Below are 54,828 nucleotides of genomic sequence, written 5' to 3'. Positions count from 1 at the left end.
CAGTGGGCTGGATGCGGCGGCCAAGGCCCAGGGCACCTTCGCGCTGTCGGGGCTGAGCAGCCTGCCTGCGCTTTCCTTTGCGGCACTGGAGGCGATGGCGCCGCATTTCTCCCGGGTCGACACTGTCGCGGCGGGCATTGCCCCGTCGGCGCATGTCAAGATCGGGCTCAATGTCGTGAGAGCGATCGCGAGCTATGCCGGCAAGAAGGTTCCGGTGCTGCGCCATGGGCAGCCGGCCTCCGGGCGCGGGCTGATCGATGCGATGCGGGTGACGGTGGCGCCGCCGGGGGTTAAGCCGCTGCGCAGCCGGAAATTCCTGCTGGTGGATGCGCCGGATCTCAAGCTGCTGCCGGCACGCTTTGCCGGCCTGCAATCGACTTTCACCGGGGTCGGCACGGAGCCGCAGCCGCTGCAGCGCTTGCTCAGCCTTGCGGCAAGGCTCGTCCGCCTCCGGCTCCTGCCGTCGCTGTTGCCGTTTTCGCGGCTGCTGCAGCGCGCCAGCCACGCTTTCGCGGTGGGCGAACATCGCGGCGGCATGTTCGTGCGCGTCGGCGGTGTCGATCACGCCGGACGGCGGCTGTCCTGCGGCTGGCATCTGATTGCCGAAGGTGATGACGGGCCGTTCATTCCTGTTATCGGCGTGGACGCGCTGGTGCGCCGGCTGCTGAGCGGCGTGCGGCCGGAGAATGGTGCGCGGCCGGCGGCGGGGGAATTGCAGCTTGCGGATTTCGAAGCGGCCTTCCAGCGTTTTGCGATCACATCCGGCATCACGATGGAACACGAGGAGGCACGCCAGCCGCTCTACCAGAGAATCCTCGGCAGCGCCTGGGAGCGGCTGCCGCCGGCCCTCGCCGCGCTGCATGCCGGCGGCGCGCGCGTCGCCTCCGGCCGGGCGCGGATCGAGCGCGGCGGCGGGCTGCTGGCGAGGATCGTCGCGCGCCTCATCGGCTTTCCCCCAGCGGGTGAGGATGTGCCGGTCACGGTGCGTTTCGTTGCCGATGGCGACAAGGAGATCTGGACACGCGATTTCGGCGGCACGGTGTTCCGCAGCTGGCAGGTCGAGGCAAAGGGCCGTGACCGGGATCTGCTCGCCGAGGTGTTCGGGCCATTCCGGGTGCTGATGGCGCTGGTGCCGGATGGGGAAAAGCTGCGGCTCGTGGTGCGCGGCTGGCGGTTTTGCGGGATTCCGCTGCCGATGTTTCTGGCGCCTGGCGGGGAGACGTATGAGGAGGAGCGGGATGGGCGGTTCCACTTCCACGTGGAGATCGGCGGGCGGCTGACGGGGTTGGTGGTGCGGTATACCGGGTGGTTGGTGGTGGAGGAGTGAGTGGGTCTCTGCCTTCGCGCGGATGGCTGCCCCTCACCCTAACCTTACCGGGCTCGAGCCACTCGTCTCGACCCGTCCTCCGGACCCCGGCTCGCGGGGCGAGGAGACGTGCCCTGCGAGAGGTCGGCGAGGAACGGAGAGGTTGCCGCAAATCTCTTCTCCCCTCGGGGAGAAGGTGCCGGCAGGCGGATGAGGGGGCCACACGGCACGCCCTCTCATCGTAATTATCCCGCCATGCCGACGCGAGCGCGGTCGAATCCCGCATAGGCGTTGTAAGGAAAGACCGGCTTCGGCGGCCCCCTTCCTTACGGTCTTGCGGGACCGACCAGCCCACCAGCCACATGGCACACCGATCAGCCCTCATCCTGAGGCGCGCAGGCCAGAGGCCGGAGCCTCGAAGGACGGGGGCGGGTGATGCGCGCTGCGGCCGCATCCATTGCCGGAGGAGATACCAGTGGCCGGCCTCGTCCTTCGAGGCCCCTGCGGGGCGCCTCAGGATGAGGTCGGAGAGAGGTCGCGGCCCGAAGGGCGTCGAATCTGCCGCACCCTATCCCGGCCCTTCGCTTGGGTTCAGGGCGTTCGCAACTGCAATCGATTCGCCGGATCGATTGCTGGCGCCTTGCGCCACCGTTGCTCACCCACCCGCAATCCCCAGCAGCTCGGCATCCAGCGCCTTCAAATAATCGCCGGCGATTTCGGCGCTGAAGCCGAGGTCGTGTTGGCCGTAGCGGGAGGCGACGCGGATGTCGACGAAGGTGGTTTCGGCCTCTTCGCGGAGCCGAATGATGATATCGAAGCGCAGGCCGAGGATCAGCGTGCGGGTGGTGCCCTGCAGCGTCACGCCGTTGACGCCGCGGATCAGCTTGGCGACATCGTCGTCATAGGGGCGCGGCGTCGGCACGGGGATGGTATTGGGCGCATCGGCCACCGCATCGTCGCCCGGCTGCGGCGGCTTCACCGGCTTGTCCTCGGCATCACGGTCGGGCTCGGTGTCGCCACTGCTTTTCGTGATGGTCATGCCGCTCATCTTGGCGACCTTGCGCACCGCTTCGAGCACGCGGTCGAGCGCGCCCTCATAGCGCCGGCCGGTGAGTTCGGGATATGCGGCGAGCTGCTTTTCGCGGTCCTCCGGCGTCACCTGCACATTGCGCTTCAGCCAGATCTGGTCGGAGTGCGGCGGCGAAAGCCAGTCAGGCACCGAGACCGGATCGGTGGAGACGTCGTAGATATCGGGCCGCGTCATGTAGCGCTCGGTGGCATAGGCGCCGAGGCCGAGCGGAAAGGCGGCATAAATCAGCGCCGCCAGCGCCGCCAGCCCGCCCTCGGCCCCCGTCATCCAGAGGCTACGCAGCCCGACTGCGGCAAGCATGGCGGAAAGCAGCGCGCCGCCGGCGGCGGCAATCAGCAGCAGTACCAGATAGGGTGTGGCGAGGCCGCCGAAGCGATGGGCAATCATCACAGCCAGCGCCAGCACCAGGGAAAACGCCGCGAGCAGCCGCGAAAAGCGGGCGGCGTTGGAAACGGGGCGGTCGAAGCGGATGGCCATCAAACTTACCGGTTGCTCGTCAGCGCCCGCGCGTTCGACCACGCAAATCGCCTCCACCCTGTTTAGAGCATGATGCCGAAAAGTGTGAAGCGGTTTTCGGACGACATCATGCTCTATTCATTGAATTAGATCCGGATTCAGATTTTAGGCCGGCCCGGCCTAACATCATCCGGATCTGGGGCAAGATTCGGCTAAATTGAAACTATTGTCTGAGGCATTGCGTTGGAATCCTCGGCGAAGGCCATGACGAACCGGCGGCGGCTTCATAAGCCCTTGCTGATATGTCAAAAAAAGGTCATTCTGCCGGGGTTTTATCTCCAGATGTAGAGGAGAGACGGGATGATTTCACCCGAGATTGCAGCAAGGCCGCAGGCGTCAGTGCTTGGCGGGATCGACCATCAGTCCGAGCCGATGCTGCCGATGGAGCTGCTTGAGCTCGAACTTTCGCTCGAAGGTTATGCCGGCGGCGATGCCGGCTTCTGCGAGGCGGTGCGCCAGGCAGCGGCACGCTCCGGCGGCGAATTGCTGTTCGACCTGCCGGCCGGCGGCCTCATCGATGATTGCCGGCGCATTGCCGTGCTGCGTATCCCAGGTGACGGCCAGGAGATGCGCGTCGTGCTGGCGCTGCTCGACGGCAACGGCACCGAGATCCGCATGCAGGCGCCCGATGAAGAGACCGCGCCGCTGGTGCGTTTCGCCGATGCCTTCATCGAACTGCTGGAGCGGATCTGAATTCTAGATCAAGATGTTAGCGGCGCTCGGCCGCGGCTTCCGCAACGCTGCGGAAGGGGAACTTGCGACCGCATTCGCACTTGATGACGAAATTTTCCTGATGATTGGAAGGCCGCTGCACGCCAAAACCGCGCGGCAGCTGATCGACCTTGAAATCCGGGTGCTTGCGCTTGGGATCATCAACTTCCGAGGCCTCGGCAAAGCCCTCATTGCCGCATTGCGGACAGCTCAGTTTTTTCGAAAATCGATCGCGAAGGGCCATGCTCGTTCCAAGTTTGCAAGCTTTCCTCATACATAGGAATGGCCCTCATGCATAGAAAGGTTGGCAAGCGAAAGTGGAACCAAGTGCCAAGCCTGCCGTTCCTTTTTCGAAAAGGAGGCACTCATGCCCAACAAAGACCCGATCCCGACACCCAATGCCGACACACCGCGCGGCCCGACGCCGACCCCCGGCATTCCCGACCCCATCCAGCAAAAGCCGCCGCTGACGCCGGCACAGGATCCTGCTGATACGAAGAACCCGCAGGATCCGCCGCTCAATCCGGCGCTGCTGCCGATCGGGGATCCGGCTGGGGCGGCTTGAAGTCAGGTGAGAGCGTCACCCCAATCTCCCTCATTCCTGTGCTCGTCACAGGAATCCAGTGCGCCCAAGTCCTTGGGCGCAGGAGACCGGCTTCGCCTATGAGCGTCATTCACCGCGCCGACGCGCGGTGGCTGGATTCCTGTGACGAGCACAGGAATGAGGGAGGAGAGGTGGAGTGAGACGCAACGGCAGACCGGCTTCGCCGGCCCCCTCATTCGCCTTACCGGGCACCTTCTCCCCGAGGGGAGAAGAGGGAAGCGAGAGGTTGCGGCAAATCCCCTTCGCCCCAGCGGGGAGAAGGTGGCCCGAAGGGTCGGATGAGGGGGCTGCACGGCAGACGGTTCGCGTCATCATCTAAGCCTCAGCGATCTCCGGGATCGAGGCAATAGCTTGACGCCGGCATTCGAATGGCCTTTCCTCGGAGAAAAGCATTCCAAGGACCAAACCAATGCGCATTCGTCTTCTCATCACCGTCATGGCCACCATCGTCGCCGGGCTCTCGGCCTGCCAGACGATGACGCCGGAGGAGCGGCGGGCAGCGGATGAGCAGCGGTGCCAGAGCTATGGCTTCCGCCGCGGCACGGATGGTTTTGCCACCTGCTTGCAGCGCATCGATCTCGACCGGCGCGCCGAATCGCGGGCGCAAAGCGCTGAGATGATGAACAACATGGCCTGGGAGCTGAACGGGCCGTATATCTACCGCGATCGTTGGCGGCATCGTCACTGACTGCCACGGGCGCCCTGCCCCACGCTGCAGCGACTATCCTACACGGTTGCCCGCAGGTCTTTCGGACCGCGCCTGATCTCCAGATTGCCTGCAATCACCGCCTGCGCCGCCGCTAACCTCGCGATCGGCACGCGGAAGGGCGAGCAGGACACGTAATCGAGGCCGATCGTCTCGCAGAAGCGGATCGAGGCCGGGTCGCCGCCATGTTCGCCGCAGATGCCGAGCTTCATGTCGTTGCGGGTGCGCCTGCCGCGTTCGGCGGCGATGCTGATCAATTCGCCGACACCGTCGAAATCGAGCGAGATGAAGGGATCGTGCTCGATGATGCCCTTGCGCTGATAGGTGGGGATGAAGGCCGAGGCGTCGTCGCGCGAGATGCCGAAGGTGGTCTGCGTCAGGTCGTTGGTGCCGAAGGAGAAGAATTCGGCGGCTTCGGCAATCACATGGGCGCGAAGCGCCGCGCGCGGCAGCTCGATCATCGTGCCGACGAGATAATCGATCTTCATTCCGGCTTCGTTCATGACGTCGCCGGCGACGGCATCGATGTGCGCCTTGACGTAATCGAGCTCGGTGCGGAGGCCAACGAGCGGCACCATGATCTCCGGTACGACGGCAGCCCCGGTCTCCTTAGCTGCGGCGACCGCCGCCTCGAAGATGGCGCGGGCCTGCATCTCGACGATTTCGGGATAGGAGATCGCCAGCCGGCAGCCACGATGGCCGAGCATCGGATTGAACTCGTGCAGCGCATCGACGCGCTGGCGAAGCACGGATGCCTCCATGCCCATGGCGAAGGCGACCTCGGCGACTTCGTCATCGGTCTTCGGCAGGAATTCGTGCAGCGGCGGATCAAGCAGGCGGATCGTTACCGGCAGGCCGTGCATGACGGTGAAGAGGCCGGTGAAATCCAGCCGCTGCATCGGCAGCAGCTTGTCGAGCGCCAGCCGCCTGCCCTTCTCATCGACGGCCAGGATCATCTCGCGCATCACGTGGATGCGCTCGCCCTCGAAGAACATGTGTTCGGTGCGGCAAAGGCCAATGCCTTCGGCGCCGAAGGAGCGGGCGGCGAGCGCATCGGCCGGCGTATCGGCATTGGTGCGCACCGTCATGCGCCGGGCGCGGTCGGCCCAGCCCATGATGCGTCCGAAATCGCCCGACAGCGCCGGCTGGATCATCGGCACCTCGCCTTTCAGCACCTGGCCAGCCGAGCCGTCGATGGTGATGATATCGCCCTTCTTCAGCGTCACGCCGACGCCGAGCAGCCGCTCGTTGCGCACGTCGATGCGCATGGTGCCGGCGCCGACGACGCAGGGGATGCCCATGCCGCGGGCAACGACCGCCGCATGGCTGGTCATGCCGCCGCGGGTCGTCAGAATGCCTTCGGCGGCATGCATGCCGTGAATATCCTCGGGGCTGGTCTCGACCCTCAGCAGGATGACCTTTCGGCCTTCGGCTTCCGCCTCGACCGCCTCTTCAGCGGTAAAGACGATGGCGCCGGTGGCAGCCCCCGGCGAAGCCGGCAGCCCGGTGCCGATTACCTGGCGGGTGACGCGCGGATCGATCGTCGGATGCAGCAGCTGGTCGAGGCTGGAGGGCTCGATGCGCAGCACCGCCTCGTCCTCGGTGATCACGCCCTCATCGACCATGTCGACGGCGATCTTCATCGCCGCCCGGGTCGAGCGCTTGCCCGAACGGGTCTGCAGCATCCAGAGCTTGCCGCGCTCGATGGTGAATTCGATATCCTGCATGTCGCGGTAGTGGATCTCGAGCTCGGTGCAGATGCGGCAGAGCTCGCGAAACGCCTCCGGCATCAGCTTTTCCATCGAGGGTTTTTCGGAGCCGGAGGAAATCCGCCCCTCCTCGGTGATGCTTTGCGGCGTGCGAATGCCGGCCACGACATCCTCGCCCTGGGCATTGACCAGGAATTCGCCGTAAAGCGCGCTCTCGCCGGTCGAAGGGTTGCGGGTGAAGGCAACGCCGGTGGCCGACGCATTGCCGAGATTGCCGAAGACCATCGCCTGGATGTTGATCGCCGTGCCCCAGCCTTCCGGAATATTGTGGAGCTGGCGGTAGGTGACGGCGCGCGCGCTCATCCAGCTGGAAAAGACGGCGCCGACCGCGCCCCAGAGCTGAACTTCGGGATCCTGCGGGAATTCCTGCTCCAGTTCCTCCTCGATCAGCTTCTTGTAGAGCGAGACGATATGCTGCCATTCCGAGGCGCTGAGCTCGGTATCGAACTCATGGCCGAGCTTGGCCTTCTCGTCTTCCAGGATCTCCTCGAAGGCGTCGTTGCCGAGGCCCATGACGACATCGGCATACATCTGGATGAAACGGCGGTAGCTGTCCCAGGCAAAACGCGCGTCGCCGGCATCATGGCTGAGCGCCTGTACGGTCTCGTCGTTGAGGCCGAGATTGAGCACGGTGTCCATCATGCCCGGCATGGAAACGCGGGCGCCGGAGCGCACCGAGAGCAGCAGCGGCTGGCTGACGGAGCCGAAGTGACGGCCGGTGACCGCCTCGATCGCCGATATGCCGGCGCGGACCTCCGCCTTCACCGCATCCTCGATATGGCGGCCGTTCTTGTAATAGGTGTTGCAGGCGTCGCTGACGATCGTCAGCCCCGGCGGCACCGGCAGTCCGAGCGCGCACATTTCCGCCAGATTGGCGCCCTTGCCGCCCAGAATCTCGTGATCGCGCGCCCGGCCCTCAGCCTGCCCGTCGCCGAACCTATAGACCCACTTGGTCATCTTCCCCCCAACACCAAATCGAGATTAGCTTAATCCGTTGGTGTTGAAATGAAAATCGACAAATGCGGCAGAATGTTGCGCTGCACAATAAATCTTGGCTGTGGCCGACGTCGAAACGGTTGAAAGGTGCTCAAACAGAAAAAAGGGCACAAAAAAAGCTTTGCGGGACTGCAACAATGTCCCGCAAAGCCTTGTTTCCGTCCGGCCAGGAAAACCGGACGGGGGGTCCCTCAACCCGAAAACGATTCAGCTTTTTCTCAAAACAGAACCGTCCTGATCTCGTTTTACGCAATTCCTGGGAAAATAGATCACCACTTCCCAAGATTTGCTCTCGGTTTCCGGTTCTTGCCCTCGCCCGGAAAACCGCACGCAAATTCGACAATGCGCAACCTCTGGTCGCCCGCTTTCCAGCAGAGTAATTAGGTTGCGTTGAAACAACTTCTAATGCAAGTCAGCGAAAAGAGCATCACCCAAATGGGGTACAAGCGACAAGAGAGCCGACCTTTTTTGGTGTTTATTGCTCAGTCCTTGATTTTACGCAATTTCTGGGCGCAAAACCGCGCCGCACCTTTGCTGAAATTGCGTCGCCAGCGCTCGGCGTCCAAATGGATGCTCGGTTGGCGCTGATGGTTGCCCCTCACCCTGTAAGAAACGGGCAGAGGGGGCCTGCCCTGCGAAAGGTCGGAGGGAAACGCAGAGGGCGCGGCAATGTCCCTTCGCCCCGCAAGTGGGGGTCCGAAGGACGGGTCGAGACCCGTGGCTCGACCCCGGCTGGTGCCGGCAGGCGGATGAGGGGCTGGATCTCAAACACTGCGGAACATCCGAAATCGGATGCTACCTCAGGCAATCTCGCGCAGGCGCTCGGCCATTTGCAGGTCGACGGAGACGAGTTGGGAGACTCCCTGCTCGGCCATGGTGACGCCAAAGAGGCGGTTCATGCGGGCCATGGTGATCGGATTGTGGGTGATGATGACGAAGCGGGTTTCGGTGGAGGCCGCCATCTCGTCCATCAGATTGCAGTAGCGCTCGACATTGTGGTCGTCGAGCGGCGCGTCGACTTCGTCGAGCACGCAGATCGGCGCCGGATTGGTGAGGAAGACGGCAAAGATCAGTGCCATTGCCGTCAGCGCCTGTTCGCCGCCGGAGAGCAGCGTCATGGTCTGCGGCTTCTTGCCGGGCGGACGGGCGAGGATTTCGAGGCCGGCTTCCAGCGGATCGTCGGATTCGATCAGCTGCAGCTCGGCGGTGCCGCCGCCGAAAAGATGGGTGAACAGCCGCTGGAACTGGGCGTTGACGATGTCGAAGGCGGCGATCAGCCGCTCGCGGCCCTCGCGGTTGAGGCTCTGGATGGCGCCGCGCAGCTTGCGGATCGCATCGATGACGTCGTCGCGTTCCTTGATCAGCGCTTCGAGCTTTTCGCTCAGCTCCTTCTGCTCCTCGTCGGCGCGCAGGTTGACGGCGCCGAGCCGCTCGCGCTCGATCCTCAGGCGTTCCAGCTCGCGCTCGACTTCGCGCGGATCGGGAAGCGCCTGCATGGTCGGGCGGCCGGTCAGCTGCAGCGCCTCGTGCGGGGCGACGTTCAGGACCTCGCGAATGCGGCCTTCGCTTTCCTGCCGCTTCTCGCGGGCCGAAACCAGGCGCTCCTCGGCGCGGCCGCGGCGTTCCCGGCATTCGGCAAGTTCCGACAGTGCCGTCGTCGCCTTCTGGTCGGCCTCGCGCTGGATGCGTTCGGCCTCGGCCAGGAGATCGCTGGCCTGGCGGCGCGCCTCCTCGGCCTTCTGCAATTCGCTGAGCAGAGCGCGGCGCTTGTCGTCGAATTCGTCCGGCGCCAGTTCGAGCTCGGCTGCCTCGTCCCGCGCCTCTTCCTCGCGTTCGCGCAGCGTCGCGACATGGTCTTCGGCGCTTGCCGCCCGCTGGCGCCAGGTGTCCCGCTCCTGGCCGATCGCCATGATGCGGCGCTGGCGGGCTTCGTTTTCCCTCGCCAGGCTTTCATGGCGGGCGCGGCTTTCGGCCAGCGCGCCGCGATCGGTCGCAACTTCCGCCTGCTGGAACCGCAGCCGCTCGTCGATCGCAGTCAGATCAGGCGCGTCTTCCAGCTCGATGCGGGCATTCTCTTCCTGGATGGCGATCTCCTCCAGCTGCGTGCGCAACTGGCTGGCGGCCTCGCTGACGACATCGCGGCGGCGGATGAGATCGCCGGAGGCACGCTCGGCGGCAACAAGCGCATCGCGCGCTTCCGCGAGATGACGTGCAGACAGACGGCTCATGTCGCGCGCTTCGGCAAGCCGGCGCTCCTCGACGCGGATCGCTTCGGCAGCCGCAGCCTGCCGCTCTTCGGCTTCGGCAAGCACGTCGCGGGCAAGGGCTGCTTCGCTTTCGAGTTCGGCCAGGCGGTTCTTCTGGGCAAGGCGGAGCGCCGCAGCACTTGGGGCATCGGCACCGGTGACGTGGCCGTCCCAGCGATAGACCGCGCCCTCTTTGGTCACCAGCCGCTGGCCGGGCTTCAGCGCCGCCATCAGCGACTGCGCCTCCCCTTCCGCGACCAGGCCGATCTGGCGCAGGCGGCGGGTCAGTGCTGCCGGCGCGCGGACATGGGCAACAAGCGGCGCAACACCGGATGGAAGCGCGGGATCGCTGGCGCCATCGCCATTGTCCGACCAATGGGCCGGCGCCTCGGCATCGAGCGGCGATTCCAGATCGTCGCCGAGGGCAGCACCGAGTGCGGTCTCAAAACCGCGATCGACCTTCAGCTCGTCGGCAACCGGCGGAAATTTGCCGGCCGCAGCACCAGCGGCGAGCATGCGGGAAATGGTGCGGGCCTCGGTTTCCAGCGCATTCAGGCTGGAGCGGGCCTGATCGACCGGCGCGCGCGACAGCGCCTCGATCTGGCGAGCGCCGGCCAGCGCCTGGTCGACCACCTGGACTGCGGCTTCCGCGTCGGCGACGGCGATCTCGCCGGCTTCGACGATGGCGCGTTTTTCGTCGGGATCGGGCAGGCCTGATATCTTCTCGCCGACGGCTGACAGTTCCTGGTTTGCCTCATCCATCTGCCGTTCGAGGCGCATCCGCCGGTCCGTCAGATCGCGGATGGCGCGTTCCAGCTGGTTGCGGCCGGCAGCCGCCTCGGCGCGCTCGGCGGTCAGCTGGGTGAAGATGCGCTCGCTATCGGAAAGTTTTGCCGCCGCCTCCTCGAAGGCCTCGCGGGTTTCCTCGGCATAACGGCCGGAATCGGCGAGGATTTCTGAAATCTCCGCCTCTTCGGCATCGAGCCTCGCCAGGATGACGGCATTGTCGGCCACCAGCCGCTGCTCGCGGCTTATATCCTCGGCAAGCTGGGCGAGACGGCGGGTCAGCTCGTCACGGCGGCGCAGGATGCGGCCGGCATCCTCCTCCAGCTGGCTTCTGGCGATCTGCAGGCGCTGCAGAGCGGCAGCCGCGCGTGCCTCGCCCTCGCGCAGTTCCGGCAGTTTCAGGCTGGCGATAGCCTGGTTCTTTACCGCCTCCATCTGCATCTGCGCCTTTTCGGCGACGACGGAGGTCGCCTGGTTCAGCGCGCTGTCGGCCTCGGCCTCGGCTTCCTTGGCCTGCACCCAGCGGATATGCAGCAGCATCGCCTCGCGGGCGCGGATATCGGCAGACAGCGTCTTGAAGCGGTTTGCCTGGCGGGCCTGGCGCTTCAGGCTCTCGATCTGGCTTTCCAGCTGCGAGGTGACGTCGTCGAGGCGCTCGAGATTGCCTTCGGCGGCACGCAGCCGCAATTCGGCCTCGTGGCGGCGGGAATGCAGGCCGGATATGCCGGCCGCCTCTTCCAGCAGCTGGCGGCGGGCCTGCGGCTTTGCCTGGATCAGCTCGCCGATACGCCCCTGCCCGACCATCGAGGGCGAACGCGCGCCTGTCGAGGCGTCGGCAAACAGCAGTTGCACGTCCTTGGCGCGGCTTTCCTTGCCGTTGATGCGATAGAGCGAGCCCTGTTCACGCTCGATGCGGCGGGTGACCTGGATCTCGTCGCTGTCGTTGAAAGCGGCGGGCGCGGTGCGATCGGCGTTGTCGAGATAGAGCGCCACTTCGGCGGTGTTGCGCGCCGGGCGGTTTCCCGAGCCCGAAAAGATCACGTCGTCCATGCCGGAGGCGCGCATGTTCTTGTAGGAATTTTCGCCCATCACCCAGCGAAGCGCCTCGACAAGGTTCGACTTGCCGCAGCCGTTCGGGCCGACAACGCCGGTCAGTCCCCGCTCGATGATGAATTCCGTCGGCTCGACGAAGGATTTGAAGCCGACCAGGCGCAGCTTGTTGAACTTCATGCGGAAATATCCACGGCAGGAAGCCCCCTCATCCGCCCTACGGGCACCTTCTCCCCGCTGGGGAGAAGAGGGAATCGAGACGCTGCGGCAAATCCCCTTCGCCCCAGCGGGGAGAAGGTGCCGGCAGGCGGATGAGGGGGCCACACCTGCAAACTGCGCTGAAAACGAAAAACGGGCGCACGGCTTTCGCCATCGCCCGTTCTATCGAAACGATCCGGTTCAGAGCAGGCTGTCGATGAGCTTCGACAAAGTGTCAACCGGCATGTCTCCAGAGTAGCGCTTGCCATTGATCAGGAAAGTCGGGGTGGCGTTGACGCCGAAATCCTTGGAACCTCTTTCCCGCGTGGCGTTCACTTCATCCAGAAGCTTCTGGTTCGTCAAGCATTTCGTGAAGCTATCCTCAGTAAATCCGGCAAGCTTCGACATCTGCAGCAGTGCGGCGCGGCCATCATCGGCGGCGGCCCAGATCTGCTGCTGCTTGAACAGCATCGAAACCATCGGGAAATACTGTTCCGGCGTGCTCAACTGCTCCGGATTGGAAGCGCTGCAGCGGGCGAGCATGAAGGCTGCGGCGGCGCGCGGGTCGAAGGGGAATTCGCGGATAATGAACTGCACCTTGCCGCTGTCGACATATTTCTGCTTGATCGTGTCGAAGGTGGTGTTGTGGAAATGAGCGCAATGCGGGCAGGTCATCGACATGTATTCGACGATCTTGACCGGGGCGTCGGCCTTGCCGAGCGCCATTTCCGGCAGCACGCCGGGCTTCAGCACTTCGGCCATGTCGACATCGCCGTCGGACTCCGGCATTTCGGTCGCCGAGGTAGCTGCCGTCTGCATGGTGTCGACATTGGTGCCATCAGCCATGGTCTTGCCGGAGGACGAAGCATCGGCAGCGTCCTTGCTGTCGTTGCAGGCGACAAGCGCTACGGCAGCGGCGGCGATGGCGATACCGCTGAGCAGGCGGCGTTTCGTCAGTTGCATTTCGGACATCTGCATGGATTCCCCATAACTAATGAGATTGACGGCATGACTGTGCGATATAACGGCTGGCGGCCGCTCACAAGGCACGCTTCGCCAACTTCCTTCAAAGAATTGTGACCGTGATGGGACCGAAAGCGGACGTTGCGCCCGAAATGAGCGATTCTCAGCTTCCACGGAAGGACGAGAGCCTATTCTCCGGATCATCTTTTCGGTGATTTATGAATCACCCGCTGATAGCCTGGACTCACCTGAAGCCTCCGGACAGTACCGATTGCGAGAAGCTGAATGTCATTTCCAGAAGAACTGGTTTGGGACAAAATCAATGACGGCTGGACACGAATGTCCCGCAAGCAGCGCTGCCTGTGGGAGGCGATCAAGCGCATGCCGGAAGAATGGGAATTGCGAGGCTATGACCGGTGCTGGGTGGTGGCACTCATCGGGCCGACCGTAATTTACTACAATCATTTTGAAAACGGCTTCGAACTCTCGCCTTGGCATCAATACGGATACGTCGAGCAATATCAGGCTTTGCAATATGAGCTTGAACAGGCCGTACAGCGGCAGCTCGCCATTATTGATACGGGGCACGATACCGGCCCCTGGGGAAGCCCGCCAATGCCGGGCGAATACCGGAAGTCATAACCTCGGTTCGCCGAAAAGGCCAAGCGCCGGCGTCCTTGGCCTTCATCGTCGGCATGCAGACGTTCGAGCCGCTCGAAGACGATATCGGCGGCAAAGTCCGGCGCTTCTGTTGTGGCGCCGGACTTCGAAGTCTATCGGATTACTTGCATTCAGGGTCGTCGCCGAAGCCCTTGCAGAAGAACTCGGCAGCGTTCTCCTTGGTGATCATCTTCGACGCAATCTCGATTTCCATCGAGCCGTCGTCCTTCTTGGTCAAGGTTCCGAGCTTTTCCAGCGCTGCGGTGTCGTTGGTGGCAAGCGCATGCGCGGCAATAACGCCTTCAGGCGCGACGGTGGAATATGTGAAGGTCGCGGTCAGGTCGCCCTTGGCAACGGCGCGGATGGCGGCGTTCTCGCCGTCGATGCCGATGATAAGAATGCCTTCCTTGTCACGGCCGGCGGCCTGGATCGCCCGCAGCGCGCCAAACGCCATGTTGTCGTTATGGGCGTAAACGGCTTGAATCTGCCCGGCCGGGAAACGCTGAAGCGTGTCTTCCATGAACTTCAACGCCTTTTCCTGGTCCCAGTCGGCGTGGGTTTCGGCGATCACCTTGATCTCGGTGCCAGCGATGGCTTCGGCAAAGCCCTCATGGCGCTCCACCGCGGGAGCGACAGCCGGATCGCCCTTGATCTCGACGACATTGCCCTTGCCTTTCAACGCCTCGGCTATGTACTTGCCGGCAAGCGTGCCGATCGGTTTGTTGTGCGGGCCGACGTGCAGCGTAACGGGAATATCGAGGCTGCGCTCGAGCGTGATGACCGGAATGCCGGCAGCCAGGACCTGCTTGATGGTCGGAGCGATGGCGGCACTATCCTGCGCCGAAATCATCAGAACCTTCATGCCCTGGACCATCAGGCTTTCGACATCCGAAATCTGCTTTGCGGATTTGCCTTCCGCGTTGGTGACGATCAGATCGACATCCTTGAAGTGTTCCGCTGCATAGGCCTGGTTGCGCTTGGTCATCGTGTTGCGGTGGGCGGAGTTCGAGCTCGCCTGCGAGAAGCCGATGACGATCTTGTCCGCGCTGAAGGCGGGTGCGGCGGTCAAGACGGTGGCGAGCCCGGCGGAGATAATGAGCATGCGTCTGGTGATGTTGAGCATTTTAAGTCCTCCCTCTGGTTAACACGCTACTTGCGTGGTTTTCTTCCGGCTTCGAGCAGCACGGCAAGAACGATGATCGCGCCCTTCACCACCTGTTGTGAGAATGGTGAAACGCCTGCGAGATTGAGAATGTTTGCGATGATGGCCAGCACCATGGCGCCGCCGATCGTACCGAGAACGGTGCCTTCGCCGCCAAACAGCGACGTGCCGCCGATCACCGCGATCGTGATCGCTTCCAGTTCGAGGCCGAGGCCGGAATTCGGGTCGCCGACGGACAGGCGGGACAGGAAAATCAGGCCGGAAAGTGCCGCCAGCACACCACAAATGATGTAGACGCTGAAGATGACGAGCGGCACGTTGATGCCGGAGAGCCTCGCCGCCTCCTCATTGCTGCCGACCGCATAGATGGCCCGGCCGAACTGCGTGAAGCTGAGCACGACGGCGGCTATGATGCAGACTGCCGCAAAGACGTAGATCGGTGTCGGCACGCCCAGCATGTAGCCGCCGCCGAGCACGAAGAAACTGTCGGCGAGCTTTCCGGGATTAACGGTCCCGCCATCGGCGATCATCAGGGCGAAGCCGCGCACCATGACCATGCAGCCGAGCGTCATGATGAAGGCCGGAATGCGGAAATAGGAAATGCCGAGGCCGTTGACGCAGCCGACGAGGGCGCCGATGGAGAGACAGATCAGCACCATCAGCGGGATGGGCACCCCCTGCTCCATCAGGACCGCGCCGGTGACGCCGACCAGTGCGACGATCGACCCCACCGAAAGATCGATCCCCTTGGTGAGGATCACGAATGTCATGCCGATGCCGAGGATCCCGTAGAGCGCAACCTGCCTCAGGACATTCAGGATGTTGATGGGGTTGAGAAAATGAGGAGAGATCAGCGAGGCGGCGATGATCAGTACGATCAGTGCACCGGCAAGACCCGTTCCGCGCGGAAGATATTTCATGGTAGTCCCCTCATTAATGTAGTGCCGCGAAGTGCATGACGTCTTCTTCAGTCGCGGTGCGCGCGTCGAGTTCAGCCGTCACCTCGCCCTCTCTCAGGACATAGAGCCGGTCGCACAAACCAAGGATTTCAGGCAGTTCGGAAGAAGCGATGACGATTGCCAGCCCGCGGGCTTCCGCCAGTTCGACCAGCAGGTCGTAGATCTCGCGCTTGGCCCCGACATCGACGCCACGTGTGGGCTCGTCGGCCAGCAGGATCTCGCATCCGGCGCTGACCAGCCTCGCCAGCACGCATTTCTGCTGATTGCCACCCGAAAGGTTCTGCGTCGCTGCTGCGGCATTCGGCGTCCTGATCCGCAGCCGTTCGATCAGACCGTTCACGATTTTGCGCTCGCGGCGCAGAGAAAGAAGCCCGAAACGGACGATCTGCGCGAGGCTCGCCGACATGATGTTGAAGCCGACGCTCTGTATCAGGAAGAGGCCCTCCGTCTTGCGGTCTTCCGGCACCAGACCGAGCCCCTTGCTGATGCCGGCGCGCGGTGAACCGATGCTGGCCATCGCGCCGTTGATCCTGACTTCGCCGGCACCACGCGGATCCGCGCCGTAGATGGCGCGCAAAAGCTCGGTGCGGCCAGCACCCGCCAGCCCGAAAAGACCGACGATCTCGCCCTTTCGAACATGGATGCTGACATTTTTGAGCAGCGCTGGCGTCGAAATGCCCCGAGCGGACAACGCCTCCTCGCCGATCCGGGGCGTGCGGGTGGGGAAGACGTCGCCCACTTCCCGGCCCACCATGCTGCGAATGAGGTCGTCCGTCGTCAGACCATTGGAAGGTCCGTTGTGGATGACTGTGCCGTCGCGCAAAACGGTGACCGTGTCGCTCAGTTCGAAAACCTCGCGCAGGCGATGCGAAATATAAACGAAGGCAACGCCGCTCTCACGAGCCAGTTGCCGGACAACCCGAAACAGCTGATCGATTTCTGCCTGCGCCAACACCGCCGACGGCTCGTCGAGAACGATGATCTTGGCATTGCGCGCCAGGGCCTTGGCGATCTCCACCATCTGTCGCTTGGCAACGGAGAGCGTCCCGATCCGAGCGGTCGGATCGACATCGAAACCGAGCCGGTCAATGACCTCGATGGTCCGGCGCTTTGCCTCGCCCCAGTCGATCAGGGCGCCCTTGCACGGCAGCCGCCCCATCAGAACATTTTCGGCGACGGTCAGGTGCGGCGCCTGAGCCAGTTCCTGATAGATAACCGCGACGCCGCGCGCGATCATCCCGGCTGGGGTCGGGTCGAGCACCGCTTCGCCAAAAAGCTCGATGCGCCCCTCGTCGGCCGAATAGGCGCCGGAAAGGATCTTCATCAGCGTCGATTTTCCGGCCCCGTTCTCCCCCACCAACGCCCTGATTTCTCCGGGCTGCAGAGAAAACGACACGCCTTTCAGGGCCCGCACGCCCGGAAAGGATTTGGTGATCCCAGCAAGAGCCAATGCCGACGTCATTTCAATGCCCTCCGCAGCCGCAGGAGCGGCGAATTACCAGTTTTGCCGGCAGGCGAACCTGCCGCACGTCTTCCGTGCTCGATTTGATCCGCCTGGACAGCATTTCCGCAGCCTGCATGCCGATCATCTCGCTCGGCTGCGCCATGACGGTCAGCCGCGGCTCGAAGCAGTCGGCCCAATCGAAATCGTCAAAGCCGATCAGCGCCAGATCCTCGGAGATGCGCAAGCCAAGATCCCGCACAGCGCGCATGACGCCGATTGTGGCCAGATTGTTGCCCGAGGCGATCGCCGTCGGTCGGTCCACCCGGCTTAAGATCTCAAGCGCTGATTGGCGGGCATCCGCGCTGTTGGCATTGCCTTCGCTCATCAGGCTGCGATCGATTTCCAGCCCGTGCTTGCGCATGGCGCCGACATATCCACGCACGCGTTCGATCGTGGAAAGCAGCCCGGGCTCGCCGGCGATGAGGCCGATGCGGCGGTGGCCGTGGCCCACCAGGTGGTCGATCAGCGTCTCCATCGCCGCCTCGTTGTCCAGGCAAACCCCGTCCGCATCGGCAACCGTCAGACGGTCGACAAGCACGAAGGGCATGCGAGACGATTTGAGATAGTCGATGGCGCGGTTTTCCGGATCGCCGGACGGAGCCAGAATCACCCCATCCACCCGCCGCTGGACGAGTTCGCGGACCAGCCGCAGCTCGGTCTCCGGATCGTTCTGCGTGTCGCAGAGAAAGACGAGCTGGCCGATGGCGGCGCAGGCTCGTTCGATAGAAGACACGATATCGTTGAAATAGTAGTTGGTGCTGATCGAGATCGCGATACCCACGGCATCCGTCGATGATCGCACCAGTGACCGGGCCACGGCGTTCGGCACGAATCCGAGGCTTTCGATCGCGTTCTTGACGAGCGCCGCCGTCGCTTCGTTCACATGCCGGGTGCCGTTGACGACGTGCGACACGGTCGAGACCGAGACGCCCGCGGCGCGTGCAACGTCAGTGATTGTCGCCATGATTGCAGACCTCCCCCATCACGCCTGACGCGCAGCTTCAGACCGCCGCCGCGTCACCTCCAGAACAAAAAGTCGGAAATATTGCCGCCCGCGAACAAGCCTCCCAGCTCGGCGGTCACCCGGTCTATTTCATCCTCCAATGAAATGCTGGAAATCGATATATGGCCATCGAAACGTTTGCGCAAGCGTTTTCGTTAGCTATTATGGCGATACTGGAGTCCGTTGGGAGGAGCGAACATGGCACTGAAAAACATTCCGGGAATTCTTTGCCCGGATCTTTTGTGGATACTGAGCGCGATGGGCCACGGAGACGAGCTCGCCATCGTCGACAAGAATTTTTCGGCGTGCCGCGTGTCGAAGAAGACCGTGACCGGCAAACTCGTGTCGATGAACGCGGCGAGCGCCACAGACGCCATAGCGGCGATCCTGGCAGTCATGCCGCTCGATCACTTCGTCGAACAGCCGCTCATGCATATGGAGGATCCGGATCAGGCCGGCACGATGCTACCGGTTCATGCGGATGTGGAATTGCTCTGCTCGACGGTCGAAATGCGCAGCATCAAGAGCAGGTCGATCGAGCGCTTCGCCTATTATCCGTTGGCTGAATCCTGCTTTGCGGTGGTTCACACAGGTGAAACACGGCCCTATGGCAACTTCATCCTGAAGAAGGGTGTGGTTTAGCGATGGTCTGAGACGTCTCCAGGTCGCGGGAACGCTTGAAGGTGTCATCGGCTCCGATCGAGCACGCGCCACATTTATCGTCCGCGCTTGCCCATCACCGCGGTGCCCAGGCGCTGGATTGCCTGGCGCAGCTTGTCGTTCTCGATGCCCTCCATCATGCTGTCGAGCTTTCGGGCGGCTTCGCCCTTCAGCGGCGGCGGGGTGCGGGAGCGGCGGATGGCTTGTGAGACCGGCTTCTGGACGATGCGGATCTGGTGGACGGCGGCAAAGCCGAAGAAGCTGTTGATGCGCTGGATGAGTTCGCCCTGCGCATGGGTAAGGAACAACGCGCGCGCGCCTTCGCAGGCAATCGTCAGCACGCCGGGGCGGAAACCGCCGGTCTCATTGCCGCCGCGGGCCCAGGCGATCTTTTCCGGCCGGGTGCAATCGGCGAAATCCTCGCCGGCGATTTCGCTCCACGAACCGAGCAGAGCCGTGTTGATACCGGCGCGCCTCGCGAGCACGGGATCGATCAGCCCGTTCGCCAGCTCGGAGATCTGCTTTGCACCTTTGCGTGGATAACTCATCGAAACCCTTCAGCGACGCCGCCAATTCGCATGCCAATTCGCACAGGCGACTTGATCGCGCGGCATTGCTTCGCCAAGTATAGGCACTTCCCCCCATCGCGGCAAATCATGACGATCACCACACTCGACACGCCCTTAGCCAAGCCCCTGCTCGACTGGTACGATCGCCATCACCGCGAGTTGCCCTGGCGCGTTTCGCCCGGCATGGCGGCCCGCGGCGTCAAGGCCGATCCCTATCGCGTCTGGTTGTCCGAAGTGATGCTGCAGCAGACGACGGTGCAGGCGGTCAAACCCTATTTCGAGCGGTTTCTGCAGCGCTGGCCCGAAGTGACCGATCTTGCCGCAGCCGAAAACGACGCGGTGATGGCCGCTTGGGCGGGGCTTGGTTATTATGCGCGCGCCCGCAACCTGAAGAAATGCGCCGAAGCGGTGGCGAACGAGCATGGCGGCGTCTTTCCCGATACCGAGGAAGACCTCAAGTCGCTCCCCGGCATCGGCGACTATACGGCAGCCGCCGTCGCGGCCATCGCCTTCAACCGGCAGGCCGCTGTCATGGACGGCAATGTCGAGCGGGTGATCTCCAGGCTCTATGCGATCGCCACGCCGCTTCCAGCCGCCAAGCCGGCGATGAGAGAGAAGGTGGCGCTGTTGACGCCTGCCGATCGGCCCGGCGATTTCGCCCAGGCGATGATGGATTTGGGTGCCACGATCTGCACGCCGAAGCGGCCGGCCTGTTCGCTCTGTCCGTTCCGGGGTGCCTGCGAGGCGCTCAAACTTTCCGATCCCGAGCTCTTTCCGGTCAAGGCGGCAAAGAAGGAGAAGCCGGTCAGATATGGCGCGGCCTTCATCGCGGTAACAGGTGATGGCGAGATCCTGCTGCGGCGGCGCATCGACAGCGGCCTGCTCGGCGGCATGACTGAGGTGCCGACGACCGCCTGGACGGCGCGCATCGACGGCGAGACCTCGGCTGCCGCCGCGCCCTTCGAAGCGGCATGGCAGGCCTCTGGCACCGTCATCCATGTCTTCACCCATTTCGAGCTCAGGCTTTCGATCTGGCGTGCGGCAATCGCTGCCAAGGTCGCCATGGATGACGGCCCGAATGACGGATGGTGGGAGCCGGTTACAAATCTTGAAGCCCAGGCCTTACCAACAATCATGAAAAAAGCGATCGCAGCGGCTATTCCTCTCGCGTTTAAAACATCCAAGGGATGACCATGACCACCGACATAAGACATATCGTTTTCGATATCGGCAAAGTCCTTATTCATTACGATCCGCATCTTCCCTTCAGCCGGCTCATTCCCGATGAGACCGAGCGCAACTGGTTCTTCACCAATATCTGCACCCATGACTGGAACATCGAGCAGGACCGCGGCCGCACCTGGGCGGAGGCCGAAGCGCTGCTGATAAAACAGCACCCGGCGCGCGAAGAGCATATCCGCGCCTTCCGCAAATATTGGCACGAGATGGTGCCGCACGCCTATGATGACAGCGTCGCGATCATGGAAGGGCTGATCGCCGAAGGGCGTGACGTGACGATGCTGACAAACTTCGCCTCCGACACCTTCCGCGAGGCGCAGGCGCGCTTCCCCTTTCTGACCAAACCACGTGGCGTCACCGTTTCCGGCGATGTCGGCCTGATCAAGCCGGATATCGCGATCTACGAGACGCATACGAAAAGCTTCGGCCTCGATCCGGCAGCGACGATCTTCATCGACGACGCACCTGTTAATGTCGAAGGCGCCAAGGCCTATGGCTGGAATGCGGTGCTGTTTTCGGGGCCTGAGAAGCTGCGCAGCGATCTTGCCGCTTACGGATTGAAGGTCTGAGATCCATGGCTTTCGACCCCGCAGAAGAAATCGAACGTTTTCACGCTGCCATCAACGCCCTCGATTTTCCCGCAATCGAGGCCTATTTCGCCGAGGACGCGACCTATGTCTCAAACGGCGTCGGTAGCCTTGCCGGACGGGTTCAGATCATGGCCGCGTTCCGAAAATATTTCGACGACTATCCCGATCAGACGGCGGAAAATTCGCTGGTGGAAACGTTGACGCCGCTCTCCGGCCGGTCGGTCTGGTCGGTACGCGCCACCCACAGCAAATCAGGCAAGCCGCTGATCCGCGAGGGCGAGGAGACGATCACCTTCAACGCGGAAGGCCGCGTCACACGGGTTGAGGTCACCGATTACCAGGACTTTTGAAAAGAGGACGCCCGGGTTTGACCCCGGGCGCCTTGGTCTTCTTCCGCAACTGGAGGGAAATCGGAAGAAGGTGGTTTCGATCCGTAGAGGCGTTGCTCACTACGCCTTTGCCAGATCACTGCGGATGACGGACCTGAGATCGTCGATCGGGCGCAGGGACTGCCCGTCTTCGAAATGCCAGAAGGTCCATCCGTTGCATGCATCGAGGCCCTGCACCTTGGCGCCGAGACGATGAATGGAGCCGGCCTCGCCGCCGGATGCTACCGTGCCGTCGGCGCGGACAATCGCGCTATAGCGGCGCCTGGCGTCGGTCAGCACCTGGCCGGGCTTGATCAGGCCGCTTTCAACCAGCACGTTGAAGGCGACGCGAACTTCGGCCTTCTTGCCGGTCATGACGGTCAATTCCGCCTTGCCGAGCGGCTCGACGGCGGCGATGCGGGCCGAGGCCGCATCGATATAATCCTGTTCGCGCTCTATGCCGACGAAGTGACGGCCGAGACGCTTGGCGACGGCGCCCGTCGTTCCCGAGCCGAAGAAGGGATCGAGCACAATATCGCCGGGCTTGGTCGAGGCCATGATGACGCGGGCAAGCAGCGCCTCCGGCTTCTGCGTCGGATGCGCCTTCTTGCCGTCCTCGCCCTTCAGCCGCTCGCTGCCGTTGCAGATCGGGAAGAGCCAGTCGGAGCGCATCTGCACGTCGTCATTGGCGGCCTTCAGCGCATCGTAGTTGAAGGTATAGCCCTTGGCCTTGGCGCTGGGGCTTGCCCAGATCATCGTCTCATGGGCGTTCTGGAAACGGCGGCCCTTGAAATTCGGCATCGGGTTGGTCTTGCGCCAGATGATGTCGTTGAGGATCCAGAAATTCAGATCCTGCAGCGTGGCGCCGACCCGGAAGATATTGTGATAGGAGCCGATCACCCAGATCGAGCCTGTCGGCTTCAGCACCCGCCGGCAGGCTAGCAGCCAGGCGCGGGTAAAGGCGTCATAGGCCTCGAAGGAGGCGAACTGGTCCCATTCGTCGTCGACCGCATCCACCAGCGACTGGTCGGGACGATGCAGCGTTCCGCCGAGCTGGAGATTATACGGCGGGTCGGCAAAGATGATATCGACGGAGTGGCTGGGCAAAGCTTCAAGGGCACTGACGCAATCGCCCTTGATGATCGTGTCAACCCAAGAGCCCGGCCGGGAATCCGACTTGACGGAAGCCTTGAGGTCGGCAAGCGGAAAAACTGATGCCATTCTGATACTCACTCATACGCTCTACGCTTAACTGTCCGTTATGGTTACGCAACTTAGTTACCAAAGCCTGAAGCGGTGGCCGATTTCGGGAATTTATTCGGCCGGCCGATGAGTGAGCGGCAGACTTTGCCGACGTCGGCCGGCTGCCGAGCGGCGTCAAGAATGCCGCCGCCGGCGATCAGGCGGCGTCGTGAACCCTGCGGCTGTCGGCCGGCGCCTCGTCGCGTTCGAACATGCCGTAATCGCGGACGACACTGGCAATCCGCAGGCGATAGTCGGCAAAGATGCCGCCGCGTCCGGCCTGCTGCGCTGCCCGGTGCGCCTCGAGATTGCGCCATTCCTTCACCGCCGCCTCGTCGCGGAAGAAGGAAAGCGACAGCAGCTTGCCGCGGTTCGTCAGGCTCTCGAAACGCTCGATCGAAATGAAGCCGTCGATCTTTTCGAGTTCGCCGCGCAGCTCGCCGGCGAGATCCAGATATTTGTGGCGTTCGCCCATATAGGGCACGACTTCGAAGATGACGGCGATCATGGCAGCACCAGCTTTGCGTGAGGGGCGGAGACATTTTTGAGGAAGATGCGATCCTCCTTCAGGATGAAGCCTTCGCGTCTGGCAAATTCGTAATTCTCGCGGCCGAGCGGGTCGGCCGCCAGCCTGGCGCGATAGGCCTCGTAGGCGGCGAGGCTTTCGATATTGTAGACGCCGTAAGCCGTCGTTGCCGATCCCTCATGCGGACCGAAATAGCCGATCAGGTCGGCGCCATTCTTCGGGATTGCCTGGCCCCAGTTGCGGGCATATTCGGCAAATGCCTCCTTCTTGAAGGGGTCGATCTCGTAGCGGATGAAGCAGGTGATCATATCGTTTCTCCTTTGGCTCTTCATCCGTTTTCGCACATTGCCTGACGGCGATGCTTCGGTTACGATCGAACTATGAAGGAAGGCCCAGACATTGCGCAGATCGGCGCGCTCATCGGCGATCCCGCCCGCGCCAACATGCTGGCGGCACTGACCGGCGGCCGGGCACTGACGGCGACCGAGCTTGCCGGCGTCGGCGGCATCACCGTGCAGACGGCGAGCACGCATCTCGCCAAGCTCGAAGCCGGCGGGCTGCTAACCCAGCGCAAACAGGGACGCCATCGCTATTTCACGCTGGCCGACGAGGCCGTCGCCCGGCTGATCGAAAGCATGATGGGCTTTGCCGCCGGACGCGGCCATCTGCGCCATCAGCCGGGACCGAAGGAGCCGGCGCTGCGCAAGGCGCGCATCTGCTACGATCACCTTGCCGGCGATTACGGCGTGCGCATGCTCGACAGCCTGATTGCCTCCGGCTCGATCGACGCGGTCGGAGACGGCCTGGCGCTGACGGAAAAGGGCGAAGGCGATCTCAAACGCATCGGCATCGATGTCAGCGACCTCAGATCGTCGCGCCGGCCGCTCTGCCGCTCCTGCCTCGACTGGAGCGAAAGACGCGCCCACCTCGCCGGCAGCCTCGGCAAGGCGCTGCTGTCAAGCTTCCTCGACAAAGGCTGGGCGCGGCGCACGGCCGAAAGCCGCTCGATCCTGTTTTCGCCGGAGGGCGACCGGCAGTTCCTCATGTTTTTCCCGGTCGATCCGTAGGTTATTGCGGAGCTGCAAGAGGTTCCGAGGCACGCTCCAGCGCCCTCACGCACCTGCCCTCTTTTCATCTTCCTGCCGCACATGCGCCCGCAGCGCCGCCAGAGTGAGCGCCAGCGCTGCGTGATTGCTCTCGGCTTCACCGAGCACGCTTTCGCTCTCCTTGATCTCGCGCAGCTGCGCACCGTAGAGCGACTCGTCCGGTGTCTGGCGGCCGCGGGCGAGGTGCCAAACCGCATCCGGCCGGACTTCCCGGCACAGGTCGATGGCGTGATTGACGTCGTGCGTGAAGGGTCGCGCCATCAGGAAGCCGTGCTCAGACTTGATACTGCTCGGCAGGTAATCGTGAGGACCGTCGAAATCGTTGGGCTCGGCCGGCCGGAGTTGCTTCAACAGAAAGGCACAGGTGATGAAGGCGTCGATCCGGCTGTCGGGCATGTCAGTCTTTTCCAGGGTTTCGATGATGTCCTCGATCGTCATGCAGTCTTCCTCTTCATCCATTCTCTAGACATGCCGCTTGTTCTCCTCCCAAGAGCGGCGGTGACGTCCTCCTCGATCGCCATCTAGTGCATGAGAATGCCAAAGGTAGTCCCCGGACTGCGGTTAGTCTGGCATGAGGCGGATTTGATGGATGTCGCGCCATCCTCAACGAAGGCGCATCTCTGCCGTCTCGGCAACAGGCTCGCCTGCTTCCAGACCGTGTTCTCTCGGTACTCGCAAGCTAGCGGCGACTTGCCTCTAGAGCATGATGCCGAAAAGTGTGAGCGGTTTTCGGACGACATCATGCTCTACTTCTTTGATTTAGATCAGGATGATTTTAGGCCGATCGGGCCTAAAATCATCCTGATCTAGCAGCCTTTCTTCCTCATCTTCCTTTCGATCTTGGCTCTCTTGTCGGTGCCATCCCCGGCATGCTTTCCGCCGGTCAGGGCATTATCCTTCATCGCCTGCAGCTGCGCACAGCTTCGGTGCTTGCCCTTGGCGATGACGTCGGTGGATGTGAAGGCAAACAGCAGCACTACGGCTGCCGCCGGTCGGACGAAAGCTGAAAGCCTCATGGTCCCTCTCCCATTGTACATGCATCGTACGCCCCAGACCGGTAAGCAGCAATGAGCCTCGACGAGGCCGCGGCACTCGCGCAGGTCCGTCATCCTATCGGTAGCGGGCATCCGCCCGACCCACAAAGAGCTCAACCTTTCATCGAAAGTGAAATATCCGCTACAACCTGTTGTTTTCGCGCCGTTAAGCCATATGGTGCTAAGAAAATAATTAAGCATGTTCGGCTACTCTCACGTTCTAAATTAACGAGAGAGCCCTGTCATGGCGTCGATCCAGCATAAGATCATCATTGCGAGCATCGCGATTTTCGCATTGGCGGGCGGCGCTACGGGCGTCGGCATCTGGTCCGCCTCGACCCTCTCCGAAAACAACGCCGACGTTGCCCGGTCGGCGCAAATTCTGCGCAACCACATGCAGGCCGACATGATGCATGATGCAATGCGCGCGGATGTGCTGGCGTCGATGCTTGCCTCCAACCCGGCAGCAGGCATAGACCCTGCCGCGGTGAAGGCGGATCTGGTGGAGCACGACGCGTCGTTCCGTGAGATGATTGGCGCCAATAAGGCTCTTGCCGCCGACGAAAAGACCAAGGCGCTGCTTGCCAGCATCGAACGTCCCCTTCTGACCTATATCGAAAGCGCCACGAAGATTGTCGATCTGGCGAGCCAGGATCCCTCGGCGGCATTGAAGGCCTTGCCGGAATTCATGGCGCAGTTCTCGACGCTGGAAACGGCCATGGAACAGACCGGGGACCAGATCACGGCGGCGTCGGACGATATTTCCAAGCATAGCGCCGACATAAAAGCTTCGGTCGATATTGTTCTGAAAGCACTTCTGGCTGCGGCCGCGCTGTTTGCGCTCGGGCTCTATTTCCTGACCCGCAAGACCGTCACCAAGCCGATCCTTTCGCTTTCCAACGACATGCAAAAGCTTGCCGACGGTGACACAGCAATTGCCTGCACCGGGATCGGCCGCACCGATGAAATCGGAACGATGGCATCGGCCGTCGAAATCTTCCGCCAGGCGGCGATTGCCAATAAGCAGCTTGAGCAAGACGCCGAGGCAGCCCGATTGCAGGGCGAAGCCGAGCGGATCACGGCGCGCAAGCAGGCCGACGAAGATGCAGCCGAACGGCTGCGGGCGGCGACATCAGGCCTCGCCGCAGGCTTGAAGAGGCTTGCATCCGGCGATCTTGCCTTCCAGATCGATGAGCCGTTCGCGCCTGATTTCGAGAACCTCCGGCATGATTTCAACATGTCGATCCGGCAGCTCGATCAGACGCTCAGCGCGATTGCGACCGCCATTGCCGCGATCGACGAAGGCACCAGGGAAATCGCATCCGGGGCCGGCGATCTGTCAAAACGAACCGAACAGCAGGCAGCCTCTCTCGAAGAAACCGCCGCAGCGCTCGATCAGATCACCGCCAATGTCTCGAACTCGAGCAAGCGGACCGACGAGGCACGCACGGAAGCGACCGATGCAAACCGCAATGCCGCCAAATCTTCGGAAGTCGTGTCGCATGCCGAAGAAGCCATGCGCCGCATCGAGGCTTCGTCCCAGCAGATTTCCAGCATTATCGGCGTGATCGACGAGATCGCCTTCCAGACCAATCTGCTGGCGCTGAACGCCGGCGTCGAAGCGGCACGCGCCGGCGACGCGGGCAAGGGTTTTGCAGTGGTCGCCCAGGAAGTGCGCGAACTCGCCCAGAGATCGGCTCAGGCGGCAAAGGAAATCAAAGGCCACATCCAGAAATCCTCGGTGGAAGTGGAAAGCGGCGTCAAACTGGTTCTCGACACCAGCCAGGTTCTGAAGGCGATCAGCGAGCAGATTGCCCGCATCAACCAGCACATGGATGCAATCGCCGTGTCGGCCAGAGAGCAGTCGACCGGCCTTGCCGAAGTCAACACCGCCGTCAATTCCATGGACCAGGTGACCCAGCAGAACGCCGCGATGGTGGAACAATCCACCGCGGCATCCGGCCAGCTTGCTCAGGAAGCTGCCACGCTGCGTGAACTGGTTTCCCGGTTCAGGCTTCGGGCGACGGCTTCTACGCAATCTGCAGCCGGACGCCGGGGTGGGCAGCTGGCGGCCTGACGGCTGCTATCTGCTCGCCATTGTTCATTCCGGCGACGTCGGGGACCTCAGGTCATCGCGGCTGCCGCTCCTGCCTCGACTGTGACGAAAGGCGGGCTCATCTCGCCGGCAGTCTCGGCGGGGCCCTGCTGTCAAGTTTCTTCGACAAAGGCTGGGCGCGCCCGACGGCGGAAAGTCGCTCCATCCTCTTCTCAGCGGAAGACGACCGGCAGTCACTGCACTCTTCAGCCGATCTGGCAGCAGAGCCTATCCAAGAGGGCGGGTGAGCACCCGATATCAATAGGTTCGTTTGTAGATCAAAAATGGCAAAAGATTCAAACCGTCATTGGAAATACAAATCAACTAATAAATGGTTGCGTTGACTCTAATATGCTACCTGTTGTTTAATGACGCCGTCATTAACGGAGGAATGCAAGATGTCCGTCACGTTAAACTCTCCAATCTCATGGAAAAATCTATCGGCTGATGACAGTACTATGCTTAACAATCTTCAGCCGAACATCATCAAGGCGCATGTTCGCGAGTTTTTGACTCTGTTTTTTCTGCGGTTTGACGATAAGGAGGCTGCGAAAAGCTTCCTTCGGGCGATTTCCACGACGCTGATGAAATCGGCAACGCAACATTTAATGGAAATTGAAGCATTCAAAGCCAAACCTTCGACGCCGGGAACGCCGTACATTGGGCTTGGCCTTACTGACGCGGGCTATCAAGCCCTCCAAATCGCCCAAAGACCGAGCGATCCGATATTCCGCGCGGGTATGCAAAATTCCGACTTGAATGACCCTGATGTCAGCAGGTGGGATTCTTATTTTCGCAATCCCATCCATGCGGTCGTTTTGGTGGGAGATATGCTCAATGACACCAAGGTCACTGCTCATGATCAGGTGGTAAACTTGATCCAAACCTCGCAAGGAGTAACAATCGTAGGGACGCAAGATGGCCTGGGCCTTCACAATGACAATGAAGAAGGTATCGAACACTTTGGCTATGTCGATGGGCGCAGCCAGCCGCTGTTTCTGCTGGAAGACATCGACGCGGAAGAAAACGCGACAGATGGGATTGCGAACTGGGATCCGGCTTTCCCATTAGAACAGGTTATTGTTCCTGATCCAGCAGCGCCCGATCCGGCCGTTCATTTCGGAAGCTACTTCGTATACCGGAAGCTGGAACAAAACGTCCGCCGCTTCAAAAGGCAGGAGCAGAAACTTGCAGATCGCTTATTCGGATCTGATGACGAAAGGGCCGGCGCCATGGTCGTCGGGCGCTTTGAGGACGGAACGCCGGTCACGATGCAGTCAGAAGACGGAGTTGAGTCACCCGTCCCGAACAACTTCAACTACTTCAGCGACAAGAGCGGCGCGAAGTGTCCCTTTTCAGGCCATATCCGGAAAACCAATCCGCGAGGGTCGGGCGGGTTCGAAAACAGTGCTGGCGAGCGCAAGCACCTTATGGCCCGACGCGGCCAGACCTATGGCGTGCGAACAGATAATCCGAACGATGGCAAGATCGCCAACAAGCCGAGTAAATACGTCGGTCTGTTGTTCATGGCGTTCAACAGTGACATAGGCAATCAGTTCGAATTCACGCAGAAAAATTGGGCCAACAATCCCGGTTTCCCAGCCGTTCCAACTGGCTTTCCACCGCCTGGGGTCGATCCGGTCATCGGTCAAACAAAACAAGATGCTGCGCGACCAGATATGGAAGGAGCTGCCATCTGGGGTGATCCCAGCTCCCTCAAAACCGTTGCAACAGTTCCTCAAGCGGTGAAGATGAAGGGAGGCGAATATTTCTTTATGCCGTCCCTCGCGTTTCTGAGCTCGCTTTAAACTTGCCATGACGTCGGCGGGCAATCCTGCCGACGTCCATCGTCATCTCCAGGCGCTCTCATTTTATAGCGCCGCGCACGATGCGCCCGGCGAGCATTTCGCTGATGCGGCTTCGATTGTGCCTCCGGTCCCCTCCCCATGCGCCTTCGGTGGCGAGCGAGTTCCTGCTTGTCTAGGCCGGAATGACTGCGGCCAACGCCGCCGATCCGACTGCGACGACGGAGCCCGTCGCATGCCGCATCGCTGCCATGCTTGAGATCAGGTTGAGCTTTGGCCGGGCATCGTGTAAAGCCGCAGCATTCCCGAACAAGACCCAGACTTCCAGCCCAGACTTTCAGCAAGGCGTGAACATATGGACGGCTTCGACCTCATCATCTTCGACTGCGACGGCGTTCTCGTCGATTCGGAAATCATCGCGGCGGAAGTCGAATCCGTGCTTTTGACAGAGGCCGGATATCCGATCGGCGTCGAAGAAATGGGCGAGCGCTTCGCCGGCATGACATGGCGCAACATCCTGCTGCAGATCGAGCGTGAGGCGAGCATCCCGTTTTCGGCCTCGCTGCTCGATAAATCGGAGCATATGCTCGACCTCAGGTTGGCAGAGGACGTCCAGGCCATTCCGGGCGTCGAATTCGCCCTCTCCAGGCTGCCGATCAAGCGCTGCATCTGCTCGAATTCGAGCACCAAGCGGCTCGATATGATGCTGACCAAGGTGGGCCTGAAGCCGCTGTTTGCGCCGAACATCTTTTCCGCCAAGGATCTTGGCCCGGACCGCGCCAAGCCGAAGCCCGACATCTTCCTGCACGGCGCAAGCCAGATGGGCGTTTCGCCTGACAAGGTTGTTGTGGTCGAGGATTCCGTCCACGGTGTACATGCGGCACGTGCCGCCGGCATGCGCGTCATCGGTTTTACCGGCGCCTCGCACAGCTATCCCGCCCATGCCGACAAATTAACGGATGCCGGCGCCGAAACGGCAATCTCGCGCATGAACGACCTGCCAGGTGTCGTCGCCGCGCTGGCGGCCTGGGACAACGTTCTCTGAGGCGCCTCAGGCCTTAAGCCCGACACCGCGGAGCTGTGGACTGACACCACGCCTTGACTCTGCCGAGCCCATAGAATGGCCGAGATCAAGCCGGAATGCTGTGTCAGGCGAGCACGCCCTCTCCTTCCTCATCCCTGTGCTCGTCACAGGGATCCAGTGCGCCCAAGTCCTTGGGCGCGAGAGAAAGGCTTCGTCGATGAGAGTCATTCACAGCGCAGACGCGCCGTGGCTGGATTCCTGTGACGAGCACAGGAATGAGGGAGGTCGTGCATCCGTATCTCGGAAGCAGCCGCTGGAATTGCTTAGCTGCTCTTCTTGGTCTTTGCCGGCAGGGTGTCGAAGCCGATATTGACGCGCACCAGTGCGCCGGAGCCGACCGGCATCTTGATGCCGTCCTTGCGGAAGATGACCTGCGTGCCCGGAGCACCCGCCGGGATTTCGGTCGGGAATTTGGTAACCTCGGAATAGAGCACCGTCTCGCCGTCGACGACGGAGATGCGGATCGGCAGCGTCAGCGGGCCTGGCGTGCCGGCCGGGCCGGTGATCAGGCGCAGCTGGGCGACGATGGTCATCGTCAGGTTCGAGTCGTTCAGCGTGCATTGGCGAGTGTAATCGCCGAAGGAGGCCTGGTAGACGATCTGCTGCGGATCGTCCTTCTTGCCCTTGGCATAGGTGCGGAAGATCGCGTCCTGGTCACGCATGAAGATCTGTGGGCAGGCGCCCTGGACGACGGGGGCGACCGTGCCCTGCGCCGTCGTGGCGGTGCCGATCGAAGGATTGTTCGAGGACGGGTTGGCGGGCGCCAGCGGCATGATCTGGGCGGTGCCGTTCGGCTGGGTCGGCGCCGACGACTTGCTGTCGCCGCCTATGCCGAGCGAGTTGCAACCAGTAAGCAGGGCAAGAAAAGATGCGGAGACGATGAGACGCGAGACCTTGCCGAGCACCATATTCCATCCCTTGTACAAGCGTTTCTTGGAGGCCCCGTGTCTTTTCAGCAGGGCCTTTCATGACGGTTTGCGATGGTCTATATCAGCGGCGCAAACAAAAATCGATTGGGTAAGCGCCGTTTTGATGCACTTTTCGACGCCGGATGCGGGCAACTTCAAAAGCATACGAGCAAAGCCCTGCCGGCAGGGCGGCGCCTTTTCGATTTCCGGCCCGATTTCAGGCAGAGCGGGCCATGGTGCCGGCCGGCCGGGTTTCCTCCAGCGATAGATCAAGGATGACGAACGTGGATTATATCTCGACCCGCGGCGAGGCCCCTTCCCTCGGCTTTTGCGACGCCCTTTTGACCGGGCTGGCGCGCGATGGCGGGCTCTACGTTCCCTCGAAATGGCCGAGCTTTTCCAAGAAGGAGATCCGGGCGCTCAGGGGCAAGACCTATCAGGAGATCGCCTTCACCATCCTGTCGCCCTTCACCAATGGCGAGATCCCCGACGACACTTTCCGGGCGATGATCGACGAGGCCTACGGCACCTTCCGCCACCCGGCGATCGCGCCGCTCGTCCAGACCGGGCCGAACAGCTTCGTCATGGAGCTCTTCCACGGCACGACGCTCGCGTTCAAGGACGTGGCAATGCAGCTGCTCGCCCGGCTGATGGACTATGCGCTGGAAAAACGCGGCGAGCGGGCGACGATCGTCGGCGCTACCTCGGGCGACACCGGCGGGGCTGCGATCGACGCCTTTGCCGGCCGCGAGCGCACCGACATCTTCATCCTCTTCCCGCACGGTAAGGTCTCGCCGGTGCAGCAGCGGCAGATGACGACCTCGTCGTCACCGAACGTGCATGCGCTTGCCGTGGAGGGCAATTTCGACGATTGCCAGAACCTCGTGAAAGCAATGTTCAACGACGTGGCTTTCCGCGACAGGGTCCGGCTATCAGGCGTCAACTCGATCAACTGGGCGCGCATCATGGCCCAGATCGTCTATTATTTCACGGCATCGGTCGCGCTCGGCGGGCCGGACCGGAAGATCTCGTTCACGGTGCCGACCGGCAATTTCGGCGATATCTTCGCCGGCTACTGCGCGAAGCGCATGGGCCTGCCGATCGACCGGCTGGTGATCGCCACCAACGAGAACGACATCCTGGCGCGGGCGCTGAAGACCGGCCGCTACGACATGAAGGCGGTCAAGGCGACGAGTTCGCCGTCGATGGACATCCAGATCTCGTCGAACTTCGAACGGCTGCTCTTCGAAGCCTATGACCGCGACGCCTCGAAGGTGCGCGCGGCGATGGAAAGCCTCAAGCAATCCAACGGCTTCGAGATCGGCAGCCAAGCGCTGAAGGCGATCCGCCGTGACTTCCGCGCCGGGCGTGCCAGCGAGAAGCAGGTGGCCGAAACGATTCGCAAGACCCATGCCGAGACCGGCTATCTGCTGGATCCGCATTCGGCGATCGGCGTCTTCGTCGCTGCCAAGAAAGAAAAGCCGAATACGCCGATGGTGACGCTTTCGACCGCGCATCCGGCGAAATTCCCCGCCGCTGTAAAATCCGCCTGCGGTATTGACCCGGCGCTTCCGACGTGGCTTGCTGATCTGATGCACAGGGAGGAGCGTTTCCAGATCATCAAACCGGAGCTGAAAGCCGTTGAGACTTTTATCGGCAAGCATGCCCGCGGCGAGACGACAGCAGGCGCAGAAAGATAGCCAATGACAGTTGAGTGCACCCGGCTAAAATCCGGGCTGACAGTAGTCACAGAGACCATGCCGCATCTTGAAAGCGTTGCGCTCGGAGTCTGGATCAAATCGGGATCGCGTAACGAGACGGACAACGAGCACGGCATCGCTCACCTGCTCGAACACATGGCCTTCAAGGGCACGGCGCGCCGCACGGCCCGCCAGATTGCCGAGGAGATCGAGGATGTCGGCGGCGAAGTCAATGCCGCGACCTCGACCGAGACGACCTCCTATTATGCCCGCGTGCTCAAGGACTACGTGCCGCTCGCCGTCGATATCCTCGCCGACATCCTGACGGAATCGGCCTTCGAGGAAGAGGAGCTGGAGCGCGAGAAGCAGGTGATCCTGCAGGAGATCAACGCCGCCAACGACACGCCCGACGACGTGGTGTTCGACCGGTTCTCCGAGGTCGCCTATCGCGACCAGACGCTTGGCCGGGCGATCCTCGGCACGCCGGAGACCGTCGTCTCCTTCACGCCGCAGCAGATCCGTGGCTATCTCAGCCGCAACTACACGACCGACCGGATGTTCGTGGTCGCCACCGGCGCCGTCGAGCATGAAGAATTCCTGCGCATGGTCGAGGATCGTTTCGCCAACCTGCCGACGGCCCCTTCGGCGCCGCCCGTCATGGAACCGGCGCGTTATATCGGCGGCAGCGTGCGCGAACCGCGCGACCTGATGGACGCGCAGATCCTGCTCGGTTTCGAAGGCAAGCCCTACCACGCCCGCGATTTCTACTGCTCGCAGATCCTCGCCAATATCCTTGGCGGCGGCATGTCCTCCAGGCTCTTCCAGGAGGTGCGCGAGTTCCGCGGCCTCTGTTATTCGGTCTATGCCTTCCACTGGGGTTTTTCCGACACCGGCATCTTCGGCATTCATGCCGCAACCGGCGGCGAAAACCTGCCGGAGCTGGTGCCCGTCATCATCGATGAGCTGCACAAGTCAGCCGATGCGATCCACCAGAAGGAAATCGAGCGCGCCCGCGCCCAGATCCGCGCCCAGCTGCTGATGGGTGCGGAAAGCCCGGCTGCCCGGGCCGGCCAGATCGCCAGGCAGATGATGCTCTACGGCCGGCCGATCTCCAATCCGGAGATGATGGAGCGGCTGGAAGGCATCACCGTCGAGCGGCTGACCGACCTTGCCGGCCGGCTGTTTTATGACACGGTGCCGACGCTTTCGGCGATCGGGCCATTGGACCAGCTCGCACCGATGGAAGATATCACCGCCTCGCTTTCGGTCCCGGCGTCGAAGACGCTGCAGGCAAGCCGCTGAGCCGACGTTCGTCCTGCCGGGAGTGATCGATGCCAAAATCGGTTTTTCGGTTCCTGCAGCGGCAGCCGGAAGCGGTGGAGCTGGAGAACGACAGGTATTTCCTGCGCCTGCCGCGCTACCAGGATTTCAACCAGTGGCACCGGCTGCGCGCCGAAAGCCGCAAGTTCCTCGAACCCTGGGAGCCGACCTGGCGGCGCGACGAGTTGACGGAGGGCGCCTACCGCGCCCGTGTCGTCCGCGGCAAGCAGGAATACGCCTCGGGCCAGGCGGTGCCGCTGTTCATTTTCCTGAAAGGTGACATGACGCTCGTCGGCGGCGTCACCATCGGCTACATCAGAAGGGGTGCGGCACAAAGCTGCATGATCGGCTACTGGATGGGCGAACGCCACGCCGGCCAGGGGCATATGTTCGCCGCCCTTCAATTGGTTATTCCTTACATCTTCGCCGGGCTTGAGTTGCACCGTATCGAAGCAGCCTGTATTCCAGATAACGCGCGCAGCATCCGTCTGCTTGAAAAAGCCGGGTTTCAACAGGAAGGCTATCTGCGCGGATATTTGAAGATCAACGGTCAGTGGCATGACCATGTGATGTTTTCACGTCTCGCCACTGATACGGATAAAGGCAGGATAACCGACAGCCGATGACAAGAGACCGCATGCTGCCCAAGTCACCGTCCGGACGAGTGATCGCGGTGATCGCAGCCCTTTTCCTGGCGGCCTTCGCCTTCGTGGCGGGTGTTGCCCAGGCGGCCGAACCTGTAAAAATTTCCCGTGACGATACCGCGCTCGACCTGACGGCAACGACGGAGATCTACGCCAACCAGGGCGAAGCCTTCCAGGTTTCGACGGCGGCCGGCGCCGACGGCATCCGCCGCCGCATCGAGGTCAGGGCAAGCTCGGAGAACCATCAGGGCGACTGGGCGGTATTTGCGCTTGCCAATGTCTCGGAAGAACAGCTCGAGCGCGTCATCGTCGCGCCGCATTTCCGTCTGGTCAATTCCAAGCTGTTCTGGCCGGATCTCGGCTCGCAGCGCATCAGCGCGATTACGCCGAGCGAAGGCTTCGCGCTCGACCGGCAGCCGAGCGACGAGGCCGACGTCTTCCGCATCACGCTGAACCCCGGCGCCGTCATCACCTTCGTCGCCGAACTGTCGACGCCGGAACTGCCGCAGATCTATCTCTGGGAACCGAACGCCTACAAGGACACGATCAACGCCTTCACGCTCTATCGCGGCATCGTGCTCGGCATTGCCGGCCTGCTTGCCGTGTTCCTGACCATCCTCTTCGTCGTCAAGGGCACCTCGATGCTGCCGGCGACGGCAGCACTTGCCTGGGCGGTGCTCGGCTATATCTGCGTCGATTTCGGTTTTCTCGGCAAGCTGATCAGCGTCGCCTCGGCCGACCAGCGAATATGGCGCGCCTGCGCCGAGGTGGCGCTGGCGTCGAGTTTCGTCATCTTCCTCTTCACCTATCTCAACCTCAACCGCTGGCATGCGCATCTGGGTTACGCCACGCTTGCCTGGGTGCTCGGCCTTGCCCTGCTCTTCGGCGTGGCGATCTACGATCCGTCGATTGCCGCCGGCATTGCCAGGCTTTCCTTCGCGCTGACGGCGACGATGGGGTTGCTGCTGATCATCTATCTCGGCTTCAACCGCTACGACCGCGCCATCCTTTTGGTGCCGGCCTGGGCGCTGATCCTCGTCTGGCTGTTCGGGGCGTGGCTGACGGTCACCGGACGGCTCGACAACGACATCATCCAGCCAGCACTCGGCGGCGGCCTGGTGCTGATCGTGCTGTTGATCGGCTTCACTGTCATGCAGCATGCTTTTGCCGGCGGCGCCTTCCAGCAGGGGCTGTTTTCCGATCTCGAGCGGCAATCGCTGGCGCTGACCGGCTCCGGCAACATGGTCTGGGATTGGGACGTGGCGCGCGACCGCGTCGTCACCATTCCCGACGTCTCGATCAAGCTCGGCCTGTCGCCCGGCGCCATGCATGGCGCGGCGCGCAACTGGCTGCCGCGGCTGCACCCCGACGACCGCGACCGCTTCCGCGCTACGCTCGACGTGCTGCTCGAACACCGCCGCGGGCGGCTGAACCACGAATTCCGCATTCGCGCCGAGGACGGGCATTTCCACTGGCTGCTGATCCGCGCCCGGCCGGTGCTCGGCTCGAACGGCGAAATCATCCGCTGCGTCGGCACGATCGTCGACGTGACCGAACAGAAGAATTCCGTCGAGCGGCTGCTGCACGATGCGCTGCACGACAATCTGACCGGCCTGCCGAACCGGCAGGTCTTCCTCGACCGGTTGCAGTCGGTGTTGGCACTGGCGCCGGGCGGCGACACGCTGCGGCCGACGGTGATGGTGATCGATATCGACCGCTACAAGCTGGTCAATGATTCGCTCGGCGTTGCCGCCGGCGACAATATCCTCATCGCGCTGACGCGGCGGCTACGCCGCCTCTTGAAACCGCAGGACACGCTGGCGCGGCTTGCCGGCGACCAGTTCGGCCTGATCCTGGTTTCCGAGCACAATCCGGCCAAGGTCGCCGATTTTGCCGATGCGATCAGCAAGGCGATCATGGTACCGATCAACTTCGCCAATCGCGAGATCATCCTGACCGCCTCGGTCGGGCTTGCCTCCTGGGTCGACCGGCAGGAGAGCGCCACCGGCCTGCTCAGCGATGCCGAGCTTGCGATGTACCGGGCAAAACGAGCCGGCGGCAACCGTGTCGAGCCGTTCCAGCCGGCCTTCCGCGACTTCGGCACCGACCGGCTGCAGCTCGAAACGGATCTGCGCCGCGCCATCGAGCGCAAAGAATTGTCGATGGTCTACCAGCCGATCGCAAGGCTGGAAGATGTCGAGGTCGCCGGTTTCGAGGCGCTGATGCGCTGGGAACATCCCAAACGCGGCAATATCCCGCCGTCCGAATTCATCCCGATCGCCGAGGCCTCCGATCTTATCGGCCCGCTCGGCATGTTCGCACTGGAACAGGCGACCAACGATCTGATGAGCTGGCAGCACCAGACCGGCGAATTGCCGATCTTCGTCTCGATCAATCTGTCGAGCGTGCAGTTGCTCAATAACGAGCTCTATGACGACGTGCGTTCGGTTCTCGCCAAGACGCATTGCCAGCCCTCGCGCCTCAAGCTCGAACTGACGGAATCCATGGTGATGGAAAATCCGGAACAGGCCCGGCTGGTGCTGCAGAAGCTGAAGGAAGCCGGCATCGGACTGGCGCTCGACGATTTCGGCACTGGCTATTCGTCGCTCGCCTATCTCACCCGCTTCCCCTTCGACACGATCAAGCTCGACAAGACTTTGGTGCGCGACAGCAGCGACAAGAAGGCGATCGTGCTCCGGTCGGTGATATCAATGGCGCGCGAACTCGACATGAAGGTGGTGGCGGAGGGGATCGAATCCAACGAGGATGCGATCGAGCTTGCCAAGATGGGCTGCAACTACGGCCAGAGCTACCTTTTCGGCCCGCCAATCCCTTCGGAATCGGTGCTGCGGCTGCTGCGCGACCGCTTTCCGCTGACGAAACGGGCCTGAGCGGAGCGGCCGGCCTCATCGGTCGTCAGGTGAGTTGAGCGAGGATATCGTCGACGACACTTGGGACAGTACCCGTCGTGTCGATATTGATGCCGATGGGAAGATATTCCCGGGTATGATGATAGCGGAGCACCAGCGCCCGCTCGGCCGGCTCAAAGCCCGGCTCATTCGGCCGCCCATCTAATCGTCCGTTCAACGTCTCAACGTCGATGTCGAGCACGAAAACCTTATCGAAAAGGTCCAGGAATTTGTGGAAATTGCGCGAGCCGCCACAGAAGAAGGTGGCAGGATAGGTGGTGTCGGCAGCAATAGCCCGGACCTTGTCGACAGGCCAGATCCAGTGCGCGTATCCCCAAACGATGCGGTCCGCGCCTTTGGGCGGTCCTGCGAGTGCCTGGCCCGTCTCGGGGTCGCCGACATAGGCCAAGACCCGGTCACCATGGACGACATGGTAGCCCCGCCGCTCCAGTTCGGTAGCGACTGACGTTTTTCCAGTGCCGGAACCGCCTTCGATCAGATAGTTCTTGATTCCCATAGGCGCCGCTTATCATGGACTTCGATCTGGTGAAAAGACACTCTACCTGGCGGTGACCACCTAGAGTTCATAGTCGCGCCACAACTGGCCATTTCCGCAAGTTCTATGTGCGTCACGCCCGACTCGCCCGAACGCTCAGCCACCGATCATGGGGCTTTCCGACGCACCGACGTATCTCGCTGACGATCCAGCCGGCGTCTGTGAGTGCGGACCGCAGGGCAGACTCACGCCAGTACGTCTCGACGTAGCGCCGGGGCGCTGCAGCACTGCCGTGTGTGGACACATCCTGGCTTTCGCCCTCTCTTACCGAGGCGTGCAATCGGCCACCGGTCCGGGTCGCCTCGGCAAGCCGTCCAAGCACCGTGCCGAAATCCTCGCGCGCGACATGAATCAGGCAGGCACAGGCCCAGATCCCGTCGTACGGCGTGCCGGGACGCTGCGGGTCGGCCAAGTCATCGGTCAGCGGGTCCAGCAGGTCGGCTTCGAAGCCACTTTCGCGAAGCAGTTCGACGAAACCGTTTGCAATGTCGGTGCGCCGGACGCTCATTCCCCGCTTCTCAAGCTCAAGTGCATCTCGCCCGCCACCGCTTCCGATCTCCAGCACCCTGCCCGAGCCGCCCAGCTCGGTCACGAACGCATCGATCTCTGTCGCGACCCATTCGGGCATCGCCGCGGCCTCGGCAGCGTACTCCGCCGCGACCGTATCATAGGACCGCATAGTCTCCCTGTCGGTGCTCATCCTCACGCGCCTCCTTTTAGACAACAGGTCGATGAGCGAGAGGCCCATCAGCCCGTTGCGCCTTTCACCCGCTTCGGCAGTTGGTGACATCGCGGGCAATTTGCTTCCGAGCTTTAGCAGAAATGCGGTCAGAGACACCACCGACCGAGCCAATGCTGCCGGGCGGCAATGCGCCCTCATCATGGTCATCGAGCCACCGGCCGCCGTTGCTGCAAAACGGACATGACGCAGTGACAACGCGGGTCGCAGTTGCGCCAAGCCGCCATTCCGCCCCATGCGGGTGATTAGATCACGAATTCCTCCTGGTACGTCTGTGGCTCGGGAACGACCGTGACCTCCACCGGAACGATCCAATTGGCCGCGTAGCTCTCGCAGTCGGAACGCTGGAGGTCGGGCTGCACGCACCCCGCCCCATCGATCGCGCGACATCGCAGTATATATCGCCCCACTTCTTCAGGGGTCCACATGTACTCCCACAAGCGCCATGCAAAGGGACGTTCTGTTTCGAGGAGCCTCCCCTCGCGCCAGCCCCTGCCATCTCCGGTGCAGACCTGCACCTGCCGGATAGCAGCCTCTCCGCTCCAGGCGGCTCCGAAAATCCGGTACGGTTGGCCGGCGATGAGATGCGCCCCCTGTACGGGACGCGCGATCTGCGCTTTGACCTCCATCTCCGCAAGGGGGACCAGCCTGGGTTCCCCGAGGTTGCGCTCCCAACGGAAATAGTCGCGCACCTGCCAGTAGCCAAGGAAGGGTTGCTCCACAACCGTGATATGCGTGATCCACTTGACCCAAGCCATGCCGAACCAGCCACCCACGACCGCGCGTAGCGGGTAGCCGTGATCGCGCGTCAACGGCTCCTCGTTCATCGAATAGGCAAGGATCGTGCTGTCAGCGATGGCCTTCTCAAGCGGTAAACTGCGCGCAAAAGCGATGGGGCCGGGAGAAGCCGTTTTCTTGTTCGTGTCGACGACGCCGCTGTCTGCGCCTACGAGCAGAACCTCACATGCGGTTCGCTTAACGCCCGCCATTTCCAAAATCTCGCGCAGAAGAACACCTGTCCACGCGGCATTGCCGACGGCTCCGTTCTGCCACTGCAACCCCTCCTTCGGCGGCTCATAGTAGACGCGGCCGTTCCCTGCACACTCGACGACGGCGGTCAAAGTCGTGCTCCGCATCGCCTTGATGCTGTCGAGGTCAAGTTCGATCGGCCGCTCCACCGCCCCGCCAACGCGCAATCTCCAGTCTCGCGCATCGAGGTCCGGCGACGGGAAATGGTTTCGCACGAAGAACAGCTCGGTTGGGATCAGCCAATCGGAGAGCGACGCAAACGGAAACTCGATATTCTGTGGGGATTTCTGTCGAACTATTAGACTGGGTTGCTCTGGTGTCGGCATCGTCCTCGTCTCCCCTTCCAAGAGCACAACGTCGGCTCTCGGTCGCGCGAATTCCGGTTCGATCACACCGCCCCTCGCAGTGCGTCTGTCGCGTTCCGCCTTCGGCCGCATTCTAGAGCAATTCCAGGAAAAGTGCGAAGCGGTTTTCCGTCCGGAATTGCGTAAAAACAAAAGGATAGAGCGGTTCTGCGCTTCCGTTAACAGCTGAACCGCTCTAGCACATACCGGACGTTCCTCGGATCGACCTCGAACGGCAGCAAGGGGCCCGAATGCTGCTATAGGCCCACGTCTCTTTCGCGCCCGCTTATCGTTCAGGCACTACCGCTGGAGAAGACCAGCAACATATTGTTGGTAGGCATCTCGATCGTCTCGCGGAGATTAAGTCCAGCGGCCTCACCCACTTGTTCAAGATCAGCGATATCACGCACCCCCCAGGATGGGTTGCGCTCCTTTAGAGCCGCGTCGAAAGCAGCGTTCGAGGGGGCGTTGTGTGCCCCGTCGCGCATGAATGGGCCGTAAAGAAGAAGAAGCCCACCAGCGTGAAGCAAACGGCCAGCTCCTGCGAACAATCCTAAGCTTGCCGCCCACGGCGCGATATGGATCATATTGATCGACACGATGGCGTCAAAATGCCCCGTTTGTTCGACGCCCCATTGTCCTGAGCACACATCAATATCCCGCGGTGCCAGCACATTCTTCAGCCCTGCGAATTTGATCCAGCTAGACGTGCTGGTGCGGGCGTCGGCGTCCGGATCGCTCGGCTGCCAGGTGAGGTTGGGCATTGCTCCCGCAAAACACACGGTGTGCTCGCCGGTCCCGCATCCAATCTCCAGCACGGCGCCATGTGTTGGAAGGACACGTTTTAGGACCGCGACGATCGGCGCCGAATTTCGCGCAACGGAAGGTGAGAACATGCGCTGGTCGGCGCTTATGTCGCGCTGTTCCAGCGCAACAGGCGAACGGTCCTTCTTCTCTGGGGGCATTGGCCTTGAATCCCCTTTGGGCGATGTCTCCCACCTTATAGCTGAAATGATGGGACAGAAACCAAGGATTTCGGACTTACGAAGGGGTCGTCGGCGCGTGCGTTCGGCCGAGGGCGACCGAACGTCCACTTCGTGTCAGATCACGCGCCCGCCAGGCTCAAGGTCTGCATTCGAAAATCGGAGCCCGGAAGCCGACCGACGGCTTTCGGCCCCGTAGCGGTCGTCTACCCAAGCCGAGCCGATGTCCGTTGTTGGTGCAATCCGGTCGACGACGCGCGGCGCTGGAGAGATGCCGCCTTTGCACTGATCTACTTCGCGCCCGCAGAAGCCTGCCGATTATCGGCCACTTGTTGAGGTCTTGAAATCAGCTATCTCAAGCCGGAAAATATCCGGAACGTTGAGGAGCACTCGATGACGAAGCATCGCATCTATTCCATCAGCGTCGCGAGCGTCTATCCCCACTATGTCGCCAAGGCAGCGAAGAAGGGGCGGACGAAGACAGAGGTCGATGACATCATCTGTTGGCTGACGGGGCATAACCAGCAGAGCCTGGACGACCAATTGGCTGCGAAGACCAACTTCGAGGATTTCTTTGCGCAAGCGCCTCGGATGAATCCCTCCCGATCGTCGATTACCGGCGTGATCTGCGGCGTCCGCGTGGAAGACATCCAGGAAACGACGATGCGGGAAATCCGCTATCTGGACAAATTGATCGACGAACTCGCCAAGGGGAAAGCGATGGAGAAAATCCTGCGAAAATAGCCCGGGAACCGCGTCGCGGCAGTGCGGGATCACCCACGGCGCGCCCGCAGAATCCGGTACCGTCTCGTCCAGGAATGACCAATGTTCACAGGCGCGGAGCGAGGCCATCAAGCAGGAAGTCGAGGCCCTTGCTGAAAGCGCCGTCCCAATCATTATCCAGCAGCAGACGAGAGCGTTCGATCGTCGGATAGTGCTGGCTCAGACCTGTCAGGCGCTGCTGCGCGGCCGCCCTGTCGTCGTCCGAGAGATCGAAGTTCGCCCGGGTGATGGTCGCGCCGATCACATAGTTCCAGAGCGACCATATCGCGACGTTCAAATCCGCATCAGTGACACCGGCTCCAGACAAGGTCTTGCTCAGCAGTTCCAGGCGAATGAGAATGTTCGGGCCGAGCGCCCGGCGCGGCAGCAGCGAGGCCGACCAGGGATGGCGCAGCATGCTGGCGCGCCAGTCTTCGAGCATATGAACGATTTCCCCGCGCCAGTCTCGAGACTCGACGATGTCAGGCGGGCCGCGATATTCGAGCACGGAATCCAGCGCCAGATCGAAGACCTCCTCCTTGTTGCCGACATGCCAATAGAGGCTCATCGCGCCCGAGCCGAGGCGATCGGCCAGCCGACGCATCTTCAGTCCGTCGACGCCCTCGGCGTCCAGAAGATCCACCGCAGTCGCCACGATCCGTTCCAGCGAGAGAGGCGGTTCACTGCGCGGCTCCTGCCTGGACTGGAGTGATGGCGCACCTCTCCGCCCAGACCCTTTGCTCTCAGCACCGCTGCGTTTGGCTGCCATTCGTTTTCCTTACCGATCAGACGTCGATCTAAGCCGACAATGCTGGGAATGTCGATCCTGACCGATTGACTCGTACGGCGTACGATGCAATTTAATCGTACGCCGTACGAGTCGTATCATGTGGCGGTAAGATTCCATCCTGCAGGCCGCGAGGATCCGTCGCTCGCAGCCCTTGGTGAAGCCAGGAGAAGTCATGTCACGCGCAATCAAGCATCTCATTATCGGAGGACTCATCATGACCATCAGCGCTCCCACCGCCGCGACAGCCAATGAGGACGATCTCAAACTTGATATCGTCAATCCGAAAAACCTCTACGACCCCTCACCGAATGGCTACAGCACGGCGGTGATCGTGCCCCGAGGAGCCCGGCTGGCCTACATCTCCGGACAGGGCGGCCAGGACAGCACGGGAACCTTGTCGCCCGACTTCGCCGTCCAGGTGAAGCAGGCCTATGCGAATTTGCGCACCGCCCTCGATGCGCTCGGCGCAAAGCCGGATCAGGTCGCCAAGCTGACGGTCTTCGTGGTCGATCACGATATGTCCAAGCTCGAGGTGCTGACCAGCAACGTCAAGGACATGTTCGGCGAAGCACTGCCGGCGCAGACGCTGATTCCCGTTCCCAAGCTTGCCATCGACCCCATGCTCTTCGAGGTCGAAGCCGTGGTCGTTCTGGATTAGCGGCGGCGTCGGATCTGCACAATTTCGGATTTTCCCGGTGGCGCGCCAACCTTTGTTGGGCGCGCCATCTTCCTTTTTTTGATGGCCATTGACCAACGGCCTGCGATGTGCGCCACTCATTCCTTGCACAAGGAAAATCCCATGCTCAAGTTCCTGCTCGCCCTCTCGATGGGTGTTTTTTGCGTCTCGCCGCTTCAGGCCGGCGACATCACTCCGGTCACCAAGAGCTGCCAGCCGGGGCCAAAACAGGCGCAATGCGAGCGATGGGTCACGGATATCAAGAAAGCCGTCGGGCTGGCCTATAAAGGCGACCACGGGGCGCAGGTGACTGTTGCCTTCTGCCTCTCCACCGGTTGCCATGGTGCCGTCGCCATCGACAAGGTCGCCTCCTGCAGCTGGCATCTCGTCATCGCCAATTCCGGTTCTACGACAGTGCTCGACAGTTCAAACACCAGGAACACCTGCCGGCCGATGACGGCGGACCAAAAAGACGAAGCCCGCGCGCTGGCGAGCGATCTCGTCCAGAAGATCTACAAGCGGCCCATGGTCAAGACCGACCAGATGTAATCTGCCGGCTTGCTGCTTGCGGCGCAACGCCTGCGTGAAAATAAATCTCATTGCTCTCCCGGCTTTCGCCGCTATTCTCCAGCCAAAGAAAATCGGGCCAAAGAAATCGGCCAAAGAAATCGGGAGGACCACTGATGATCCTGCACTGCGTATTCCTGCGGCTGAAGACCGCGGTGACGAGCGAAGACAAGCAGTCGCTGTTTGCGGCGATCGTCGCCCTGAAACAGCTCATTCCCGGCATAGTGGATATCAAATACGGGCCGAATGTTTCGCCCGAGGGACTGCATGGCGGCTTCGTCGACGGGTTTGCCGTGACCTTTGAAAGCGCCGAGGCCCGGGATGCCTATCTCATCCATCCCGAGCATGTGACCGTGGGCGAGCGCATCGTCTCGTCGACGGATGGAGGCCTTGCCGGCATCCTGGTCTTCGACCTGAATTTGTGAGGGCTGTTGGCCGGCCGCGCTAAAACGGGATCAGCCTCGGCGATGGCGGCGGGTTTATCGAAAAGGCTGAAAGGGACATGCATAGCTCCACCCTCCGCCGCGCAGTCACGACCGTCGCGCTCGCAAACCTTGGCTATTTCGGGGTCGAGTTCGCCGTCGCCCTTTCGATCGGGTCGGTCTCACTGTTTGCGGACTCGGTCGATTTCCTCGAAGACGCCTCGGTCAATCTCCTGATCCTGATGGCGCTCGGTTGGTCGGCTCGCTCCCGGGCACGCGTAGGCATGGCGCTCGCTGCAATTCTGCTGGCACCGGCAATCGCAACGATCTGGACCGCTTGGCAGAAGTTCACCGTGCCCGTCGCACCGGAGCCCTTTGCGCTGTCCTTGACTGGCCTCGGCGCCCTCGTCGTCAATCTGAGTTGTGCATTGCTGCTCGCCCGCTTTCGTCATGACGGTGGAAGCCTGACGAAAGCGGCCTTCTTGTCTGCCCGCAACGACGCGGTCGCGAATATCGCCATCGTCGGCGCCGGATTGATCACCGCGTTTTTCTGGAGGTCGGCGTGGCCCGATCTGATCGTCGGAGTCGGCATCGCGATCATCAATGCCGATGCGGCGCGCGAGGTGTGGACCGCAGCCCGTGACGAGCACCGGGCTGCGGCCTGATCGCTCGCTAGAGCGGTTCAGCTTTTCATGTAAGTGCAGAACCGCTCTGACTTTTTGTTTTTGCGCATTTCTCGGCAAAACCGTTTCGCGCTTTGCCTGGAATTGCTCCGGCTCAGCTCGATTTCGCCATGGCGGCGGCGAGCTGGTCGACATTGTATTTGAACATCTTCTCATAGGTCGGCGCCGGCCCCTTGGCGTCGGACAGGGATTCGACATAGAGCTCGCCGCCGGGCTCGGCCCCGGTTGCCTTGGCGACCTGCTTGACGAGGCGCGGATCGTTGGAATTCTCGAAGAAATAGGCCTTCACGTGCTCGCCCTTGATCTGCTCGATCAGCTTGGCGACGTCGGCTGCCGAGGCCTCGCTTTCTGTGGACAGGCCAAGCGGCGCCAGGAAGCTGACATTATATTCGCGGCCGAAATAGCCGAAGGCGTCATGGCTGGTCAGCACCTTGCGGCGATCGTCGGCGACCTTGTCGAATTTCGCATGGGCGTAGGCGTTCAGTTCATCCAGCGTCTTGGTGTATTTCTCGGCATTGGCCTTGAAGGCGGCGGCGTCAGCGGGATCGGCCGATGACAGCGCCTTTTCGATATTGGCGACCCAGATCTTGACGTTGACGGGGCTGTTCCAGACATGCGGATCGGTGATTTTTTCGCCGTCCTCTTCCATGGTGCGGGTGTTGATGCCTTCGGAAACGGTGACCGGCTTGCCCTTATAGCCCGAGGCGGTGATCAGCCGGTCCATCCAGCCTTCCAGCCCCTCGCCGCTGACGAAGGTCACTTCAGCCGCGTTCAAATTCTTCGCGTCGGCCGGCGACGGCTCGAATTCATGGGGATCGCCGTTCGGCCCGACGAGGCTCGTCACCTTGACGTGTTCGCCGCCGACCTGTTTGACGACATCGGCAAGCACGGTGAAGGAGGCGACCACCTTCAGCGTTTCGGCGGAAGCGGGCACGGCCGACAGCGCCATCAAAGCGGGGATAGCTGCGGAGAGAAGCAGTCTGTGCGGTGTCATTGAAGTCTCCTTGGGATCAGCCCTTCAAATGCGGGCGGGGAAAAAAGCGCCGGGCAAGGCCGGAGGGCGCGAAAAGAATAGAAAAGCCGTAGAGGACCGCCGCCGTCATGATGATCGTCGGGCCGGAGGCGAGTTCGAGATGGTAGGAGGCGATCAGGCCGAGATAGCCGGAGGCGGCAGCACTTGCGGCTGCTATCGCCATCATCACGGGCAGACTGCGCGACCAGAGTTGAGCGACGGCCGCCGGCAGCATCATCAGGCCGACCGCCATCAGCGTGCCGAGCGCCTGGAAGCTGGCGACGAGGTTCAGCACCACCAGCAGCAGGAAGAGCACGTGATAGACCGGCCCGCGCCCGCCGACGGCGCGCAGGAACCCCGGATCGAAACATTCGGCCACCAGCGGCCGGTAGATGAAGGCGAGGATGACGAGGGTCAGCGAGGTGATCGCGCCGATCAGATAAAGAGCGGGAGCATCGATCGCCAGGATGGTGCCGAAGAGCACATGCAGCAGATCGATATTCGAGCCGCGCAGCGAGACGATCAGCACGCCGAGCGCCAGCGAGGCGAGATAGAAGCTGGCAAAGCTCGCATCCTCCTGCAGCACGGTCATCCGGCTGACGGCGCCGGAAAGCAGTGCCACCGAGAGGCCGGCGATGAGGCCGCCAAGGCCCATCGCCGTCAGCGACAGGGAGCCGGCGACGAGGTAACCGATGGCGGCCCCCGGCAGCACCGCATGGCTCATCGCGTCGCCCATCAGGCTCATGCGCCGCAGCATCAGGAAGACGCCGATCGGGCCGGAGCCCAGCCCGAGGCAGAGGCAGGCGACGAGCGCCCGGCGCATGAAACCGTAATCGGCAAAGGGTGCCAGGAAGAGATCGTAAGCCGTCATGCCGCTGGCGCCTCTTCGGGTGCGCAGGCATTTGCATCCTCATCCCAGCGCTCGGCCATGGCGCGCGCCTTCAGGAGATTGACTGAGGACATGACGTCGGCGGTCGCACCCCAGCCGACCAGTTCGCGGGCGAGCAGCAGCGTTTGCGGGAAATGGGCGCGAACCAGCTCGAAATCGTGCAGGACGGCAATCACTGTGCGGCCCTCGCCATGCCAGCGGGTGACGATATCGACGAGGTCCCTGGTGGTGCGGGCATCGATTGCCGTAAACGGCTCGTCGAGCAGGATGATGCCGGCATCCTGCACCAGCAGGCGGGCAAAGAGCACGCGCTGGAACTGGCCGGCCGAGAGCGACCCGACATGGCGGCGGCCGAAGCCGTCGAGGCCGACGGCGGAGAGCGCCTCGCCTGCCCTTTTCACCTCGGCGGGCGCGATGCGGCCGAAGGCGCCCGTCTTCTTCCAGGCGCCGAACATGACGGTGTCGATCACCGAGATCGGAAAGCGCCGGTCGATCTCGGCCGCCTGCGGGAGATAACCGAATTCCGCCCGCCCCAGCCGATGCTCGACCCTGCCTTCGGCGGGACGAAGCTCACCCATGATCGCCTTCAGCAGCGTCGACTTGCCCGCCCCGTTCGGCCCGGCAATCGCCGTCAGGCTGCCCGAGGCGAAGGCGCCGGAGACATGATGGACGGCGGGGTGCCGGTTATAGGCGACGGTCAGATTCTCGAGACGGATCAGCGGCGTCATGGCAAGAGAACCGCCCAGTGGATCGCCAGCCAAAGCACGGTAATGACCAGCGCCATGCCGATCACCCTAGAGAATGCCGACTGTCCCAGCAGGCTGACGGAGGGGCGGTCGGGGCTCGGGGGCATGGCGCATCCTACAATGTAATAACATTACGGTTATGTTATAACGATTGCGGCGAGATTGAGGCGGAAGCTAGTCCCAGATTCATTGCTAAGCTGAATACGGGCAGCATTCGACATGAGATGATCGCGTGCGCGCATCCATTTGACAGCCATATGCTGCTGAGCCAGACTTGACGTATGATCAGGCCATGGCCCCTACTCGCTGACCATATTCGCAACGCGCGAGGACGTTCGGAAGACGAAAAATTCTCGTCGGCCTTGCAAGGCATTGAGCAACTTGCCGATTTCATCGCTCGAAGTTCGCTTCGGGATGCGCTGTTCGGATGGACATCCATGGCTGATCTATGCGTCCAACAAACCGACCATGCCCCTCCCTCAGTGGCCTACCTTCGGATTTCAGCGCAATCATCGGGCCTGATAGAGTTTCGCTATATCGATACGAATGTGGAACGCCGGCAATGGACGCGGACGGAAACGCCAGAACGAGCTGTTCACAGGCTTAGGACCTTCTTAGACCAGCTTCATTGGGTTTCAGGTCCTGACAGCTTTGCTGCCATCCCGAACTAAGAGTTTGCGGCCTGGCCATCCAAACTCGCATCGGCTATCCCGCCTTCAACCAGCCAACCAGCGCTATGCAAAGCGTAAATCTGGTGATCTGGAATATCATCGATCAAAGAAAGCGCCCGACGCGCTTTAGGCCCATACCCTCAGAGCCCGTTCCATACGATCGGCAGCGTAGGTGACGATGTAGGCGATCACCATGTAGATGACGACCGCGATCAGGAAGGCTTCGAGGTAGTAGAAGTTCAGCGCCGCGGTCAGCTGTGACTGCGCGAAGATGTCGACGACCTCGATTGCAAATCCCAGCGACAGCGCCTTCATGATCACCATGATCGAGTTGGCAAGATCCGGGATGGCTGCGACGATGACCTGAGGCAGCATGACCCGGCGGAACACCTGGCTGCGCTTGTAGCCCAGGGAATAGGCCGCATCGGCCTGACCGTTGTCGAAGGAGTTGAGTGCGCCCTTCACGACTTCCGCCTGGAACGCCGCGACGCAGGCGGTCAGGGCGACGATCAGCGTGATCCAGTTCGGCGTCGAGTGACCATTATAGTCGATGCCGACGAGCGAGGTCAGAAACTGCAGCGTCGGCGGCAGGCCGTAATAGGCGAGGAAGATCACGATGACCATCGGAACGCCCTTGAAGACGACCTTGTAGGCGACGACCAGTTCCCGAAGCAGCGGGACTCGCCGATATTCCACCATCGCGAAAAGGCTGCCGACGATCGTAGAGAAAACGAAGATGCCAAGCGCCATGGCGAGCGTCACCGGGACCGCGCCAAGGATGTCCCAGAGATCGGGAAGAAGGACTTCGGAATCGAACATGTGATGACCTCCTATTCGATCAGACGCTTGCCATCATCGTGGCCTTGGCCGGTGCGGTATTGGGCGCGAATCTTGCGTTTCGCGTTTCGAAAAAGCGCACGACGATCCATGCCACGAGGCATAGCAGCGAATAGATCACCGCCAGCACAAGGTAGGTCTCGAACTGGTACTGGTTGTAGTCGCGCTCCATGACGAGATGGGCGGTGGCCATGACATCCGCGGCGCCGATGTACATCACCAGTGCGACGTTGTGGATGAGGTAGATGATCGAGTTGCCGTAGCCTGGCAGGGCGATGTGCACTGCCTGGGGTCCGACGACCCGAAGGATCTTCTGAAGGAAGGTGTATCCGAGACTGTCCGCAGCATCGTGCTGACCGCGTTCCACGGCGAGGTAGGCTGGCCGCAGAACCTCGGAAAGATAGCCTCCATGGTAGAGGCTGAGGCCGACGATCGCCGCGACGTTCGGGGACACGAAATCCTCGACCTCGAACAGAGCGACGACCAGCGGCAGTCCGTAGAAGGCGACGAACAGTTGGAGCACGACGGGGACGCTCCGGGCATAGGAGACGTAGAGGTCGGCCAGCTGGCTGACAACCGGTATCCTGCGCACCCGGAACGTCGTCGTTATCAGGGCCAGCAGGAAGCCGACGATCATGGCCGTGAACGTGATCGCAAGCGTCAGCGGCAGCGCCTTGAGCAGCTCGGGGATCATGATGGATAGGTCCACTTCGGAACACTCCTTGTTTCGGCCTTGGGCCTGATCGCCGGTATCGTTGGCCGGCGTTACTTCATGTAGGTGGTGATGTCCTCGCCGAACCATTTCTGCGAGAGCTTGGCGAGCGTGCCGTCGGCCTTGAGCTCCTTCAGAGCCTTGTCGATGTCTGCGGAGAGCGCCTTGTTCTCCTCGGAGCGATGGATCAGGACAAAGGTATTGTTGATCGCGACCGGCTCGCTCGCCTTGACGTCGAGCTTCTGCTGGTCGATGACCGTCTGCTCGCCGAGGTTGGACGGCAGAACCAGCGCGTCGTATTTGCCGTTCTCCACCTCTTTCAGGCGATCCGGATAGGGAATGCCGGCGCTGGATGCGGTGATCTCGATTTTGAAGTCGGGGTTCTTTTCCTGCCAGGCAGTGGCGAACTTGTAGATGCCGCCGCCGGCCGTCACGGGCACGATCTTCTTGCCGACGAGATCCTTCATTTCGTTGATGCCGCTGTCCTTGCGGCTGTAGATCTTGATCAGGCTGGCGCCGATCGGGCTCTCCGGAAGGAGGAACTGCTTTTCGCGAGCGGGCGCCCGGTAGTAGCCGCCGGTCGCGATGTCGTACTTGCCGGTGGCGAGGCCGGTCTCCTGAGCGATGTCGGCAGCACCCTCCATGACGAATTTGTACTGGGGCAGCTTGGCGTTGATCGCCTTCAGGACGTCGGGCTCGTAACCCTGCGGCTCGACGCCGATGGCACCCCAGGAGAGCGGCTTGGATTCGGCAGCCGTCGCGATCTTGATGGTGCGCACGTCCTCGGCATGCGATAGGCCCGCGGTTGCGAGGGCAAAGGCAACGCCGGCGACAGCGAGGCCGAAGGTGCGGCGGGAAGTCGACTTGATGGAAGACATGTCAGGCATCCTTTCTTTACTGGATGGAGTGTTCGGAATTCAGGAACTGGGCAAGGCGCGGGTTGGAGGGCGTGTCGAAGATCTCGGCAGGGCTGCCTTGAGCGGCGACGACGCCCCGATCCATGAAGACGATGCGGTTCGAGATGTTCTTTGCGAACTGCATCTCGTGGGTGACGAGGAGCGAGGTGATGCCGGACGACGTGACGTCCCTGATCACCTTCAAAACCTCGCCGACGAGTTCGGGGTCGAGCGACGACGTCGGTTCGTCGAAGAGCATGACATCCGGCTTCACGGCCAGCGCACGCGCAATGCCGGTCCGCTGCAGCTGGCCGCCGGAAAGCTGGGACGGGTAGCTGTCGATCTTGTTCGAAAGGCCGACCCGCTCAAGCTCCTGCAAGGCGATCGAACGCGCCTCGTCCTTCGAATTGCGTTGCACGACCACGAGCGGATCCATCACGTTCTGAATGACGGTCATGTTCTTGAAGACGTTGAACTGCTGGAAGACCATCGCCGTCCGCAGCCGGATCGCCTGGACCGCAGTGTTGTCCGGTTTCTGGTAGTCCATCCTGACCTGATCGAAGGCGATTGTGCCGGAGGCCGGCTTGGCCAGATAATTGATGCACTTCAGCAACGTCGTCTTGCCGGTGCCGCTGGGGCCGATGATCGACACCACGTCGCCGCGGTTCACCGAGAGATCGACGCCGTTGAGGACCTGGGTGTTTCCGTAGGACAGCTTTAGGTTTTTGATCTCAAGCATTTCGGGTCGGTGTCCTTTCGGCAGATAGGTCGGAAAACGTCGCGGTCTCGTCGTCGGCCCACTCGTCTCCGAGCAGCTCGGGCGTATCGAAGGCCTGGAGATCGGCGAAATGACGCTCGCGGTCGGCGACGAACAGCGCCCTGACGATGCCGCGCGCGAGCCGGTCGGCACCTTCGCTGATGGCGGGAATATCGCCCGTGAGCTTGCCGTGGCTGAGCGTGGCCGGGAAGTTGAAGCAGTGAATGCGGGCCAGCGCCGGGCAAGCGCCGGGCTCGGCCTCGAGGAACTCGAACGCCTCTCCGAGGTCGGGCGAGGTTTCAAGCTCGTCGTTTCGCATGTCCGCGGGCACAGGAAAGCGGTCGCGCCAGAGGCCGATATGGGATGCGACGGCGGCGAGTTCCGGCCGGTTCTTCAGGTCGACCCTGAAGCCGGTGCCGAAGATCAGGAAATCGACGGGATAGCTGCCTTTCGGCGTCGTCACAACGATATGGTCGCCTTGCTGCTGCAATCGATCGATCGGGCTTCCGAGATGAAGATGGGCCTGCGGGAATGCGCTGACACGCAAGACGCTCGGGCGCGGAGGCGGCGTCTGCGAGCGCATGGCGTAGTCGAGAAAGCGCCACTTCCAGTCATCCGGCAGACCGGCGAAGCCATGCACCACGCCCTGGCTGCCGATGCCGGTGAACTTGTTGATCCGTGGCAGGTCGGTCCTGCGCACGAACATGTCAAGCCGGGCAGCACCTGCCTCGAGCGCGGTGGCGGCGTTGTCCATCGCCGAGGCGCCGGCTCCGACGACGCCGACCCGCTTGCCGCGCAATGCGGCGAAATCGATAGGGTCGGCGGTATGGGCCCAGAACTTGCGCTCGATGCCGTGGGCGATCGACGGCACGAAGGGACCGCCGAGGCCGTCGCGGCCCGTTGCCAGCACCACATGGCGCGCGATCGTCGTTTCGGACCGGCCATCATGACGGCAGACGACATCGAGCAGGCCGTCGGCGCGCGGACGAATCGCATCGACGGCGACCCCATTGCGTACCGGCAGGTCAAGCACGCGCCGGTACCAGACCAGGTAATCCATCCATGTCTCACGCGGCGCCCTGTCGAGCGCGATCCACGCATCGCGGCCATGCAGCGCCTCGTAATAGGCGCGGAACGTCAGCGCCGGCAGGCCCATTGCCGGCCCGGTCAGCTGCTTGGGGGAGCGAAGGGTCCGCATTCTGGCGAAGGTGACCCAGGGACCCTCGCTTCCGGCAGGCGCCTTGTCGAGAAGGATGTGGTTGGCGACGCCGAGCCGCTTCAGCATGGCGGAGGCCACGAGCCCGGCCATGCCCGCACCGATGATCACGACGTCGACGACCCCTTGGCCATCGACGACGCGGGGAGGAACCCAGGACTTGGCCGGCAGCTCCAGCCAGGCAAGGTCCTGCCGCAGGCGTGCCTCGAGCGCTTCGAGATTGTTCGGAAACATCGAGAGGTCGCTCATGACGGCACGTCCTCGGTCATCTGGCTACCGCCGTAGACGGTGTCGGCCAATGCTTCGACGCCGCCTGCGTCATGCAGCCGGCAACCGGGCATCGCGAGCGCCACCGCGCGCGCCGCATCGATCACGGCGGCGACCGTCGGGGTCAGCGGCATCGCGGCAGGCGAGATGGCGCCGAACAGGAAGGGGATGGTGTGGTCGAGGACGCGCATCACGATCCCTTCGAGCGGAACGCCGCAGACCGTCGCCGGCTCGACGATGGCGACACCCAGTCCGGCCCGGACCATCGTCAGGGCCGTCAGCGAGGCGTTGACGTCGATCATCCGTTGCGGCGCCACACCCGCCCGTTCCAGGGCCTCGTCGATGCGGTGCCGCAGGCGGTAAGGATTAGCGAGCGTGATGATGCGGCGCTCGGCGAGATCGGAGAGACGCACCACGTCATCATTGGCGAGCGGATCGTTGGCGGCGAGAGCGACGACACACGACGCTTCGGCAATCCAGTGCACGTCGAGGCCGGGGTGCTCCAGCGGCAGGCTTGAGATCCCGAAATCCGCCGAGCGGGCGAGCACGGCCTGCACGACGTTCTCGGCCGCCAGCGCCTGCACATGGAGATGACGCGGTATCAGGTCCGGCGCGACGGCCGAAATCGCCTGGGGCAGAACGCCGGCCGCAAGTGAAGGCGTGGCGGCGATCGTCAGCGACGGCGGCTCATCGAGACCGATGGCGTTCGCCCGTTCGCGGATGTGGGCGAGGCTCGCGAGATGGCGTTCCACTTCAGCGTGAAAGAGCAGACCGCGCGCGGTCGGGCTGATGCGCGGGCCGCTTCGATGCAAAAGCGCATAACCGATATCGGCTTCCAGATCCTGGATCAGCCTTGTGACCGCCGGCTGCGACCGGCCGAGCAGTCGCGCCGCCCCGGTCACGCTGCCGGCGGACATCACCGCTGCGAAGGCTTCAAGCTGCCGGATATCGAAAGAGTTAGAATGCATAATGGACATCAAACACTCTCCTTCATGTCAGTAAAGCATGACAATTCTCATTTGACGACTGGCTGTAGATAAAAAATTCACATCAAAGTCTGCCTAGCATTCCAGTTTGACATAATGAGAGGTCCGGCCTACCTAAGACTTATGTCCGCTGACGTATTGAGGAGCTTGTTTTGACACTCATCGAAACTCTTGCCTCTGTGAGGCCGGGTTCCGCGCTCGCGGAAGCCATGGGCAAACGCGCGGAGATCCTGCGCCTCAGTGAAGCGGCCCACGACGCA

General features: G+C 62.1%; 56 protein-coding genes and 2 pseudogenes (2 of these 58 cut by a window edge). 26 read left to right on the top strand and 32 right to left on the bottom strand.

All coding sequences use genetic code 11. The annotated features are described in order from the left end of the window. Positions 1-1,327: the 3' portion of a saccharopine dehydrogenase family protein gene (locus AC2444_RS03570; protein WP_012756392.1), read on the top strand. It extends 398 nt beyond the left edge of the window; 1,327 of the gene's 1,725 nt are visible here — the last part of the coding sequence; its start codon lies off the left edge, out of view; it ends in the stop codon at positions 1,325-1,327. 634 nt (positions 1,328-1,961) lie between these two features. Here the strand turns inward: AC2444_RS03570 and AC2444_RS03565 are convergent. Continuing rightward, positions 1,962-2,873: a DUF1499 domain-containing protein gene (locus tag AC2444_RS03565; RefSeq protein ID WP_041935633.1), complete on the bottom strand. Its 912-nt coding sequence runs from the start codon at positions 2,871-2,873 to the stop codon at positions 1,962-1,964. Positions 2,874-3,212: 339 nt separating this feature from the next. Between AC2444_RS03565 and AC2444_RS03560 the strand changes: the two genes are divergently transcribed. Then, a complete protein-coding gene (locus AC2444_RS03560) occupies positions 3,213-3,605 on the top strand; it encodes a hypothetical protein (protein WP_012756390.1) in 393 nt (130 codons plus the stop codon). Between the two features lie 16 nt (positions 3,606-3,621). Here AC2444_RS03560 and AC2444_RS03555 read toward each other — a convergent pair whose 3' ends face one another. Beyond that, positions 3,622-3,867, bottom strand: coding sequence for a hypothetical protein (locus tag AC2444_RS03555; RefSeq protein ID WP_003557210.1), 246 nt, complete (start codon positions 3,865-3,867; stop codon positions 3,622-3,624). A 123-nt stretch (positions 3,868-3,990) separates the two neighbouring features. Here AC2444_RS03555 and AC2444_RS03550 point away from each other — a divergent pair, with 123 nt between their 5' ends. After that, positions 3,991-4,188, top strand: coding sequence for a hypothetical protein (locus AC2444_RS03550; RefSeq protein WP_012756389.1), 198 nt, complete (start codon positions 3,991-3,993; stop codon positions 4,186-4,188). An 8-nt stretch (positions 4,189-4,196) separates the two neighbouring features. On the opposite strand, the pseudogene AC2444_RS03545 reads toward AC2444_RS03550, so the two are convergent. Further along, positions 4,197-4,352: pseudogene (locus AC2444_RS03545) on the bottom strand (tRNA lysidine(34) synthetase TilS); the annotation flags it as partial. A gap of 284 nt (positions 4,353-4,636) precedes the next feature. On the opposite strand from AC2444_RS03545, the gene AC2444_RS03540 reads away from it, so the two are divergent. Then, on the top strand, positions 4,637-4,915 hold the full coding sequence (locus tag AC2444_RS03540) for a hypothetical protein (protein WP_012756388.1): 279 nt from the start codon (positions 4,637-4,639) through the stop codon (positions 4,913-4,915). A gap of 38 nt (positions 4,916-4,953) precedes the next feature. Here AC2444_RS03540 and ppdK read toward each other — a convergent pair whose 3' ends face one another. Next, positions 4,954-7,659, bottom strand: coding sequence for a pyruvate, phosphate dikinase (gene ppdK, locus AC2444_RS03535; protein WP_012756387.1), 2,706 nt, complete (start codon positions 7,657-7,659; stop codon positions 4,954-4,956). A gap of 444 nt (positions 7,660-8,103) precedes the next feature. Between ppdK and AC2444_RS03530 the strand changes: the two genes are divergently transcribed. After that, positions 8,104-8,286 carry a hypothetical protein gene (locus tag AC2444_RS03530; RefSeq protein ID WP_041935471.1) on the top strand — a complete coding sequence of 61 codons (183 nt, stop codon included), beginning with the start codon at positions 8,104-8,106 and terminating at the stop codon, positions 8,284-8,286. Positions 8,287-8,498: 212 nt separating this feature from the next. Here the strand turns inward: AC2444_RS03530 and AC2444_RS03525 are convergent, their stop codons facing one another. Continuing rightward, complete coding sequence (locus AC2444_RS03525; RefSeq protein WP_012756386.1) at positions 8,499-11,960, bottom strand: chromosome segregation SMC family protein; 3,462 nt, start codon at positions 11,958-11,960, stop codon at positions 8,499-8,501. A 219-nt stretch (positions 11,961-12,179) separates the two neighbouring features. After that, on the bottom strand, positions 12,180-12,950 hold the full coding sequence (locus tag AC2444_RS03520) for a DsbA family protein (protein ID WP_012756385.1): 771 nt from the start codon (positions 12,948-12,950) through the stop codon (positions 12,180-12,182). Between the two features lie 276 nt (positions 12,951-13,226). Between AC2444_RS03520 and AC2444_RS03515 the strand changes: the two genes are divergently transcribed. Continuing rightward, complete coding sequence (locus AC2444_RS03515; protein ID WP_012756384.1) at positions 13,227-13,583, top strand: hypothetical protein; 357 nt, start codon at positions 13,227-13,229, stop codon at positions 13,581-13,583. A gap of 139 nt (positions 13,584-13,722) precedes the next feature. Here AC2444_RS03515 and AC2444_RS03510 read toward each other — a convergent pair whose 3' ends face one another. Genes AC2444_RS03510 through AC2444_RS03495 form a run of 4 tightly spaced genes read right to left on the bottom strand, consistent with a single transcriptional unit; the run spans position 13,723 to position 18,190 of the window. Next, complete coding sequence (locus AC2444_RS03510; RefSeq protein WP_012756383.1) at positions 13,723-14,724, bottom strand: substrate-binding domain-containing protein; 1,002 nt, start codon at positions 14,722-14,724, stop codon at positions 13,723-13,725. Positions 14,725-14,750: 26 nt separating this feature from the next. Next, entirely contained in the window at positions 14,751-15,683 is a 933-nt protein-coding gene (locus AC2444_RS03505; RefSeq protein ID WP_012756382.1) for an ABC transporter permease, read from the bottom strand. 13 nt (positions 15,684-15,696) lie between these two features. After that, positions 15,697-17,184 carry a sugar ABC transporter ATP-binding protein gene (locus AC2444_RS03500; protein WP_012756381.1) on the bottom strand — a complete coding sequence of 496 codons (1,488 nt, stop codon included), beginning with the start codon at positions 17,182-17,184 and terminating at the stop codon, positions 15,697-15,699. A 1-nt stretch (position 17,185) separates the two neighbouring features. Further along, a complete protein-coding gene (locus AC2444_RS03495; protein ID WP_012756380.1) occupies positions 17,186-18,190 on the bottom strand; it encodes a LacI family DNA-binding transcriptional regulator in 1,005 nt (334 codons plus the stop codon). A 237-nt stretch (positions 18,191-18,427) separates the two neighbouring features. Between AC2444_RS03495 and AC2444_RS03490 the strand changes: the two genes are divergently transcribed. Beyond that, positions 18,428-18,871 (top strand): RbsD/FucU family protein, encoded by a 444-nt coding sequence (locus AC2444_RS03490; protein ID WP_012756379.1) that lies wholly within the window; start codon positions 18,428-18,430, stop codon positions 18,869-18,871. 74 nt (positions 18,872-18,945) lie between these two features. On the opposite strand, the gene AC2444_RS03485 is transcribed toward AC2444_RS03490, so the two are convergent. Further along, the gene (locus tag AC2444_RS03485; RefSeq protein WP_012756378.1) at positions 18,946-19,437 is read right to left on the bottom strand and encodes a DUF721 domain-containing protein; all 492 of its coding nucleotides are present in this window, start codon (positions 19,435-19,437) and stop codon (positions 18,946-18,948) included. Between the two features lie 108 nt (positions 19,438-19,545). On the opposite strand from AC2444_RS03485, the gene mutY reads away from it, so the two are divergent. The 3 genes from mutY to AC2444_RS03470 are packed head-to-tail and all read left to right on the top strand — an operon-like array spanning position 19,546 to position 21,637. Then, on the top strand, positions 19,546-20,649 hold the full coding sequence (mutY, locus tag AC2444_RS03480) for an A/G-specific adenine glycosylase (RefSeq protein ID WP_012756377.1): 1,104 nt from the start codon (positions 19,546-19,548) through the stop codon (positions 20,647-20,649). Positions 20,650-20,651: 2 nt separating this feature from the next. Then, the gene (locus tag AC2444_RS03475) at positions 20,652-21,266 is read left to right on the top strand and encodes an HAD family hydrolase (RefSeq protein ID WP_012756376.1); all 615 of its coding nucleotides are present in this window, start codon (positions 20,652-20,654) and stop codon (positions 21,264-21,266) included. Positions 21,267-21,271: 5 nt separating this feature from the next. Beyond that, positions 21,272-21,637 carry a nuclear transport factor 2 family protein gene (locus tag AC2444_RS03470; protein WP_012756375.1) on the top strand — a complete coding sequence of 122 codons (366 nt, stop codon included), beginning with the start codon at positions 21,272-21,274 and terminating at the stop codon, positions 21,635-21,637. A gap of 99 nt (positions 21,638-21,736) precedes the next feature. Here AC2444_RS03470 and AC2444_RS03465 read toward each other — a convergent pair whose 3' ends face one another. From AC2444_RS03465 to AC2444_RS03455, 3 genes are all read right to left on the bottom strand, one after another. After that, complete coding sequence (locus tag AC2444_RS03465) at positions 21,737-22,876, bottom strand: site-specific DNA-methyltransferase (RefSeq protein WP_012756374.1); 1,140 nt, start codon at positions 22,874-22,876, stop codon at positions 21,737-21,739. Between the two features lie 178 nt (positions 22,877-23,054). After that, positions 23,055-23,405 carry an antibiotic biosynthesis monooxygenase family protein gene (locus AC2444_RS03460; protein ID WP_012756373.1) on the bottom strand — a complete coding sequence of 117 codons (351 nt, stop codon included), beginning with the start codon at positions 23,403-23,405 and terminating at the stop codon, positions 23,055-23,057. Beyond that, complete coding sequence (locus AC2444_RS03455; protein WP_012756372.1) at positions 23,402-23,731, bottom strand: NIPSNAP family protein; 330 nt, start codon at positions 23,729-23,731, stop codon at positions 23,402-23,404. The genes AC2444_RS03460 and AC2444_RS03455 overlap by 4 nt, the downstream gene beginning before the upstream one ends. A 72-nt stretch (positions 23,732-23,803) precedes the next feature. Here AC2444_RS03455 and AC2444_RS03450 point away from each other — a divergent pair, with 72 nt between their 5' ends. Next, entirely contained in the window at positions 23,804-24,490 is a 687-nt protein-coding gene (locus AC2444_RS03450) for an ArsR/SmtB family transcription factor (protein ID WP_012756371.1), read from the top strand. Between the two features lie 45 nt (positions 24,491-24,535). Here AC2444_RS03450 and AC2444_RS03445 read toward each other — a convergent pair whose 3' ends face one another. After that, complete coding sequence (locus tag AC2444_RS03445) at positions 24,536-24,967, bottom strand: hypothetical protein (protein ID WP_012756370.1); 432 nt, start codon at positions 24,965-24,967, stop codon at positions 24,536-24,538. A 147-nt stretch (positions 24,968-25,114) separates the two neighbouring features. Between AC2444_RS03445 and AC2444_RS03440 the strand changes: the two genes are divergently transcribed. Next, positions 25,115-25,339 carry a hypothetical protein gene (locus AC2444_RS03440; RefSeq protein WP_012756369.1) on the top strand — a complete coding sequence of 75 codons (225 nt, stop codon included), beginning with the start codon at positions 25,115-25,117 and terminating at the stop codon, positions 25,337-25,339. On the opposite strand, the gene AC2444_RS03435 is transcribed toward AC2444_RS03440, so the two are convergent. Beyond that, positions 25,336-25,545, bottom strand: coding sequence for a hypothetical protein (locus AC2444_RS03435; protein ID WP_003557162.1), 210 nt, complete (start codon positions 25,543-25,545; stop codon positions 25,336-25,338). The genes AC2444_RS03440 and AC2444_RS03435 overlap by 4 nt on opposite strands. A 262-nt stretch (positions 25,546-25,807) precedes the next feature. Between AC2444_RS03435 and AC2444_RS03430 the strand changes: the two genes are divergently transcribed. From AC2444_RS03430 to AC2444_RS03415, 4 genes and pseudogenes are all read left to right on the top strand, one after another. Next, positions 25,808-27,640, top strand: coding sequence for a methyl-accepting chemotaxis protein (locus AC2444_RS03430; protein WP_012756368.1), 1,833 nt, complete (start codon positions 25,808-25,810; stop codon positions 27,638-27,640). A gap of 34 nt (positions 27,641-27,674) precedes the next feature. After that, a pseudogene (locus tag AC2444_RS03425) lies at positions 27,675-27,906 on the top strand (hypothetical protein); the annotation flags it as partial. A gap of 150 nt (positions 27,907-28,056) precedes the next feature. Further along, entirely contained in the window at positions 28,057-29,466 is a 1,410-nt protein-coding gene (locus AC2444_RS03420; protein WP_012756367.1) for a Dyp-type peroxidase, read from the top strand. Positions 29,467-29,818: 352 nt separating this feature from the next. Beyond that, the gene (locus tag AC2444_RS03415) at positions 29,819-30,508 is read left to right on the top strand and encodes an HAD family hydrolase (RefSeq protein WP_012756366.1); all 690 of its coding nucleotides are present in this window, start codon (positions 29,819-29,821) and stop codon (positions 30,506-30,508) included. Between the two features lie 302 nt (positions 30,509-30,810). On the opposite strand, the gene AC2444_RS03410 is transcribed toward AC2444_RS03415, so the two are convergent. Continuing rightward, on the bottom strand, positions 30,811-31,455 hold the full coding sequence (locus AC2444_RS03410) for a hypothetical protein (protein WP_012756365.1): 645 nt from the start codon (positions 31,453-31,455) through the stop codon (positions 30,811-30,813). A gap of 275 nt (positions 31,456-31,730) precedes the next feature. Between AC2444_RS03410 and thrC the strand changes: the two genes are divergently transcribed. From thrC to AC2444_RS03390, 4 genes are read left to right on the top strand one after another with little or no spacing between them, the layout of a single operon-like run. Beyond that, positions 31,731-33,155, top strand: coding sequence for a threonine synthase (gene thrC, locus AC2444_RS03405; protein WP_012756364.1), 1,425 nt, complete (start codon positions 31,731-31,733; stop codon positions 33,153-33,155). Between the two features lie 3 nt (positions 33,156-33,158). Then, positions 33,159-34,457, top strand: coding sequence for a M16 family metallopeptidase (locus AC2444_RS03400; protein ID WP_012756363.1), 1,299 nt, complete (start codon positions 33,159-33,161; stop codon positions 34,455-34,457). Positions 34,458-34,486: 29 nt separating this feature from the next. Further along, on the top strand, positions 34,487-35,101 hold the full coding sequence (locus AC2444_RS03395) for a GNAT family N-acetyltransferase (RefSeq protein ID WP_012756362.1): 615 nt from the start codon (positions 34,487-34,489) through the stop codon (positions 35,099-35,101). Beyond that, positions 35,098-38,010 carry an EAL domain-containing protein gene (locus AC2444_RS03390; RefSeq protein ID WP_487762901.1) on the top strand — a complete coding sequence of 971 codons (2,913 nt, stop codon included), beginning with the start codon at positions 35,098-35,100 and terminating at the stop codon, positions 38,008-38,010. The genes AC2444_RS03395 and AC2444_RS03390 overlap by 4 nt, the downstream gene beginning before the upstream one ends. A gap of 25 nt (positions 38,011-38,035) precedes the next feature. Here the strand turns inward: AC2444_RS03390 and AC2444_RS03385 are convergent, their stop codons facing one another. The 4 genes from AC2444_RS03385 to AC2444_RS03370 all read right to left on the bottom strand — a co-directional run bounded on the left by AC2444_RS03385 (position 38,036) and on the right by AC2444_RS03370 (position 41,661). Then, on the bottom strand, positions 38,036-38,545 hold the full coding sequence (locus tag AC2444_RS03385) for a nucleoside kinase (protein WP_012756360.1): 510 nt from the start codon (positions 38,543-38,545) through the stop codon (positions 38,036-38,038). A gap of 112 nt (positions 38,546-38,657) precedes the next feature. Beyond that, positions 38,658-39,284: a class I SAM-dependent methyltransferase gene (locus AC2444_RS03380; RefSeq protein ID WP_012756359.1), complete on the bottom strand. Its 627-nt coding sequence runs from the start codon at positions 39,282-39,284 to the stop codon at positions 38,658-38,660. Between the two features lie 284 nt (positions 39,285-39,568). Next, positions 39,569-40,678 carry a sulfite oxidase gene (locus tag AC2444_RS03375; protein ID WP_012756358.1) on the bottom strand — a complete coding sequence of 370 codons (1,110 nt, stop codon included), beginning with the start codon at positions 40,676-40,678 and terminating at the stop codon, positions 39,569-39,571. Positions 40,679-40,989: 311 nt separating this feature from the next. Continuing rightward, positions 40,990-41,661, bottom strand: coding sequence for a DUF938 domain-containing protein (locus AC2444_RS03370; RefSeq protein ID WP_012756357.1), 672 nt, complete (start codon positions 41,659-41,661; stop codon positions 40,990-40,992). Between the two features lie 411 nt (positions 41,662-42,072). On the opposite strand from AC2444_RS03370, the gene AC2444_RS03365 reads away from it, so the two are divergent. Continuing rightward, positions 42,073-42,423, top strand: a complete 351-nt coding sequence (locus AC2444_RS03365) for a DUF2200 domain-containing protein (RefSeq protein ID WP_012756356.1) — start codon at positions 42,073-42,075, stop codon at positions 42,421-42,423. A gap of 85 nt (positions 42,424-42,508) precedes the next feature. On the opposite strand, the gene AC2444_RS03360 is transcribed toward AC2444_RS03365, so the two are convergent. Then, positions 42,509-43,210 carry a TetR/AcrR family transcriptional regulator gene (locus tag AC2444_RS03360; protein ID WP_012756355.1) on the bottom strand — a complete coding sequence of 234 codons (702 nt, stop codon included), beginning with the start codon at positions 43,208-43,210 and terminating at the stop codon, positions 42,509-42,511. A 193-nt stretch (positions 43,211-43,403) separates the two neighbouring features. Between AC2444_RS03360 and AC2444_RS03355 the strand changes: the two genes are divergently transcribed. The 4 genes from AC2444_RS03355 (at position 43,404) to AC2444_RS03340 (ending at position 45,561) form a co-directional block, all read left to right on the top strand. After that, the gene (locus tag AC2444_RS03355) at positions 43,404-43,889 is read left to right on the top strand and encodes a RidA family protein (protein ID WP_012756354.1); all 486 of its coding nucleotides are present in this window, start codon (positions 43,404-43,406) and stop codon (positions 43,887-43,889) included. Between the two features lie 141 nt (positions 43,890-44,030). Continuing rightward, positions 44,031-44,456 carry a hypothetical protein gene (locus tag AC2444_RS03350; RefSeq protein ID WP_032996248.1) on the top strand — a complete coding sequence of 142 codons (426 nt, stop codon included), beginning with the start codon at positions 44,031-44,033 and terminating at the stop codon, positions 44,454-44,456. Positions 44,457-44,590: 134 nt separating this feature from the next. Beyond that, positions 44,591-44,899, top strand: coding sequence for a Dabb family protein (locus tag AC2444_RS03345; protein ID WP_012756352.1), 309 nt, complete (start codon positions 44,591-44,593; stop codon positions 44,897-44,899). Positions 44,900-44,976: 77 nt separating this feature from the next. Beyond that, positions 44,977-45,561, top strand: a complete 585-nt coding sequence (locus tag AC2444_RS03340) for a cation efflux transmembrane domain-containing protein (RefSeq protein WP_012756351.1) — start codon at positions 44,977-44,979, stop codon at positions 45,559-45,561. Between the two features lie 112 nt (positions 45,562-45,673). On the opposite strand, the gene AC2444_RS03335 is transcribed toward AC2444_RS03340, so the two are convergent. The 10 genes from AC2444_RS03335 to AC2444_RS03290 all read right to left on the bottom strand — a co-directional run bounded on the left by AC2444_RS03335 (position 45,674) and on the right by AC2444_RS03290 (position 54,559). Next, on the bottom strand, positions 45,674-46,573 hold the full coding sequence (locus AC2444_RS03335; protein ID WP_012756350.1) for a metal ABC transporter solute-binding protein, Zn/Mn family: 900 nt from the start codon (positions 46,571-46,573) through the stop codon (positions 45,674-45,676). A gap of 16 nt (positions 46,574-46,589) precedes the next feature. Further along, on the bottom strand, positions 46,590-47,462 hold the full coding sequence (locus tag AC2444_RS03330) for a metal ABC transporter permease (protein WP_003557122.1): 873 nt from the start codon (positions 47,460-47,462) through the stop codon (positions 46,590-46,592). Beyond that, on the bottom strand, positions 47,459-48,208 hold the full coding sequence (locus AC2444_RS03325) for a metal ABC transporter ATP-binding protein (RefSeq protein ID WP_012756349.1): 750 nt from the start codon (positions 48,206-48,208) through the stop codon (positions 47,459-47,461). The genes AC2444_RS03330 and AC2444_RS03325 overlap by 4 nt, the downstream gene beginning before the upstream one ends. Then, positions 48,205-48,333: a hypothetical protein gene (locus AC2444_RS03320; protein ID WP_012756348.1), complete on the bottom strand. Its 129-nt coding sequence runs from the start codon at positions 48,331-48,333 to the stop codon at positions 48,205-48,207. The genes AC2444_RS03325 and AC2444_RS03320 overlap by 4 nt, the downstream gene beginning before the upstream one ends. A gap of 690 nt (positions 48,334-49,023) precedes the next feature. Continuing rightward, positions 49,024-49,716 (bottom strand): amino acid ABC transporter permease, encoded by a 693-nt coding sequence (locus AC2444_RS03315; protein ID WP_012756346.1) that lies wholly within the window; start codon positions 49,714-49,716, stop codon positions 49,024-49,026. Positions 49,717-49,735: 19 nt separating this feature from the next. Then, positions 49,736-50,443 carry an amino acid ABC transporter permease gene (locus AC2444_RS03310; protein WP_012756345.1) on the bottom strand — a complete coding sequence of 236 codons (708 nt, stop codon included), beginning with the start codon at positions 50,441-50,443 and terminating at the stop codon, positions 49,736-49,738. A gap of 56 nt (positions 50,444-50,499) precedes the next feature. Further along, positions 50,500-51,324 carry an amino acid ABC transporter substrate-binding protein gene (locus AC2444_RS03305; RefSeq protein ID WP_012756344.1) on the bottom strand — a complete coding sequence of 275 codons (825 nt, stop codon included), beginning with the start codon at positions 51,322-51,324 and terminating at the stop codon, positions 50,500-50,502. A 16-nt stretch (positions 51,325-51,340) separates the two neighbouring features. Continuing rightward, the gene (locus AC2444_RS03300; RefSeq protein ID WP_012756343.1) at positions 51,341-52,081 is read right to left on the bottom strand and encodes an amino acid ABC transporter ATP-binding protein; all 741 of its coding nucleotides are present in this window, start codon (positions 52,079-52,081) and stop codon (positions 51,341-51,343) included. Next, entirely contained in the window at positions 52,074-53,564 is a 1,491-nt protein-coding gene (locus AC2444_RS03295; protein ID WP_012756342.1) for an NAD(P)-binding domain-containing protein, read from the bottom strand. Before AC2444_RS03295 ends, AC2444_RS03300 begins: the two co-directional genes overlap by 8 nt. Next, entirely contained in the window at positions 53,561-54,559 is a 999-nt protein-coding gene (locus AC2444_RS03290; protein WP_012756341.1) for a LysR family transcriptional regulator, read from the bottom strand. Before AC2444_RS03290 ends, AC2444_RS03295 begins: the two co-directional genes overlap by 4 nt. Before the next feature lie 161 nt (positions 54,560-54,720). Between AC2444_RS03290 and AC2444_RS03285 the strand changes: the two genes are divergently transcribed. After that, positions 54,721-54,828: the start of a CMD domain-containing protein gene (locus AC2444_RS03285; protein ID WP_012756340.1), read on the top strand. It continues 375 nt past the right edge of the window; the window shows 108 of its 483 coding nt (coding positions 1-108); it begins with the start codon at positions 54,721-54,723; its stop codon lies beyond the right edge, outside the window.

This window comes from Rhizobium sp. WSM1328, assembly GCF_057653715.1.
The sequence above is the reverse complement of the archived record's forward strand: the minus strand, read 5'-3'. Positions and strand labels throughout refer to the sequence as shown.

Excerpts from the sequence above, each read along its gene's own strand:
- AC2444_RS03565 (WP_041935633.1), bottom strand. The coding sequence starts at position 2,873 with ATGGCCATCCGCTTCGACCGCCCCGTTTCCAACGCCGCCCGCTTTTCG.
- AC2444_RS03560 (WP_012756390.1), top strand. The coding sequence starts at position 3,213 with ATGATTTCACCCGAGATTGCAGCAAGGCCGCAGGCGTCAGTGCTTGGC.
- AC2444_RS03555 (WP_003557210.1), bottom strand. The coding sequence starts at position 3,867 with ATGGCCCTTCGCGATCGATTTTCGAAAAAACTGAGCTGTCCGCAATGC.
- AC2444_RS03550 (WP_012756389.1), top strand. The coding sequence starts at position 3,991 with ATGCCCAACAAAGACCCGATCCCGACACCCAATGCCGACACACCGCGC.
- AC2444_RS03540 (WP_012756388.1), top strand. The coding sequence starts at position 4,637 with ATGCGCATTCGTCTTCTCATCACCGTCATGGCCACCATCGTCGCCGGG.
- ppdK (WP_012756387.1), bottom strand. The coding sequence starts at position 7,659 with ATGACCAAGTGGGTCTATAGGTTCGGCGACGGGCAGGCTGAGGGCCGG.
- AC2444_RS03530 (WP_041935471.1), top strand. The coding sequence starts at position 8,104 with ATGCAAGTCAGCGAAAAGAGCATCACCCAAATGGGGTACAAGCGACAA.
- AC2444_RS03525 (WP_012756386.1), bottom strand. The coding sequence starts at position 11,960 with ATGAAGTTCAACAAGCTGCGCCTGGTCGGCTTCAAATCCTTCGTCGAG.
- AC2444_RS03520 (WP_012756385.1), bottom strand. The coding sequence starts at position 12,950 with ATGTCCGAAATGCAACTGACGAAACGCCGCCTGCTCAGCGGTATCGCC.
- AC2444_RS03515 (WP_012756384.1), top strand. The coding sequence starts at position 13,227 with ATGTCATTTCCAGAAGAACTGGTTTGGGACAAAATCAATGACGGCTGG.
- AC2444_RS03510 (WP_012756383.1), bottom strand. The coding sequence starts at position 14,724 with ATGCTCAACATCACCAGACGCATGCTCATTATCTCCGCCGGGCTCGCC.
- AC2444_RS03505 (WP_012756382.1), bottom strand. The coding sequence starts at position 15,683 with ATGAAATATCTTCCGCGCGGAACGGGTCTTGCCGGTGCACTGATCGTA.
- AC2444_RS03500 (WP_012756381.1), bottom strand. The coding sequence starts at position 17,184 with ATGACGTCGGCATTGGCTCTTGCTGGGATCACCAAATCCTTTCCGGGC.
- AC2444_RS03495 (WP_012756380.1), bottom strand. The coding sequence starts at position 18,190 with ATGGCGACAATCACTGACGTTGCACGCGCCGCGGGCGTCTCGGTCTCG.
- AC2444_RS03490 (WP_012756379.1), top strand. The coding sequence starts at position 18,428 with ATGGCACTGAAAAACATTCCGGGAATTCTTTGCCCGGATCTTTTGTGG.
- AC2444_RS03485 (WP_012756378.1), bottom strand. The coding sequence starts at position 19,437 with ATGAGTTATCCACGCAAAGGTGCAAAGCAGATCTCCGAGCTGGCGAAC.
- mutY (WP_012756377.1), top strand. The coding sequence starts at position 19,546 with ATGACGATCACCACACTCGACACGCCCTTAGCCAAGCCCCTGCTCGAC.
- AC2444_RS03475 (WP_012756376.1), top strand. The coding sequence starts at position 20,652 with ATGACCACCGACATAAGACATATCGTTTTCGATATCGGCAAAGTCCTT.
- AC2444_RS03470 (WP_012756375.1), top strand. The coding sequence starts at position 21,272 with ATGGCTTTCGACCCCGCAGAAGAAATCGAACGTTTTCACGCTGCCATC.
- AC2444_RS03465 (WP_012756374.1), bottom strand. The coding sequence starts at position 22,876 with ATGGCATCAGTTTTTCCGCTTGCCGACCTCAAGGCTTCCGTCAAGTCG.
- AC2444_RS03460 (WP_012756373.1), bottom strand. The coding sequence starts at position 23,405 with ATGATCGCCGTCATCTTCGAAGTCGTGCCCTATATGGGCGAACGCCAC.
- AC2444_RS03455 (WP_012756372.1), bottom strand. The coding sequence starts at position 23,731 with ATGATCACCTGCTTCATCCGCTACGAGATCGACCCCTTCAAGAAGGAG.
- AC2444_RS03450 (WP_012756371.1), top strand. The coding sequence starts at position 23,804 with ATGAAGGAAGGCCCAGACATTGCGCAGATCGGCGCGCTCATCGGCGAT.
- AC2444_RS03445 (WP_012756370.1), bottom strand. The coding sequence starts at position 24,967 with ATGACGATCGAGGACATCATCGAAACCCTGGAAAAGACTGACATGCCC.
- AC2444_RS03440 (WP_012756369.1), top strand. The coding sequence starts at position 25,115 with ATGGATGTCGCGCCATCCTCAACGAAGGCGCATCTCTGCCGTCTCGGC.
- AC2444_RS03435 (WP_003557162.1), bottom strand. The coding sequence starts at position 25,545 with ATGAGGCTTTCAGCTTTCGTCCGACCGGCGGCAGCCGTAGTGCTGCTG.
- AC2444_RS03430 (WP_012756368.1), top strand. The coding sequence starts at position 25,808 with ATGGCGTCGATCCAGCATAAGATCATCATTGCGAGCATCGCGATTTTC.
- AC2444_RS03420 (WP_012756367.1), top strand. The coding sequence starts at position 28,057 with ATGTCCGTCACGTTAAACTCTCCAATCTCATGGAAAAATCTATCGGCT.
- AC2444_RS03415 (WP_012756366.1), top strand. The coding sequence starts at position 29,819 with ATGGACGGCTTCGACCTCATCATCTTCGACTGCGACGGCGTTCTCGTC.
- AC2444_RS03410 (WP_012756365.1), bottom strand. The coding sequence starts at position 31,455 with ATGGTGCTCGGCAAGGTCTCGCGTCTCATCGTCTCCGCATCTTTTCTT.
- thrC (WP_012756364.1), top strand. The coding sequence starts at position 31,731 with ATGACGAACGTGGATTATATCTCGACCCGCGGCGAGGCCCCTTCCCTC.
- AC2444_RS03400 (WP_012756363.1), top strand. The coding sequence starts at position 33,159 with ATGACAGTTGAGTGCACCCGGCTAAAATCCGGGCTGACAGTAGTCACA.
- AC2444_RS03395 (WP_012756362.1), top strand. The coding sequence starts at position 34,487 with ATGCCAAAATCGGTTTTTCGGTTCCTGCAGCGGCAGCCGGAAGCGGTG.
- AC2444_RS03390 (WP_487762901.1), top strand. The coding sequence starts at position 35,098 with ATGACAAGAGACCGCATGCTGCCCAAGTCACCGTCCGGACGAGTGATC.
- AC2444_RS03385 (WP_012756360.1), bottom strand. The coding sequence starts at position 38,545 with ATGGGAATCAAGAACTATCTGATCGAAGGCGGTTCCGGCACTGGAAAA.
- AC2444_RS03380 (WP_012756359.1), bottom strand. The coding sequence starts at position 39,284 with ATGAGCACCGACAGGGAGACTATGCGGTCCTATGATACGGTCGCGGCG.
- AC2444_RS03375 (WP_012756358.1), bottom strand. The coding sequence starts at position 40,678 with ATGCCGACACCAGAGCAACCCAGTCTAATAGTTCGACAGAAATCCCCA.
- AC2444_RS03370 (WP_012756357.1), bottom strand. The coding sequence starts at position 41,661 with ATGCCCCCAGAGAAGAAGGACCGTTCGCCTGTTGCGCTGGAACAGCGC.
- AC2444_RS03365 (WP_012756356.1), top strand. The coding sequence starts at position 42,073 with ATGACGAAGCATCGCATCTATTCCATCAGCGTCGCGAGCGTCTATCCC.
- AC2444_RS03360 (WP_012756355.1), bottom strand. The coding sequence starts at position 43,210 with ATGGCAGCCAAACGCAGCGGTGCTGAGAGCAAAGGGTCTGGGCGGAGA.
- AC2444_RS03355 (WP_012756354.1), top strand. The coding sequence starts at position 43,404 with ATGTCACGCGCAATCAAGCATCTCATTATCGGAGGACTCATCATGACC.
- AC2444_RS03350 (WP_032996248.1), top strand. The coding sequence starts at position 44,031 with ATGCTCAAGTTCCTGCTCGCCCTCTCGATGGGTGTTTTTTGCGTCTCG.
- AC2444_RS03345 (WP_012756352.1), top strand. The coding sequence starts at position 44,591 with ATGATCCTGCACTGCGTATTCCTGCGGCTGAAGACCGCGGTGACGAGC.
- AC2444_RS03340 (WP_012756351.1), top strand. The coding sequence starts at position 44,977 with ATGCATAGCTCCACCCTCCGCCGCGCAGTCACGACCGTCGCGCTCGCA.
- AC2444_RS03335 (WP_012756350.1), bottom strand. The coding sequence starts at position 46,573 with ATGACACCGCACAGACTGCTTCTCTCCGCAGCTATCCCCGCTTTGATG.
- AC2444_RS03330 (WP_003557122.1), bottom strand. The coding sequence starts at position 47,462 with ATGACGGCTTACGATCTCTTCCTGGCACCCTTTGCCGATTACGGTTTC.
- AC2444_RS03325 (WP_012756349.1), bottom strand. The coding sequence starts at position 48,208 with ATGACGCCGCTGATCCGTCTCGAGAATCTGACCGTCGCCTATAACCGG.
- AC2444_RS03320 (WP_012756348.1), bottom strand. The coding sequence starts at position 48,333 with ATGCCCCCGAGCCCCGACCGCCCCTCCGTCAGCCTGCTGGGACAGTCG.
- AC2444_RS03315 (WP_012756346.1), bottom strand. The coding sequence starts at position 49,716 with ATGTTCGATTCCGAAGTCCTTCTTCCCGATCTCTGGGACATCCTTGGC.
- AC2444_RS03305 (WP_012756344.1), bottom strand. The coding sequence starts at position 51,324 with ATGTCTTCCATCAAGTCGACTTCCCGCCGCACCTTCGGCCTCGCTGTC.
- AC2444_RS03300 (WP_012756343.1), bottom strand. The coding sequence starts at position 52,081 with ATGCTTGAGATCAAAAACCTAAAGCTGTCCTACGGAAACACCCAGGTC.
- AC2444_RS03295 (WP_012756342.1), bottom strand. The coding sequence starts at position 53,564 with ATGAGCGACCTCTCGATGTTTCCGAACAATCTCGAAGCGCTCGAGGCA.
- AC2444_RS03290 (WP_012756341.1), bottom strand. The coding sequence starts at position 54,559 with ATGTCCATTATGCATTCTAACTCTTTCGATATCCGGCAGCTTGAAGCC.